At 45.4% G+C, this 57,671-nt stretch carries 52 protein-coding genes, 1 tRNA gene and 1 other RNA gene (1 of these 54 cut by a window edge); 34 read left to right on the forward strand and 20 right to left on the reverse strand.

The features are described 5' to 3' along the window. Positions 1-379 precede the first annotated feature (379 nt). The 5 genes from OCV56_RS02120 to rpsU all read right to left on the reverse strand — a co-directional run bounded on the left by OCV56_RS02120 (position 380) and on the right by rpsU (position 5,118). Positions 380-455, reverse strand: a tRNA-Ile gene (locus OCV56_RS02120). Between the two features lie 163 nt (positions 456-618). Beyond that, on the reverse strand, positions 619-2,463 hold the full coding sequence (gene rpoD / locus OCV56_RS02125) for an RNA polymerase sigma factor RpoD (protein WP_048614894.1): 1,845 nt from the start codon (positions 2,461-2,463) through the stop codon (positions 619-621). A gap of 99 nt (positions 2,464-2,562) precedes the next feature. Further along, on the reverse strand, positions 2,563-4,314 hold the full coding sequence (gene dnaG / locus OCV56_RS02130; RefSeq protein WP_086716231.1) for a DNA primase: 1,752 nt from the start codon (positions 4,312-4,314) through the stop codon (positions 2,563-2,565). Positions 4,315-4,433: 119 nt separating this feature from the next. Further along, positions 4,434-4,877, reverse strand: coding sequence for a GatB/YqeY domain-containing protein (locus tag OCV56_RS02135; protein WP_086716233.1), 444 nt, complete (start codon positions 4,875-4,877; stop codon positions 4,434-4,436). A 25-nt stretch (positions 4,878-4,902) separates the two neighbouring features. Next, complete coding sequence (rpsU, locus tag OCV56_RS02140) at positions 4,903-5,118, reverse strand: 30S ribosomal protein S21 (RefSeq protein WP_004396009.1); 216 nt, start codon at positions 5,116-5,118, stop codon at positions 4,903-4,905. Positions 5,119-5,376: 258 nt separating this feature from the next. Between rpsU and tsaD the strand changes: the two genes are divergently transcribed. Beyond that, positions 5,377-6,393, forward strand: coding sequence for a tRNA (adenosine(37)-N6)-threonylcarbamoyltransferase complex transferase subunit TsaD (gene tsaD, locus OCV56_RS02145; protein WP_017629386.1), 1,017 nt, complete (start codon positions 5,377-5,379; stop codon positions 6,391-6,393). Between the two features lie 106 nt (positions 6,394-6,499). Then, positions 6,500-7,315 carry an alpha/beta fold hydrolase gene (locus tag OCV56_RS02150; protein ID WP_086716236.1) on the forward strand — a complete coding sequence of 272 codons (816 nt, stop codon included), beginning with the start codon at positions 6,500-6,502 and terminating at the stop codon, positions 7,313-7,315. Between the two features lie 59 nt (positions 7,316-7,374). Here the strand turns inward: OCV56_RS02150 and plsY are convergent, their stop codons facing one another. Then, a complete protein-coding gene (plsY, locus tag OCV56_RS02155) occupies positions 7,375-7,971 on the reverse strand; it encodes a glycerol-3-phosphate 1-O-acyltransferase PlsY (protein WP_086716239.1) in 597 nt (198 codons plus the stop codon). 138 nt (positions 7,972-8,109) lie between these two features. Here plsY and folB point away from each other — a divergent pair, with 138 nt between their 5' ends. From folB to OCV56_RS02170, 3 genes are read left to right on the forward strand one after another with little or no spacing between them, the layout of a single operon-like run. Then, positions 8,110-8,469: a dihydroneopterin aldolase gene (gene folB, locus OCV56_RS02160; protein WP_086716241.1), complete on the forward strand. Its 360-nt coding sequence runs from the start codon at positions 8,110-8,112 to the stop codon at positions 8,467-8,469. Next, a complete protein-coding gene (folK, locus tag OCV56_RS02165; RefSeq protein WP_086716244.1) occupies positions 8,466-8,948 on the forward strand; it encodes a 2-amino-4-hydroxy-6-hydroxymethyldihydropteridine diphosphokinase in 483 nt (160 codons plus the stop codon). Before folB ends, folK begins: the two co-directional genes overlap by 4 nt. A 16-nt stretch (positions 8,949-8,964) precedes the next feature. Continuing rightward, positions 8,965-9,768, forward strand: coding sequence for an undecaprenyl-diphosphate phosphatase (locus OCV56_RS02170; protein ID WP_086716247.1), 804 nt, complete (start codon positions 8,965-8,967; stop codon positions 9,766-9,768). 87 nt (positions 9,769-9,855) lie between these two features. Here OCV56_RS02170 and OCV56_RS02175 read toward each other — a convergent pair whose 3' ends face one another. Beyond that, positions 9,856-11,172, reverse strand: coding sequence for a multifunctional CCA addition/repair protein (locus OCV56_RS02175; RefSeq protein ID WP_086716249.1), 1,317 nt, complete (start codon positions 11,170-11,172; stop codon positions 9,856-9,858). A gap of 36 nt (positions 11,173-11,208) precedes the next feature. Between OCV56_RS02175 and OCV56_RS02180 the strand changes: the two genes are divergently transcribed. Continuing rightward, complete coding sequence (locus OCV56_RS02180; RefSeq protein ID WP_086716252.1) at positions 11,209-12,879, forward strand: ExeA family protein; 1,671 nt, start codon at positions 11,209-11,211, stop codon at positions 12,877-12,879. Further along, on the forward strand, positions 12,879-13,859 hold the full coding sequence (locus OCV56_RS02185) for a general secretion pathway protein GspB (RefSeq protein WP_086716254.1): 981 nt from the start codon (positions 12,879-12,881) through the stop codon (positions 13,857-13,859). The genes OCV56_RS02180 and OCV56_RS02185 overlap by 1 nt, the downstream gene beginning before the upstream one ends. A 61-nt stretch (positions 13,860-13,920) precedes the next feature. On the opposite strand, the gene OCV56_RS02190 is transcribed toward OCV56_RS02185, so the two are convergent. The 4 genes from OCV56_RS02190 to OCV56_RS02205 all read right to left on the reverse strand — a co-directional run bounded on the left by OCV56_RS02190 (position 13,921) and on the right by OCV56_RS02205 (position 18,149). Next, positions 13,921-15,125 (reverse strand): IS3 family transposase gene (locus tag OCV56_RS02190; protein WP_102514112.1). Its coding sequence is split into 2 segments (ribosomal slippage): positions 13,921-14,738 and positions 14,738-15,125, totalling 1,206 coding nucleotides; the frame shifts between segments, so codons are not numbered across the junction. Positions 15,126-15,260: 135 nt separating this feature from the next. Next, positions 15,261-15,872, reverse strand: coding sequence for a TIGR04211 family SH3 domain-containing protein (locus tag OCV56_RS02195; RefSeq protein WP_017629377.1), 612 nt, complete (start codon positions 15,870-15,872; stop codon positions 15,261-15,263). A gap of 205 nt (positions 15,873-16,077) precedes the next feature. Beyond that, entirely contained in the window at positions 16,078-17,340 is a 1,263-nt protein-coding gene (locus OCV56_RS02200) for an inorganic phosphate transporter (protein WP_086714247.1), read from the reverse strand. A 128-nt stretch (positions 17,341-17,468) separates the two neighbouring features. Next, positions 17,469-18,149, reverse strand: a complete 681-nt coding sequence (locus OCV56_RS02205; RefSeq protein ID WP_010434644.1) for a TIGR00153 family protein — start codon at positions 18,147-18,149, stop codon at positions 17,469-17,471. A 207-nt stretch (positions 18,150-18,356) separates the two neighbouring features. Here OCV56_RS02205 and OCV56_RS02210 point away from each other — a divergent pair, with 207 nt between their 5' ends. After that, positions 18,357-19,874: a CYTH and CHAD domain-containing protein gene (locus OCV56_RS02210; protein ID WP_086714246.1), complete on the forward strand. Its 1,518-nt coding sequence runs from the start codon at positions 18,357-18,359 to the stop codon at positions 19,872-19,874. 39 nt (positions 19,875-19,913) lie between these two features. On the opposite strand, the gene OCV56_RS02215 is transcribed toward OCV56_RS02210, so the two are convergent. Beyond that, positions 19,914-20,663, reverse strand: coding sequence for a potassium channel family protein (locus OCV56_RS02215; protein ID WP_086714245.1), 750 nt, complete (start codon positions 20,661-20,663; stop codon positions 19,914-19,916). 97 nt (positions 20,664-20,760) lie between these two features. Here OCV56_RS02215 and OCV56_RS02220 point away from each other — a divergent pair, with 97 nt between their 5' ends. The 3 genes from OCV56_RS02220 to hldE all read left to right on the forward strand — a co-directional run bounded on the left by OCV56_RS02220 (position 20,761) and on the right by hldE (position 26,642). Continuing rightward, on the forward strand, positions 20,761-22,017 hold the full coding sequence (locus tag OCV56_RS02220) for a methyl-accepting chemotaxis protein (RefSeq protein WP_086714244.1): 1,257 nt from the start codon (positions 20,761-20,763) through the stop codon (positions 22,015-22,017). A 224-nt stretch (positions 22,018-22,241) separates the two neighbouring features. Then, a complete protein-coding gene (gene glnE / locus OCV56_RS02225; protein ID WP_086714243.1) occupies positions 22,242-25,091 on the forward strand; it encodes a bifunctional [glutamate--ammonia ligase]-adenylyl-L-tyrosine phosphorylase/[glutamate--ammonia-ligase] adenylyltransferase in 2,850 nt (949 codons plus the stop codon). 120 nt (positions 25,092-25,211) lie between these two features. Next, on the forward strand, positions 25,212-26,642 hold the full coding sequence (gene hldE, locus OCV56_RS02230) for a bifunctional D-glycero-beta-D-manno-heptose-7-phosphate kinase/D-glycero-beta-D-manno-heptose 1-phosphate adenylyltransferase HldE (protein WP_017061423.1): 1,431 nt from the start codon (positions 25,212-25,214) through the stop codon (positions 26,640-26,642). An 89-nt stretch (positions 26,643-26,731) separates the two neighbouring features. Here the strand turns inward: hldE and tolC are convergent, their stop codons facing one another. Further along, positions 26,732-28,051 carry an outer membrane channel protein TolC gene (gene tolC, locus OCV56_RS02235; RefSeq protein ID WP_086714242.1) on the reverse strand — a complete coding sequence of 440 codons (1,320 nt, stop codon included), beginning with the start codon at positions 28,049-28,051 and terminating at the stop codon, positions 26,732-26,734. Positions 28,052-28,278: 227 nt separating this feature from the next. On the opposite strand from tolC, the gene nudF reads away from it, so the two are divergent. The 6 genes from nudF to parC all read left to right on the forward strand — a co-directional run bounded on the left by nudF (position 28,279) and on the right by parC (position 35,259). Continuing rightward, entirely contained in the window at positions 28,279-28,908 is a 630-nt protein-coding gene (gene nudF / locus OCV56_RS02240; RefSeq protein ID WP_086714241.1) for an ADP-ribose diphosphatase, read from the forward strand. A gap of 4 nt (positions 28,909-28,912) precedes the next feature. Beyond that, positions 28,913-29,353: a DUF1249 family protein gene (locus OCV56_RS02245; protein ID WP_008222561.1), complete on the forward strand. Its 441-nt coding sequence runs from the start codon at positions 28,913-28,915 to the stop codon at positions 29,351-29,353. Positions 29,354-29,412: 59 nt separating this feature from the next. After that, positions 29,413-30,237 (forward strand): 3',5'-cyclic-AMP phosphodiesterase, encoded by an 825-nt coding sequence (cpdA, locus tag OCV56_RS02250; RefSeq protein ID WP_086714240.1) that lies wholly within the window; start codon positions 29,413-29,415, stop codon positions 30,235-30,237. Between the two features lie 31 nt (positions 30,238-30,268). After that, the gene (gene yqiA / locus OCV56_RS02255) at positions 30,269-30,877 is read left to right on the forward strand and encodes an esterase YqiA (protein WP_086714239.1); all 609 of its coding nucleotides are present in this window, start codon (positions 30,269-30,271) and stop codon (positions 30,875-30,877) included. A 239-nt stretch (positions 30,878-31,116) separates the two neighbouring features. Next, positions 31,117-32,997 (forward strand): DNA topoisomerase IV subunit B, encoded by a 1,881-nt coding sequence (gene parE, locus OCV56_RS02260; protein WP_017061428.1) that lies wholly within the window; start codon positions 31,117-31,119, stop codon positions 32,995-32,997. A gap of 3 nt (positions 32,998-33,000) precedes the next feature. Next, complete coding sequence (parC, locus tag OCV56_RS02265) at positions 33,001-35,259, forward strand: DNA topoisomerase IV subunit A (RefSeq protein ID WP_086714238.1); 2,259 nt, start codon at positions 33,001-33,003, stop codon at positions 35,257-35,259. A 117-nt stretch (positions 35,260-35,376) separates the two neighbouring features. On the opposite strand, the gene degS is transcribed toward parC, so the two are convergent. The 3 genes from degS to zapG form a co-directional block, all read right to left on the reverse strand. Continuing rightward, the gene (degS, locus tag OCV56_RS02270) at positions 35,377-36,441 is read right to left on the reverse strand and encodes an outer membrane-stress sensor serine endopeptidase DegS (protein ID WP_086714237.1); all 1,065 of its coding nucleotides are present in this window, start codon (positions 36,439-36,441) and stop codon (positions 35,377-35,379) included. 158 nt (positions 36,442-36,599) lie between these two features. Further along, the gene (locus OCV56_RS02275; RefSeq protein ID WP_086714236.1) at positions 36,600-37,955 is read right to left on the reverse strand and encodes a DegQ family serine endoprotease; all 1,356 of its coding nucleotides are present in this window, start codon (positions 37,953-37,955) and stop codon (positions 36,600-36,602) included. 126 nt (positions 37,956-38,081) lie between these two features. Continuing rightward, positions 38,082-38,537 (reverse strand): Z-ring associated protein ZapG, encoded by a 456-nt coding sequence (gene zapG / locus OCV56_RS02280; RefSeq protein WP_086714235.1) that lies wholly within the window; start codon positions 38,535-38,537, stop codon positions 38,082-38,084. A gap of 218 nt (positions 38,538-38,755) precedes the next feature. Here zapG and zapE point away from each other — a divergent pair, with 218 nt between their 5' ends. The 8 genes from zapE to sspB all read left to right on the forward strand — a co-directional run bounded on the left by zapE (position 38,756) and on the right by sspB (position 45,094). Further along, positions 38,756-39,859 (forward strand): cell division protein ZapE, encoded by a 1,104-nt coding sequence (zapE, locus tag OCV56_RS02285; RefSeq protein WP_086714234.1) that lies wholly within the window; start codon positions 38,756-38,758, stop codon positions 39,857-39,859. Positions 39,860-40,106: 247 nt separating this feature from the next. Further along, entirely contained in the window at positions 40,107-40,535 is a 429-nt protein-coding gene (gene rplM, locus OCV56_RS02290; RefSeq protein WP_010434689.1) for a 50S ribosomal protein L13, read from the forward strand. A 13-nt stretch (positions 40,536-40,548) separates the two neighbouring features. Next, positions 40,549-40,941, forward strand: a complete 393-nt coding sequence (gene rpsI, locus OCV56_RS02295) for a 30S ribosomal protein S9 (RefSeq protein ID WP_004740758.1) — start codon at positions 40,549-40,551, stop codon at positions 40,939-40,941. 330 nt (positions 40,942-41,271) lie between these two features. Next, complete coding sequence (petA, locus tag OCV56_RS02300; protein ID WP_061019062.1) at positions 41,272-41,862, forward strand: ubiquinol-cytochrome c reductase iron-sulfur subunit; 591 nt, start codon at positions 41,272-41,274, stop codon at positions 41,860-41,862. Continuing rightward, complete coding sequence (locus OCV56_RS02305; protein WP_086714233.1) at positions 41,862-43,127, forward strand: cytochrome b; 1,266 nt, start codon at positions 41,862-41,864, stop codon at positions 43,125-43,127. The genes petA and OCV56_RS02305 overlap by 1 nt, the downstream gene beginning before the upstream one ends. Then, positions 43,124-43,861: a cytochrome c1 gene (locus OCV56_RS02310; protein WP_017629360.1), complete on the forward strand. Its 738-nt coding sequence runs from the start codon at positions 43,124-43,126 to the stop codon at positions 43,859-43,861. Before OCV56_RS02305 ends, OCV56_RS02310 begins: the two co-directional genes overlap by 4 nt. 97 nt (positions 43,862-43,958) lie before the next feature. Next, on the forward strand, positions 43,959-44,594 hold the full coding sequence (gene sspA / locus OCV56_RS02315) for a stringent starvation protein SspA (protein ID WP_009848943.1): 636 nt from the start codon (positions 43,959-43,961) through the stop codon (positions 44,592-44,594). A gap of 20 nt (positions 44,595-44,614) precedes the next feature. Further along, complete coding sequence (gene sspB / locus OCV56_RS02320) at positions 44,615-45,094, forward strand: ClpXP protease specificity-enhancing factor (RefSeq protein ID WP_190960484.1); 480 nt, start codon at positions 44,615-44,617, stop codon at positions 45,092-45,094. 93 nt (positions 45,095-45,187) lie between these two features. Here sspB and OCV56_RS02325 read toward each other — a convergent pair whose 3' ends face one another. Genes OCV56_RS02325 through OCV56_RS02340 form a run of 4 tightly spaced genes read right to left on the reverse strand, consistent with a single transcriptional unit; the run spans position 45,188 to position 48,605 of the window. After that, on the reverse strand, positions 45,188-45,793 hold the full coding sequence (locus OCV56_RS02325) for a BON domain-containing protein (RefSeq protein ID WP_086714231.1): 606 nt from the start codon (positions 45,791-45,793) through the stop codon (positions 45,188-45,190). A 16-nt stretch (positions 45,794-45,809) separates the two neighbouring features. After that, positions 45,810-46,400, reverse strand: coding sequence for a phosphoheptose isomerase (locus OCV56_RS02330; RefSeq protein WP_010434705.1), 591 nt, complete (start codon positions 46,398-46,400; stop codon positions 45,810-45,812). A 2-nt stretch (positions 46,401-46,402) separates the two neighbouring features. Continuing rightward, positions 46,403-46,801, reverse strand: a complete 399-nt coding sequence (locus tag OCV56_RS02335) for a YraN family protein (RefSeq protein ID WP_086714230.1) — start codon at positions 46,799-46,801, stop codon at positions 46,403-46,405. Further along, on the reverse strand, positions 46,788-48,605 hold the full coding sequence (locus OCV56_RS02340) for a penicillin-binding protein activator (RefSeq protein WP_086714229.1): 1,818 nt from the start codon (positions 48,603-48,605) through the stop codon (positions 46,788-46,790). Before OCV56_RS02340 ends, OCV56_RS02335 begins: the two co-directional genes overlap by 14 nt. A gap of 61 nt (positions 48,606-48,666) precedes the next feature. On the opposite strand from OCV56_RS02340, the gene rsmI reads away from it, so the two are divergent. The 9 genes from rsmI to murD form a co-directional block, all read left to right on the forward strand. Then, a complete protein-coding gene (gene rsmI / locus OCV56_RS02345; RefSeq protein WP_086714228.1) occupies positions 48,667-49,533 on the forward strand; it encodes a 16S rRNA (cytidine(1402)-2'-O)-methyltransferase in 867 nt (288 codons plus the stop codon). Between the two features lie 193 nt (positions 49,534-49,726). Continuing rightward, an RNA gene (gene rnpB / locus OCV56_RS02350) (RNase P RNA component class A) lies at positions 49,727-50,166 on the forward strand. 228 nt (positions 50,167-50,394) lie between these two features. After that, positions 50,395-51,345: a 16S rRNA (cytosine(1402)-N(4))-methyltransferase RsmH gene (gene rsmH, locus OCV56_RS02355; RefSeq protein WP_017059280.1), complete on the forward strand. Its 951-nt coding sequence runs from the start codon at positions 50,395-50,397 to the stop codon at positions 51,343-51,345. 3 nt (positions 51,346-51,348) lie between these two features. Next, positions 51,349-51,666, forward strand: coding sequence for a cell division protein FtsL (gene ftsL, locus OCV56_RS02360; RefSeq protein ID WP_086714227.1), 318 nt, complete (start codon positions 51,349-51,351; stop codon positions 51,664-51,666). After that, positions 51,663-53,420: a penicillin-binding transpeptidase domain-containing protein gene (locus OCV56_RS02365; protein WP_086714226.1), complete on the forward strand. Its 1,758-nt coding sequence runs from the start codon at positions 51,663-51,665 to the stop codon at positions 53,418-53,420. The genes ftsL and OCV56_RS02365 overlap by 4 nt, the downstream gene beginning before the upstream one ends. 18 nt (positions 53,421-53,438) lie before the next feature. Beyond that, positions 53,439-54,923, forward strand: coding sequence for a UDP-N-acetylmuramoyl-L-alanyl-D-glutamate--2,6-diaminopimelate ligase (gene murE, locus OCV56_RS02370; protein ID WP_086714225.1), 1,485 nt, complete (start codon positions 53,439-53,441; stop codon positions 54,921-54,923). Beyond that, a complete protein-coding gene (locus OCV56_RS02375; protein ID WP_086714224.1) occupies positions 54,923-56,296 on the forward strand; it encodes a UDP-N-acetylmuramoyl-tripeptide--D-alanyl-D-alanine ligase in 1,374 nt (457 codons plus the stop codon). Before murE ends, OCV56_RS02375 begins: the two co-directional genes overlap by 1 nt. Beyond that, positions 56,293-57,375, forward strand: a complete 1,083-nt coding sequence (gene mraY / locus OCV56_RS02380; RefSeq protein WP_086714223.1) for a phospho-N-acetylmuramoyl-pentapeptide-transferase — start codon at positions 56,293-56,295, stop codon at positions 57,373-57,375. Before OCV56_RS02375 ends, mraY begins: the two co-directional genes overlap by 4 nt. A gap of 58 nt (positions 57,376-57,433) precedes the next feature. Beyond that, positions 57,434-57,671, forward strand: partial view of a UDP-N-acetylmuramoyl-L-alanine--D-glutamate ligase gene (gene murD / locus OCV56_RS02385; protein WP_086714222.1) — the 5' portion only. 1,079 nt of this gene lie beyond the right edge of the window; the window shows 238 of its 1,317 coding nt (coding positions 1-238); the start codon lies at positions 57,434-57,436; its stop codon lies beyond the right edge, outside the window.

A 57,671-nucleotide genomic window follows, 5' to 3' on the forward strand; every position in this document is an offset into this window, starting at 1 on the left:
TTCTGATTCCCTCAACCCACTCGCTAACCCAACTTCTCGCACTAACTCATACGAGATTCGCCCTAGAACCACTCCTAGCGTTGAGATTACCGATTCCAGTATGAATACCAGTCCAATGATTAACTGCTGCTTCTCGCTCTGGGCTTCTGTTCTGGTATTGAGTGTTATGTATCTAGCGCAGAGTCGTGCCGTACAGATGAGAGAGGTTACTGATGGTCGATATCAGCCTGAGATAAGTTCACGGGCTCTGTGGTGATTAGGTGGAGTGTTTTAGTGGTGCTAATGGAATGGTGCTTACAGCAAGTAATCGAAGACCGGATATGGAAAGGACTAGAAAAGATAAAGGCCCATGAATTTCTTCATGAGCCTTATCAGAATTTGGTGGCCCCTCCCAGATTTGAACTGGGGACCGAACGATTATGAGTCGTGCGCTCTAACCACTGAGCTAAGGGGCCGTAGGGCATAGATTATAGGGGAAGCATTCAGTGGTGTCTAGAGACTATAAGGGGCAATTCCGCTTACATCTTAGCCACTTAAATCACGCAGGCACAAAAAAGGTGAGCCAACGCTCACCTTTTCTTATTTATGCTTAAAAGCTAACCACACTAGAGTGTGCGATTACTCGTCTAGGAAGCTACGCAGAGTTTCTGAGCGGCTTGGGTGACGAAGTTTACGCAGTGCTTTTGCTTCGATCTGACGGATACGTTCACGAGTTACGTCGAACTGCTTACCAACCTCTTCAAGAGTGTGGTCAGTGTTCATGTCGATACCGAAACGCATACGCAGTACTTTAGCTTCACGAGGTGTTAGGCCTGCAAGAACGTCTTTAGTTGCACCGCGTAGGCTGGTTGCCGTTGCTGAGTCTAAAGGTAGTTCTAGCGTAGTATCCTCGATGAAATCACCTAGGTGCGAATCTTCGTCGTCACCGATTGGTGTCTCCATTGAGATTGGCTCTTTAGCGATTTTCAGTACTTTACGGATCTTGTCTTCAGGCATTTGCATGCGTTCAGCCAGCTCTTCCGGAAGTGGTTCACGACCCATCTCTTGTAGCATTTGACGAGAGATACGGTTTAGTTTGTTGATCGTTTCGATCATGTGAACCGGAATACGGATAGTACGAGCTTGGTCGGCAATCGAACGAGTGATTGCTTGACGGATCCACCACGTAGCGTAAGTAGAGAACTTGTAACCACGACGGTATTCAAACTTATCTACGGCTTTCATCAGGCCGATGTTACCTTCTTGGATTAGATCCAGGAATTGTAGACCGCGGTTTGTGTACTTCTTAGCAATCGAGATTACTAGACGTAAGTTCGCTTCAACCATCTCTTTCTTCGCACGACGAGCTTTCGCTTCACCGATAGACATACGACGGCTGATATCTTTGATGCTTTGAACAGTAAGAGACGTTTCACGTTCGATCATATCCAGTTTTTGGATAGAGCGACGAATGTCATGCTCGTTACGTTTGATCTTTTCTGCGTATGGCTTGTCTGAAGCAAGAACTTCATCCAACCATGCTTCGCTAGATTCGTTGCCAGTAAATAGAGCAATGAAAGATTTCTTCGGCATTTTGCCGTACTCAACCGTTTGACGCATGATTAGGCGTTCTTGAGTACGTACACGATCCATAGAGTTACGCAGTTCGTTTACTAGGTAATCAAACTGTTTTGGTGTTAGACGGAACTCTTTGAATACGTCTTGCATCATAGTTGTTGCAAGCATTGCTTTCGGGCTTTCATGGCCGTACTCGTTGATCGCTAGTTGACGATTCTGGTAGCTAGTACGAAGTGCTGTGAACTTCTCAAGAGCAAGCTCAGGATCGATACCTGTATCTTCTTCTTCCTCTTCCTCGTCGTCTTCAGCGTCTTCTTTGTCTTCGTCTTCCAGATCAGTTTCAGCAAGTTCTGAACCGATGTGAGTCGCCGTTGGCGCAGCTGTGCCATCGTCGTCTGGGTCAACAAAGCCATTGATTAGGTCTGTTAAGCGAATCTCTTCTGCTTGTACTCGGTCAAACTGTTCCAAGATGTATGGAATAGTGCCAGGGTACTCAGCAACCGATAGTTGAACTGTATTGATACCATCTTCAATACGCTTCGCAATGTCGATTTCGCCTTCACGAGTCAGTAGCTCAACCGTACCCATTTCACGCATGTACATGCGAACTGGGTCAGTAGTACGGCCAATCTCGCTTTCTACGCTTGAAAGCGCAGCAGCTGCAGCTTCGGCTGCATCTTCATCTATATTGGCATCGTCATCATTAAGCGCTAGATCATCAGCATCAGGTGCAGTTTCAACTACCTTGATACCCATGTCATTAATCATTTGAATGATGTCTTCTACCTGTTCAGAATCCACGATTTCTGCAGGTAGGTGGTCGTTTACTTCGGCGTAGGTCAGATAGCCTTGTTCCTTGCCTTTAATAACAAGTAATTTAAGCTGTGACTGCGGATTTTGATCCATAGATGATATCCAACTTCAGGTCTGGTGAAGGACGTTGCATTCTCAAATGCAAACCAATTATGTTAACAAATTTATTAAATGCTGACTAATCAAACAGGGTTACGCTTTTAGATCTAGCATTAAAGCTAGTAGCTCCCTTTTTTCTTCGGCTGATAAACCGACACTTCTTGCTTTGGCCTGCAGGTTTTCAATTTGTTTTTCAACGCACTGGGCAAGGATGTTGTCCAATGAGTCTAAAAATATGTCTTCTTGATTGTCTTCGTCGAGGGGGATTTCCCAGCTCGCGAGACGAGACAGAAGAGCCTCATGTTTATTGTGTCGCCAATGCTCTAATAATTGGCCTGTGTTGATATGGGGATGCTCGTGGCATTTATCAAGTACTTCGACGAATAAACTTAGTCCAGGCAACTGTAAGCCTTTGACACTTGATAAATCCGGTACCATATCAGCATAGCTCGGATTTTGGATAAGCAAAGCGATAACTTCACGCATTGGAGTGCGCTTCAGCTCTTTATGCGGTTGAGGTGTCGGGTTCTGTGTATGAACTCGCGCACGTCGCAATTGGTTATCAAATCCAGTCCGCTCATCGAGCAGTTTTTCGAGCAATTCTTGGAAGTAACTGTCAGGAATTTTGTTAATCAAGGTGCTAGCGTGTGCTCGCAGTGCTGATTTTCCTTCCGTTGTTCCCAAGTTCAACTTGTGTATTTCAATCAGGTTATCGAACAAATAAGTCGAAAGCGGCGTCGCATTATGAACAAGCTGTTCGAAAGCGGCTTTGCCGTGTTCTCTTATATAGCTATCTGGGTCTTCACCGTCTGGCAAGAATAGAAACTTAAGCGTGTTACCTGTTTTCAGGTACTCAAGCGCATTTTCTAGTGCGCGCCATGCCGCTTCTTTACCTGCTCGGTCACCATCGTAACAACACACCACGGTATTGGTTTGACGGAACAGCATTTGAATGTGGTCACCAGTTGTCGAGGTGCCCAGCGATGCTACTGAGTAATCAACACCATATTGCGCGAGTGCTACGACATCCATGTAGCCTTCAACCACAAGAATTTGCGGCGGTTCACGGTGGGCTTGTAATACTTCATAAAGGCCGTAAAGCTCTTTACCTTTATGGAAGATAGGCGTTTCTGGTGAGTTCAGATATTTTGGCGTGCCATCTTCTAATACACGACCACCAAAACCAATCACACGGCCGCGACGATCGCGAATCGGGAACATCACGCGCCCACGGAATCGGTCGTATCGGTTGCCTTTATCGTTCTCTATTAGCATGCCGCCAGTCACGAGCATGTCTTGGGCTTCTTTCTGTTGGCCAAAGTTTTTACGAACCAAGTCCCACTCATCCGCCACATAACCAATGCCAAATTTCTGGACAATTTCGCCAGATAGGCCACGATTCTTTAGGTATTCAATCGCCGGTTTATTGGCTGCTATTTTTAGCTGGGAGCGATAGAACTGGCTGATGCCACCCATAAGATCATAGAGGTTACGTTTTTGTTCGCTGCTGGCTCTAGGTGTTGTTGATATCTCGCCGCTGCGTTGCTCCCTAGGGACATCGAGGCCTAAGAAAGAGGCAAGCTCTTCAATCGCTTCGACAAAATCGAGACGTTCGAACTCCATCATGAAGTCGATAGCATTGCCGTGCACACCACAACCAAAGCAGTGATAAAACTGTTTTTCTTGGCTTACGCTAAAAGAAGGGGTCTTTTCGTTGTGGAATGGGCAACAAGCACCATAGTTTTTGCCTTTTTTCTTAAGTTTCACGCGTGCGTCCACAATGTCGACAATGTCGAGACGCGCTAGGAGATCATCGATGAAACTACGCGGGATGTGTCCTGCCATAAAACCTTAGAAAAATGCACTAACTGAGAGTGTGGATAATAATAGTTTGAATAGGTTACAGATACAAACAAGCCGTGCGTTCCGAAGGATTGCACGGCTTGTTGCAATTTGATTTGGGATTAAGCGAGTTTAGAACGAACTAAACCACTAACTTTACCCATATCTGCACGCCCTTGAATTTGTGGTTTCAAGATAGCCATTACTTTACCCATGTCTTGCATGCCCGCTGGTTGAGCTTCGGCGATTGCGCTATCAAGTAGTGCAATAACTTCGTCATCAGTTAGCGGTTGAGGCATAAAGCCTTCAAGTACCGTAATTTCTGCTTTTTCCACGTCAGCAAGATCTTGACGATTTGCCGATTCATATTGAGCAACAGAATCGCGACGTTGCTTAACCATTTTAACTAATACAGCAAGAATGTCGTCGTCGTTCAGAGTGATCCGTTCGTCAACTTCACGTTGCTTAATTGCTGAAAGAGCTAAGCGGATAGTGCCAAGGCGCGGTTTGTCCTTGGCTTTCATCGCTAATTTTTGCTCTTCTTTGAGTTGTTCAATAAGAGCCATAACTCAGTCCTTATGGATTAAGTTATTAGTACAGGCGAACGCGACGTGCGTTTTCGCGAGCTAGCTTCTTAGCGTGACGCTTTTGAGCTGCTGCTTTAGCGCGTTTGCGAACTGTAGTTGGCTTTTCGTAATGCTCGCGACGGCGAACTTCAGAAAGGATACCTGCTTTTTCACAAGAGCGCTTGAAACGACGTAGTGCAACGTCGAACGGTTCGTTTTCACGTACTTTAACTATTGGCATATGCCTTTCACCTCAGGGGTTATTCATTATCGCTGGCTACTCAGTACCAAATCAGAGAAGTTACCCATCGAGCTAACTCTCTATTCGCGTTTGGCCATTAACCAGCTTGATCAAAAATGGTGCGGAATTTTAATCCGATCACAGTAGCTTTGTAAAGCACTTTGTCGATTATAGTCTGTACAATATTTGTTTGAAGAGCTTAGGCAGGGTAATATTGCGCTAATTTCCCATTTTAGACGAAAGCGTGCCGAGAAAATTATGCGCATTATTGGTATTGAAACCTCTTGTGATGAAACAGGAATCGCAATTTATGATGATGAGCAGGGGCTGCTTTCTCATCAATTATATAGCCAAGTAAAACTGCACGCCGATTACGGTGGTGTGGTACCTGAGCTAGCTTCACGTGACCACGTGAAAAAGACAATCCCACTGATTAAAGCCGCTTTAGCGGAAGCTAACCTAACGTCGAAAGATATTGATGGTGTGGCTTACACGGCTGGCCCAGGTTTGGTTGGCGCACTGCTTGTGGGCGCAACGATTGGTCGCAGCATTGCTTATGCTTGGGGCGTGCCCGCTGTACCTGTTCACCACATGGAAGGTCACCTACTAGCGCCAATGCTAGAAGATAACCCACCGCCGTTCCCATTTGTTGCTCTGCTGGTTTCTGGCGGTCACACTATGATGGTCGAAGTGAAGGGGATTGGTGAATACAAGATCCTTGGCGAATCGATTGATGATGCGGCGGGTGAAGCGTTTGATAAAACAGCTAAGCTGATGGGCTTAGATTACCCAGGTGGCCCGTTGCTTTCTCGATTAGCAGAGAAAGGCACGCCAGGTCGCTTTAAGTTCCCTCGACCTATGACCGATCGTCCGGGTCTAGACATGAGCTTTTCTGGTCTAAAAACATTTGCAGCGAATACGATTCGTGACAATGACAACGATGATCAAACTCGCGCGGACATTGCTTACGCATTCCAAGAAGCGGTTTGTGGCACCTTGGTAATCAAGTGTAAGCGTGCCTTGGAACAGACGGGCATGAAACGTATAGTGATTGCTGGTGGCGTAAGTGCAAACAAGCAACTGCGTGTTGAGCTTGAAGCGCTTGCTAAGAAAATTGGTGGTGAGGTGTACTACCCACGCACTGAGTTCTGTACTGATAACGGTGCAATGATCGCTTATGCGGGTATGCAGCGCCTGAAAAATGGTGAGACTGCTGACCTTTCAGTTCAAGCAACACCACGTTGGCCGATTGACCAATTAGAGCCAATTGCTTAATACATCAAGATGTTTCGATAAACGGTCGCCTAGTGCGGCCGTTTTTATATCCTAGCTTACCGACTATATGTCGATAAATAATTGCTGATAGAGATTAGGGAAGAAGATGAACAAGTTCACAATAGATAATCAATCGATGGCGTACCTAGATGAAGGTGAGGGTCCGGTTGTTGTTTTAGGCCACAGCTACCTTTGGGATAGCGCGATGTGGAAGCCACAGATTGAAGCACTAAAAACTCAGTATCGTTGTATTGTGCCTGAGCTTTGGTCTCATGGTGAATCTGAAGCGGCACCGAGTGCAATGCGTAACCTGAAAGATTACGCTCAACATGTTTTGGCACTGCTTGATCACCTAAACATCGATAAGTTTTCAGTTGTTGGTTTATCGGTTGGCGGTATGTGGGGGACAGAGTTAGCGGAACTTGCACCTGCACGTATTAATTCTTTGGTTCTAATGGATACTTTCGTAGGTCTAGAACCAGAAGTTGCCCACACTAAGTATTTCCACATGTTAGATACCATCACTCAAACCAAGATGGTACCTCAGCCGATCGTTGAAGCGGTCGTCCCACTGTTCTTCGCGAATGATGCTCAAACTAACACGCCAGCTTTAGTGGAAGGTTTTACTAAGCAACTATCGGCTCTTGAGGGCGAGAGCGCTGAAGAAGTGGCGCGCATCGGTCGAATGGTCTTTGGACGTCGCGATATGATCGAATCTGTAGAGGACTTTGCTCTGCCTGTTTTGATTGCGGTTGGGCAAGAAGACAAACCACGTCCGGTACTTGAGTCATACTTAATGCACGATTGCATTACCGGCAGTGAATTAGTGGTGATTCCAGGCGCGGGTCATATTAGTTCGTTAGAGCAGCCAGAGTTTGTGAATACGATGCTGAAGACGTTTTTAGATAAACATCTACTGTAGTACTAACAACAACTAAAATTTATCGGTTTAAATCTTTACATTCAAAAGGGTGTATAAGGTTAAGCCGATTTTTTTTGTCCGAGTTTTGGTTCGCTGCCATCGAGTAGTCGGCGGATATTCTGATGGTGACGTAGCACGATCAAACAACACAACATAGCTACTGGCAGTGTGTATTGAGGTTTGACTAACCAAGCATAGAAAGGTGCAAGTAGCACGGTGACAAGTGCTGCTAAAGAAGAATAACGAAATAAAAATGCCACAACTAACCAAGTCGCCATGATCATTCCTGTTAGATCAAATCCGATTGGTGCGATGGCTCCAAGTGCCGTCGCAACCCCTTTTCCACCTTTGAAGTGGAAGAATATTGGATACATATGGCCCAGACACGCCGCAATCGCTACAACGCCTAAAATGATCGAGTCGATATTGAGGTAGTAGCCAAGCCAGACGGGGATGGTGCCTTTAAGCATGTCACACAGGAGGACAGCGGCTGCAGCGCCTTTACCGCCGACACGCAGTACATTAGTGGCTCCAGGATTATTAGAGCCCACTGTTCTTGGATCTGGAAGTCCTAAAACTCGGCATATCAAGACCGCACTAGAGATTGAACCTAGTAAATAGGCTGCAATGATCATGATTAGTGCTAATGGGGTCATGTCTTTCCTTAAACGGTTATAAGCCTAACGATGGGAAAATAATGCTCAATCCAAGAGTAATTGATATCATATCTCGAATTACGCAAATAATACGTTTTTTTCCCCAATATGGGTATCCGACCTCTAAAAGGACAAGTCATGGCACTGGATAAAGTTTTCATTGAACAGCTAGAAGTAATTACAACGATCGGTGTTTACGATTGGGAACAAGAGATTAAACAAAAACTTGTGCTTGATATTGAAATGGCTCATGACAACCGCCCAGCAGGTAAGAGTGACGATGTGGTTGATGCTCTGGACTACTCTACAGTAAGTACTGCTGTGCTTGATCATATTGCGAATGGCCGCTTCCTGTTGGTAGAGCGTGTGGCTGAAGAAGTGGCTGAATTAATTATGAATCAGTTCTCTGTTCCTTGGATTAAAATCCGCTTGGCTAAACCGGGCGCAGTGCCTCAAGCGAAGGCTGTTGGCGTGATCATCGAACGAGGTCAAGTATGACCATAGCCTATGTTGGTGTTGGCACGAACATAGACCGCGACAAGCATGCAAGAGTGGCATGGACAGAGCTTCAATCGTTAGGGATTAACCTTAAATGCTCTAAAATCTATCACTGTGAGCCCGTGGGTTTTAATAGCCATCCGTTTTATAACTTTGTGATAGAGCTCGACACATCACTTTCATTGACTGAATTTTCACAACACCTGCGTAAAATTGAGTTTAAATGGGGTCGCTCTCAAGATGCACATAAACTGCAAGATCGAAAGCTCGATCTTGATATTGTGCTGTTTGGAGAGGTGGTTTCTGAGAGCGATCCAGAACTGCCACGCAGTGATATCTATAAATATCCGTTTGTAACACAACCGCTTTATGATCTTTGTCCTGCGAGAGTGATCCCGCAAGATGGAAGAACCGTCAGTGAAATATGGCAGAAGATGCAGCAATTAGACTCGCTCTCTGTTGTAGATATAAAACTATAATTTTTTAAGGTAAGTAATGAGTTATTTTGAAGCGTTTATATTGGCGTTGGTGCAAGGCTTTACTGAGTTTTTACCTATTTCCAGTTCTGCACACTTAATTCTTCCTTCTGCTGTTTTAGGTTGGGAAGATCAAGGCTTGGCATTTGATGTTGCTGTCCACGTTGGTACATTAGCTGCTGTGGTTATCTATTTCCGCAAAGAAGTGGTTTCTCTTTTGGGCGCTTTCTTTGGATCTATCTTTAAGGGCGACCGCAGCAAAGAAGCGAAATTGGCGTGGATGATCATCCTTGCGACGATTCCGGCATGTATCTTTGGCCTGCTGATGAAGGACATTGTTGAGCTTTACCTGCGTAGTGCATGGGTGATTGCGACAACGACAATCGTCTTTGGTCTGTTGTTGTGGTGGGTAGATAAGAACTCAAGCCTACGTGATGATGAGTACCAAGCTGGCTGGAAAAAAGCGCTGTTTATTGGTCTTGCTCAAGCAATGGCGATTATTCCGGGCACATCTCGTTCTGGCGCAACCATTACCGCGGCGCTGTATCTTGGTTTCACACGTGAAGCAGCAGCTCGATTCTCTTTCTTGATGTCTATCCCAATCATCACTTTAGCTGGTGGTTACTTAGGTCTTAAGCTCGTGACCAGTGGTGATCCAATCCATGTTGGCACTTTGCTAACGGGTATCGTGGTGTCTTTCATTAGTGCTTATATCTGTATCCACTTCTTCTTGAAGCTTATCTCTCGTATGGGTATGACACCGTTTGTTATCTACCGCCTAATCCTAGGTTGTGGTCTGTTTGCTTTCTTAATGATGCAGTAACAGACGCTGATAACAGTCTCGCCGTAAAATTGAAAAAGCCCGCTTTACTGCGGGCTTTTTAATACGTGCTTACTAACAGATTGAAGATCAACTATTAGTGAGTTCTGATAACGCGTTTTCAATAGCTACCGCTCTGCGCTTCTCTTGCTCTTCTCGAATATCTTTACCTTTAAAGCCATCGGCAATGATCGTTTTTACTTCAACTTGAAGTGCCGCTCGGTAAGCGACTTCAAAACGCGCTTTTTGAGGATAAGGCTGCGCTTCTAATCCTTTTCGGCCTGCGTGATCGGCTTGGCAGCAAAGTAGTATGTCGTCGAGCCTATCTGGCTTGCGCCAAACATCGAACTTGTTGAGAACCTTGAGGAAGGTGGTTGGCTTTAGTTCATCTGCGCGATGGATATTAGAGTGCTGTTCACACACTAACAGTGCTAGGTCTCTGAACTCATTAGGCACTCTCACTCGCTCACATAGCTTCTTGATGATCTTCACGCCAGTATGGCAATGCATTTTATGACTTGGCCATTCGCTTTCTGGTGTGACGCCTTTACCTAAGTCATGCACCTGAGCTGCAAAACGTACAGGCAGTGATGGGCTTAACAGCGCCGCTTGCTGAGCAACCATTAGAGTGTGAATACCCGTGTCGATCTCAGGGTGCCACTTTTCAGGTTGAGGAACACCAAAAAGTGCATCAAGTTCTGGTAAAACAACCGCTAGTGCTCCGCACTCTTTCAATACTGAAAGGAACACCTCTGGGTGTGGTGTACTAAGAGACTTATGCCACTCTTGCCAAACTCGCTCTGCCGTAAGATGGGCGAGTTCACCAGATTTAACGATTTCACTCATCATATCCATGGTTTCAGATGCAATCGTAAAGTTGAGGTGGTGAAGTTTGGCAGCGAAGCGCGCAACTCGCAGTACTCGAAGCGGATCTTCAACAAAGGCATCGGATACGTGTCTAAGAATACGTTCTGAGAGATCTTGCTGGCCGTGATAAGGATCGTGCAGGTTACCTTCATCATCTTGAGCGATGGCGTTGATCGTCAAATCACGACGCATGAGATCTTCTTCCAGACTAACATCTGGCGCGAAATAACACTCGAAGCCGGTGTAACCCGAACCTGACTTTCTCTCAGTGCGAGCCAGTGCGTGCTCTTCCTTGGTTTTTGGGTGCAAGAATACCGGGAAGTCTTTACCCACAGCAGTGAAGCCGCGGCTTTCCATCTCTTTAGGGGTACTGCCGACCACCACCCAATCTTTATCATAGCTATCAATATTGAGTAGCTTATCGCGCACCGCCCCACCGACTAGATAGCGCTGTAGCCCACTCTCTTTTGGTAGGCTATCGTATATTTGCAACTTATCACCTCGAAATGTTTTATCACTGCTGGACTTTACTGCAAGCAATGGTACTTTCCATTAATCGTAATTATAGGGCAGCACATGTATAAGGAATATTTTGGCTTCGTTGAGACGCCATTTTCGATTGTACCAAATTCTCGCTACTTGTTTTTGAGTCAGCGCCATCAAGAAGCGATGCAAAACCTACAAGCCGGTTTAGGCGAGGGTGGGGGCTTTGCGATGCTTACTGGTGAGGTTGGTACAGGGAAAACAACGGTCGCTAAGGCGATGTTGTCCTCCCTTGATAGCCACACTCAAGCTGGCCTTATACTCAACCCTACATTTTCCAATACCGATTTGCTTGAAGCTATCTGTGATGAGTTCGATATCGACTATCCGCAACAGGCATCACTCAAGCAACTGAGTCAGGCGATTCATCACTTTCTACTTGATAGTCATGCCGAAGGTATTCAAACCTTATTGGTGATAGATGAAGCTCAGCACTTAGCTGCCGATGTGTTGGAGCAGCTACGCCTTTTAACGAACTTGGAAACTGACAGCCGCAAGTTATTAAAAGTATTGCTGGTTGGCCAACCTGAATTACAACAGCACCTGCAGACTACGCAATTGCGCCAGCTAGCGCAGCGTATTACGGGGCGCTACCATTTGCTGCCCCTCAACATTCAAGAGACCGGTAAGTACATCGCGTTTCGCCTAGAGACAGCAGGTGGCGAGCAAATGCTGTTTTCGAATCGCTCCGTTAAGCTGATTGCCCAATATACTCATGGTATTCCACGGTTGATTAACTTGGTGTGTGATAAGGCGCTGCAGCTAGCGTTTCATGATGGAGAGCCAACACCGAGTAATGACACGGTTAACCGAGCGTGTCAGCAGGTTATGTCTTTTCAGGCTGATGTGTATCACGTAGATAACCCTCCAACTTCCGATGTTATGCCCAAGTTATTCCAATATGCAGGGATTGCGACGTTAAGTATCGGCCTTGCTATGGCGACTTTTAACTTCGCTCCAACCTATATAAATTCTTGGTTATCTACGGATACTTCAAGTGAAATTAAAACTGAAGCGGCAGTGCACACTCAGCGTTCATTGGTGGCAGATACACCTACGCTGGTGGCTGAGCCAAAACCTGCCAAGTTTGAGTTGCCACCACACATTCAACAACATTTGATGCAGGGAACCAATCGCTCTCTCGCTATCAAGGACTTGTATACGCTTTGGGGATATCAATCTTCACTGCGTGATGGCTTGTGCTTAAGTGAACCACAAAGTGTCTTTGTGTGCGAGCAGCAGCAGGCTAATTTGGATACATTGGTAGAACTAGGCGTACCTGTGGTACTTAACCTCGATATAGACCAAAAGCCAGTGTTTGCTGTGCTTTATGGTGTGTCTGAGAAATCTGTCGAGTTACTGGTTAATGAGAAGCTCTTGGTGATACCGAAGCAATCTTTAGATAAAATCTGGCATGGCGATTATGTCGCGATTTGGAAACAGCCGCTACGAGAGACACTCAAAGAGGGCTATCAAGGTGAAGCAGTTGCTTTGCTTGATTTGTTACTTTCTGAAGTATTAGGAGAGGTTGTATCTGGCAGTGATGTGTTTGATTATGAGTTAAAAATGAAAATCGAAGCGTTTCAAACTTGGCAAGGCATGTCTGTTGATGGCATCGCAGGTAAGCGAACCTTGGCAAGGTTGCAGAGATTAGCTCAACTCGATTCGCCTAAGTTGATGTCACTAGAAGGGGACGAAAGCTAATGTCACGCATTATGCACGAACTTAAACACTCTTCTGGAAAACAGTCGTATTTGAATCAGCATTCTCTTAGCAAGCCAAGCTTCAAAGGTTATCAGAATCATCATGTGCCTAGCTCTGCTAAAGGGATGAACAGCAAACGAGGTTCATCGTTAGCGATGGGGCTACTCCTAGTTCTGGTACCTTCTTTGCTGGTGGGTGGTGTCCTAGCTTATCAATCATATAACCAACAACTGCAAAACTCATCTAGCCGAGTCGCTAATGCCGCTCTGCCAGAATCAAAGGCTCTATCAGACGTTGAGCCTGAAATGGCTGATGTAGCAAGCATGCATGCTGTTCCTGTGGAAGAAAATCCATTGTTCGCCGTTCGTCCTGCACCGACGAGTAAGCCATTGAAAGCACTGCCACGCCAAGAGGTGTATGCACAGATTGATTCGGACTCGAATCGTGCAAACACCATAGGTGGCTCAGCTGTGATCTCAGCGAATGTTAATAACAACACTCAAATGATAGCCAGTTCTGAGTCGTCACCAGGTCAACCAACAGTTCAGCAAAGTGTTAGCGATGAAGCTAGCAACTTGCAATCAAACAGTGACCCACAGTCGGACAGTGATTTGCTGCAAGGGCTAGACCTGAGTGAATTACCACCCGATTTGGCATTGAAGCTTGAATCCATCATGGGTGAGCAACAAAGCACACCTGAGCCAATGGACTCAAGACCAGCAGGGCAAGGTTCTCAGGTCATTGAGTTGGAAACACATATTAATAGCTTATCTGGGGTGTTACCTAAGTTAGACCTACAAACTCATATGTATTCGAGTAGTGAAACCAAGCGTTGGGTAAAAGTGAATGGCCAAGAAGTGGCACAAGGAGATTGGATTGGGCAAGATATTCAATTACTTGAGATTAAACCACAATCGGTAATCATAGAGTTCAATCAACAGAAGATAGAAATCCCAGCTCTGTACGAGTGGAAAGGCTAGCGAACTCTATAGGCATCCAGATGACAGTGACCCGTCCTGATATGGGTTGACACTTGATTGACTAAAACGCTCGATGTATTTCATCGGGCGTTTTGTATTTTAGAGCCGTGTGAGGCCTATATTCATTATAGATTTTTACTGATTCAGCGACCATTTTCTTTGCTTCATCTAAATCATTAGGTTTATTCAACAGATACTCCATCTTCAGTATTCCGTTGATCCTCTCTGCCAACGCATTCTGATAACAGTCATAGCCATCAGTCATTGAGCAAGATACACCATACTGTCGATGCAACTCTTGGTATTCAACAGAGCAGTACTGAACACCTCGATCTGAGTGATGGACAAGCTCACCTGTATTCTTCCGCTCTTTCAACGCGTTTAAAAAGGCCTGCTTGACCGTGCGAGCTTTCATATCATCACTTATGTGATAGCCCACGATTTTTCTTGAGTAAGCGTCCGTCACTAAACTGAGATACGTACTACCACGCCGCGTTGCTAGATAAGTAATATCGGCAACCCATAATTGCTCTGGTCCTTCCGGTATTAAGCCTTCTTTGATTCGATTTGGATGGCAGTAAAAGCGATGATTACTGTTTGTGGTTCGATGGTAAGCCCTTCGATTCTGTACTAATAATCGATTCATTCTCAGCAGAGAGAATAAGCGGTCTCGCCCGATTTCAATATCGTTCTGAGCAAGTAAATACTTGATCTTACGAGTCCCTATACGAGGGTGCATCATCCTTTGCTCCTTCACAAAACCGAGTACAGATTCATCTTTCTTTGTCTGATGAATTTCGGCAACACAGCGTTTGTAGAAAGCTTGTCTTGTAATACCTATGAAGTGACAAGCTTTAGTAACGGTCAACTTTCTGACCGTTTTTTCCTTAATAACTCGGCCTTGCGCTTCTTTGAGATTCGGACTCCGAAATCTCGATCCATGACTTTTACAACCGCTTCAAAGAACTCAGCTTTGAGCTGAGTTTCTTCTAATTGCTGCTCGAGTTCTTTGATTCGTTGCTCTGGGGTTTGAGTTGAGGAAGAGTTTGACATAGTCGCTCCTAACGCTCTCGATTGTTCTATTCCTTTAGACCAATCTAGTTGACCATGTTTGCGAAGCCAAACTAAAACGGTAGAGCGCCCTTGGATCCCATAACGTTCTTGAGCTTGCTTATAAGTCATTTCGCCTTTTTCAACTTGGCTTACGACTGCCAATTTAAAGGCAAGAGAATAATCTCGTTGAGTACGTCTACTTGTTGTTTTCATGACACTCTCCAATTTCATGTTGGAAATGTGTCAACCATATTTAGGACGGTACACAGGCAAATAAAAAGGAGCACAGAGGTGCTCCTTTTTGATATTCGATACTGAATTTTACTGTACCTGATATAAGCGTTAAGTCTACGCCCAGCCGTTTGGTGACTTTCTACGACGAGGCATGATGTGTGGTAGAACAAGGCCTAGAAGTAGACCAATACCCGCAACACCACCACCGTACATGAAGTACTTCAATAGTAGGTCGTCTTTCTGAGTGTCTAGTTTAGCACGCAGTTCACGGTTCTCTGTTTGAGAGCTCGTTAGCTGTTGGCTAATTTCACTGTAGTTCTGCTCTAGTTCAGCAATCTGCTTGTTACGAGAGTCTAGAGAGCTTGCTAGGCCAGCTTTTTCGCTGTCAGCACTCTGGCGAGCATTCGCTAGTTTACCTTTAACTTCCGTCAGCTCTTTCTCTAGCTTAGGCATACGCAGTGCCATGCTTTCTTGAGTGCTTACAAACTTACTTTCAACCCAACCTTTACGACCGCGGTTGTCTTGAATTTGGGTATAACCCGTGCTCTTGTTAGTTTGTAGGTATGTAATCTTTTCACCAGCATCAACACTGCCGATGATACGGAATGTGTTGTTTGGGCCAGAATGCATATAAGTAAATAGTTTGTCAGCAATATAACGGTCTTGTGCAAAGGCAGCTGGAGCCGCAAGCATTGCGAACAAAACTAAGCTAATCAGTTTTTTCACAGTAAATCCCTTAACGATTCAAATTGGGTAGGCGTATGAGTCAGCCTCAATGAGCAAATAATATTTAGTTTCTTTATGCGGTGCAACAAAGAAGGGAGGCAAAGCCTCCCTTTCTGTGCGTTTGAGTCAATAATGACATGGCATTTACATATCGTTACTGAAGCTCACACTGTTCTGACGCTAGTATTCACTAACGCAGTCGCGATTACATAGTAAACGCAGCTTGAATTGCATAGAAGAACACAACAGCAAGTAGAGCACCTGCTGGCAATGTCACAATCCAAGAAGCCACGATATTACGTACAACGCCTAAGTTTAGTGCTGCGATACCACGAGCAAAACCAACACCCAATACTGCACCAACGAGTGTTTGTGTAGTAGAGATTGGAAGGCCAGTACCTGAAGCTAGTACAACCGTACATGCCGTTGCAAGTTGCGCAGCAAAACCACGGCTTGGTGTTAATTCTGTAATACCAGTACCAACGGTTGCCATTACTTTATGACCCATTGTTGCAAGACCAACAACGATACCGAAACCACCTAGAGGAAGAATCCACCATGCGATAGTACTCTTACCTGTGATTTCGCCCATGTGCTCAACGGTTGATACAACAGCAGACAGTGGACCAATCGCGTTTGCAACGTCGTTTGAACCGTGTGCAAATGCCATCGCACAAGCTGTGATAACCATTAGTACAGAGAAGATACCTTCAACACCGGCAAAGCCGTGGTCTTCTTCGCGGTTAGCAAATTTCTTCTGGATGTATAGGTAACCACCAATCATAACAAGAGCAGAAACGCCAGCAGCCCAAACCCATGCTTCGGTGTTGCTTAGGTGAAGACCAACGTGCTTAAGACCTTTCTTGATCGTTACAAGTGCAATCACCATCGTTGTGATGAACATGTATACCGGTACAAAGCGCTTCGCGTTGAATAGCGGGTTCTCTGTATCAAAGATAAGTCGTTGAGCACTTACAAATATGACATAAGCGAAGAAACCGGAAATAACGGGTGTGATAATCCAACTGCCCACAATACCTTGAACACTGTTCCAGTCTACGGCTTCAGTACCTACAGAGATACAAGCAAAACCGATGATTGCACCGATGATGGAGTGAGTCGTAGAAACAGGCCAGCCCATGTAAGAAGCGAGAAGTAGCCATGTACCTGCAGCTAAAAGAGCCGACATCATACCGTACACAAGTACATCAGGTTGATGAGCGAATAGAGACGTTTCGATAACACCTTTACGGATCGTGTCTGTTACTTCGCCGCCCGCAAGGTAAGCACCTGCGAATTCAAAGATCATTGCGATAATGATCGCTTGTTTAACGGTTAGAGCTTTAGAGCCTACTGAGGTGCCCATTGCGTTCGCAACGTCATTTGCACCAATACCAATAGCCATCAAGAAACCGAAAGCTGCTGCAACAATAATCAGGACAGTGCCGTAGTTAGCAAGGATATCCATCGTAATACCTAGTTGTTTGATAACAAGCGGAACAAATTTAGACGCAAAAAACCGCTCAGCGAGAGAAATACTCAGCGCATAAGTGGTTTGTTCAAAAAATGCTCTTCGTTATATGGTTAACGTATGATTTAAGATCGAGAAAGCATTACTTCAAGACGAGCGCCTACACGCTGTGCTTGATCTGCAATACCACCAACCCATTCAAGAATTTTGTATAAGAACATGATATCAACTGGATTCAGATCGCCTTCAATCGCCATTAGTTGTTGGCGTAGTTCGATCTGCATCGCATCCGTGTCATCTTCAATTACATCTAATTGATGAATCATTTCGGCAACGAGTGTTACTTCACGGCCTTTAAAGCCAGTCTCAAGTAATTCGTCTAATTCATTGATTACGTTTTGTGCTTGGTTCGCTGCATCTAGACAACGTTTAACGTAAGCGATGAAGTTTTCTTGCATAGGAGCAGGAATGACAAGTTGACGACCATATACACGGCCAGCAATGTCTTTCGCTAGGTTTGCGAGTTTGTCTTGCTGAGTTAATAGCTCCAACATATCGGTGCGATCAACTGGCATAAACAAACCACGAGGAAGTTTAAGGCGAATTTCACGTTTTAGTACGTCAGCTTCTTTCTCAAGGTGAGAAATTTGAGCTCGAATTTCTGATGCTTTTTCCCAGTCACCTTTTGAAGAAACTTCAAAGAAATTAACTAGGTGAGAACAACATTCGTTCACGCATACTACGTGACGCTGCAAAGGTTTAATTGGGGACTTTGCAAATAACCCCATAATTGTATTTACTGGCATGGTCATCCAACCTAATAAATAATAACCTTAAAACAACATACACCATATTCATGGTGAAATGTTAAGCGATGGCTACAAAGTCGCGCATGTTAACCTAATCAATCTCTCATTAAAACTGTTTTAGATCATCATAAGAGCGATATTTCTGACTTGCCGACTTTTCAAATTGGCAATATCCTGTCCCTATCTTCACAGAAAGGTATAACTATGGAAACCGAGATAGAACTGAAGTTTTTTGTTTCTCCTGAATTTTCAGAGACTTTACGCAATAAAATTGCTGAAACTAAAGTACTTCAGCACAGTTGTCGTGAGCTAGGTAACATCTACTTTGACACCGCTGACAACTGGCTACGTAAGCACGATACTGGCTTACGCATTCGACGCTTTGATGACGTATTTGTACAAACCGTAAAGACAGCTGGTCGTGTGGTTGCTGGCCTGCATCAAAGGCCTGAATACAATGCAGAACACGACAGCAACGAACCCAAATTAGCCCTGCACCCAGAGGATATCTGGCCAGCGGGTAAAGACATCGACACGTTACAAGCTGAACTTACTCCTCTATTTTCTACCAACTTCACACGTGAGCAGTGGTTGATTGGTATGCCTGATGGTAGCCAAGTCGAGGTCGCATTCGATCAAGGCTTCGTTGAATCTGGCGAACTGCAAGAACCGATTTGCGAAGTCGAATTGGAGCTTAAATCTGGTCAAACGGATGCTCTATTTACCTTGTCTCGCCAGTTCTGCGAACAAGGTGGTATGCGTTTGGGCAACCTAAGCAAAGCTGCTAAGGGTTACCGACTTGCTCAAGGTTATCAAGGAGATGAAGTCACTCCTTTGACCTTAGTTGATACTGACAAAAGTGATACCGTTGAATCGTGTTTCATTCAATCTTTAGAGCATGCTCTCGCTCATTGGCACTATCACGAGCAGATTTTTACCGAGCGCCAATCGATTGAAGCGCTACATGAGATTAGTCATTCACTGAGTTTTATCCGTCAGACTTTCACTATCTATGGCGGTATTGTGCCAAGACGCGCTAGCGCTATTTTACGCCAAGAGCTTAAGTGGCTTGAACAAGAGCTCGACTGGCTGAAAAGCTATGACCACTTCGAAGACTTGCTCGAAGATAAAGGCCACGTGTTACGTAAGCTTGATGCGCGTAAGTTCTTAGTCGCTGAGCTTAAAGAGATGCAAGAGCAACTTCCAGATCGAGAAGAGTTACTTACTTTGCTGAGCTCTGCTCGTTACACTGGTTTACTGCTAGACCTGAGCCGTTGGATCTTATCTCGTGGCTGGCAGCCTTTCTTAGACGAAAAAGCTCGAGAACAAATGGCACGTGGTATTGAGTGGTTTTCGGTTAAGCAGTTAGATCGTACATGGGCAGATTTGATGGAAGCTTTTCCACCAGAACGAGTGATGACTAGCCAAGCGTATATTGATCAGCAATACCGTTTAATGCGCAATCTATACTCTGGTGTGGGTTTCGCGAGTTTGTATGATGACGATGAGCGTAACAGCTTCCGCTTACCATGGGCTGATATGGTTCAAGGCATTGATGATTTGCTGGCACTTAAAACATTAGAGCCTTTGACTGAGAAGCTGGAGGGCGATGAGAAGGTTCAACTAGAGCGTTGGCTGGCTCGTCAAGAAGTGTCCATTCTGCATGCAATGGAACAGACACGCCAAATCAGTGTTGAGGTTGAGCCATATTGGCAAGACTAAATTCAATATCTTTATCAATATGAAAATAGGGCTCTGGCCCTATTTTTTTGTTTGTTGCTCAAGCTTTTCTAGGCGTTCTAAGATTTTCTGTTGCTGCTCAATGATTTTCTCAAGATGCTTCTCTTTGTTTTCCGCTCGTTGACTCTCATGATGAGTTGGAGAGGTGATCAAAGAGGTAATCAAGCCTGAAATCATACCAAACACCCCCACACCGCAAATGATCACCAGAGAAGCGACTAACTTTCCTGAGCTTGTGACAGGATAATGATCGCCATATCCCACCGTACTGATGGTGACGAAAGCCCACCATAAAGCATCTTGTCCAGTAGTGATGTTGGCATTGGGATCTTTGTGCTCTAACAGAAGTATTGTCCCCGCTCCTATGGTCAGGAGAATAACCAACAGCAGTATAATTGAGGCGAGGGTAGTTTCTTTGCGATTGCGAAATAGTTCTCTGACAACGCGTTTACCTGAACGGAGAACAAGAATGACACGCAAAATCTGAAAAATGCGAGCGAAACGAAGAGGCTCGATCATCGGGATGCTTGCTAAGAAATCGATCCAGTGTACTTTTAGGTATTCTTTTTTGTTTTGTGATCTGAATAGATCAATTGTGAGCTGAAAAAGAAAAACACTACAGATAATGAAATCGAGGCCGATAAGGACTTGTTTCGATTCTTTATCAATCGGTACGAACAATAAGCCTGAGATCACAAATAACGCTAAGAAAGAGAGAATCAGTGACAATAAGCTCATTGGCTTGGTGACGTCTTTGGTATTATTCAACATTCATACGAGGCTCAAAATAAATCGCGAACTTTGACTGACATAGCCACCTCGCGGATATAGAAGCCATCAATATATAAGAATTAATGGAGAACTGACAATGACTAAACTGTCATTCAAGCCGTGGGAAAGGATAATCTCTGACGTTCGTCTCGTTCCAAAAATGGTCATGCTGATGATATTCAGCACTATCTTGATCATTTCGAAGCAGCTATGGGACGCAAGTACGTTTTACGATTCATTGCTTGCTGCCACCAACAATGCGCAAGTTGCACAGCAGCATTACGAGACTTACCTAGTTCAAGTGGCTTGGCAAACAGCCTTAATGATCATTGTGTTTGTGGTTCTTCTATTGGCAGCGGCGAAAGTGATGCTGCGCCAAACCCAATACCTAAGTGATGCAATCAAAACCATGGCAGATAAGAACCTGTCAGTACCAATTCACATGGATTGCAAAGATGAATACGGCGACGTGGCACGCGAGCTTGAGAAAACACGAGTTCAACTGCACGACATGGTTAAAGCTCAAGTGGCTTCTTCTGATGAGCTGTTTGCTCTGACTGAAGTGATGACCATCAGCATGTCTGAAACCAAAGAGTCAGCTCAAGAAGAATTCAACGAGATCGATCAGCTTGCGACAGCAATGAGCGAGATGACCTCTACGGTGCAAACTGTAGCCGAGCATGCGCAAAGCGCTTCTTCATTGACGGAACAGGCATCAGGCCAAGCGTTAACTGGTCAGAAATTCGTTCAGGGCTCTGTGTCTAAGATGAGTGAGCTGTCTTCAGATATCGCAGCCTCTGCAGCAGCGGTAAACCAAGTAGAAGAGCGGGTTGACTCAATTGGCAGTGTGGTTGGTACTATTCAGGGTATTTCAGAACAAACAAACCTATTAGCATTGAACGCTGCTATTGAGGCCGCGCGTGCGGGTGAAGCAGGTCGTGGTTTTGCAGTTGTTGCCGATGAGGTTCGTAACCTTGCGCAGCGTACTCAACAAGCGACAGTCGAGATTCAAGATATGATCAGCCACTTACAAAGCAGTGCTAATTCTGCGGTTGAGCTGATGGAAAAGAGTGTTGTTGAAGCCGCTGAAGGCGTTGATCTGGTGACTAATGCTGGTACAGAGCTTGATGGCATCGTAAGCCAAGTAAATCAAATCAATGATATGAATTTCCAAATCGCGACCGCTGCAGGTCAACAGAGCAGTGTTGCTGAAGAGATGAGTGTTAACCTGACTAACGTTCGAGAGCTTGTTGAAGCTTCTGTGGTAGTGGTTGGTGAGTTGTTAGAGACCTCCCAGCTTATGGAAAGCAACGCGCAAGAACTCGATGGTAAGATTAAGCAATTTAAGGTTTAGTCCTTAGCTCCTAATCTTCATCCGTAAAGGCTTATTATCAGAGACATTTTCTCAGTTGTAAGCTCAACCAGATAAGTTAATCGATAAGACGCCCACATTGCTAATGTGGGCGTTTTTTATTGGCCTAACTTTGGTATAACTTATCTTTAGCTATGAAAACTCGTTATTGAAGAACTGAATCGACGAACCGATTGTTCGGCGCGCAGCTTATACAAGGAAGAAACATGCCATTGCCTTCTCAACTCATCACTCACTCTCAGTCTGCTTTTGAGCAATTATTAGAGCATCAAAGTGAAGTCATCAATACCTGGCCTGAGCCAATGACTGAAGATCTTAAACGTGTACTCGGTTTAAGCTGTTTTGTTGGTGATTGCTTGCAACGTGATACGGTTTTATGTGGTGACTTACCTGATATGTTGGCATGCGAAAAACGCGCTGAAGGGTACCGAAAACGACTGGCTGAATTGCTTTCTGGCTGTGCCGATGAAATGAGCGGTCAGCGCGTGCTGCGTCAATTTCGCAATCGAGAAATGACCTACATTGCTTGGCGTGACTTCATGGGGGCATGGGAGCTAGAGCAGAGCCTAAACCACCTATCGATGTTGGCTGAGGCGATGATCTTCGAGACCTATCAATGGCAGTACGATATTTGTTGTAAAGAGTGGGGCACGCCTTGTAATGAACAAGGTGAAGCACAGCCGATGCTGATCATTGGTATGGGCAAGCTCGGTGGTGGTGAGCTTAACTTCTCTTCTGATATCGATCTAATCTTTACCTACCCTGAGAATGGCGAAACCCAAGGAGCAAGACGAAGCATTGCTAACGCGCAGTTCTTCACGCGTTTAGGGCAACGTATTATTAAGGCGCTTGATCAACAAACCTTTGACGGGTTCTGCTATCGAGTAGACATGCGCTTACGCCCATTCGGTGAAAGTGGCCCATTGGTAATGAGCTACGCAGCACTGGAAGATTATTACCAAGAACAAGGCCGCGACTGGGAACGGTACGCCATGGTCAAAGCGCGAGTGATGGGTAGCGAAATGTATCCTGAGTATCAAGAACTTCGCCAGATGCTACGCCCATTTGTGTTCCGCCGTTATATTGATTTTAGTGCGATTCAATCTCTGCGCCGAATGAAGTCGATGATTAGCAGTGAAGTGCGCCGCCGTGGTTTATCGAACAATATCAAGCTGGGTTCTGGTGGTATTCGCGAAGTGGAATTTATCGCTCAAGTTTTCCAATTAATTCGTGGTGGCCGTGAACCGAGTCTTCGTGGCCGAGGGTTACTGGAAACTTTAAGCGCTATTGAGTCTCTTCATTTGCTAGAGGCTGAAGAGGTGGGGCATCTACGCGAGGCTTACTTGTTTTTACGTCGTCTTGAGAATTTGTTACAAGCCATGGCTGATAAGCAGACTCAAACTTTACCTGACGGTGAATTCGAACAACTGCAGCTTGCCATTGCCATGCAATTTTCCGATTGGGATAGCTTGATTGCGGCAACTCGCGCCCATATGGCTAATGTACATACCGTGTTCGAAGACCTGATTGGTGTTGATGAAGATGACGCCAACCCGATTGCGAGTCACTTTAGTGAACTGTGGGATATGGCGCATAAGCCGGATGTTATCGAGCATGTATTAGAACATGACATTGCTATCGCCAACCCACCAGAAGCTGCGAAAACGATCATTCAGTTTAAAGCCGATTTAGCTAAAAAAACCCTTGGTCCACGAGGGCGAGAAGTACTCAATCGACTGATGCCGAAAGTATTTCAAGCTCTGTATACCGCTAAGGATGCAGAGTTTGGGTTGTCGCGAGTACTGCACCTACTGCATAAAATCGTTACGCGTACTACTTACCTTGAGTTATTAGATGAACACCCTGGTGCGTTGACTCAGTTGGTTCGTTTATGTACAGCAAGCCCGATGATCTCGGAGCAATTGGGTCGTTACCCAATTCTGTTAGATGAACTTATCGATCCTCAGCAGCTCTATAATCCAGTGCCTTTGGAGTCTTACAAGACAGAGCTGCGTGATTACCTTGCTCGTATTCCTGAAGACGATATGGAACAGCAGATGGAAGGTCTGCGTCAGTTTAAGCAGACTTGTATCTTGAGAATTGCTGCGGCCGATATTGCGGGCGCGCTGCCTGTGATGAAGGTCAGTGATCACTTGACGTACTTAGCAGAAGCGATTGTCGAAGCCGGTGTTAATCAAGCTTGGTTACAGGTGTCGGCTAAGTTTGGTGAGCCTACCCATCTTAAAGACCGTGAAGGGCGTGGTTTTGCTGTCGTTGGTTATGGCAAAGTCGGCGGGTGGGAGCTTGGCTATAACTCCGATCTCGATATCGTGTTCATGCACGACTGTCCTGTACACATCTATACTGATGGTAAGAAAGAAATCGATGGACGCCAATTCTATCTGAGGTTGGCACAGCGTATTATTCATATTTTCTCGACCAGAACCGCTTCTGGTATTCTTTACGAAGTAGATACTCGGTTGCGTCCATCTGGTGCTTCTGGCTTATTGGTGAGTCCAACCGATGCCTTTGACGAGTATCAACACAATGATGCGTGGACTTGGGAGCACCAAGCTTTGACTCGTGCTCGTATGATCTACGGTGATGAGCAATTGGCTTCCGCATTCAATAAAACACGTCATGAGGTGTTGTGCCTGCCACGTGATGAAGCAACGTTGAAGAAAGCCGTGGTGGATATGCGTGAAAAAATGCGCGGCCATTTAGGTGGTAAAAAAGCCGAACGATTCATGCTGAAACAAGATGCTGGCGGCATTACCGATATTGAATTCTTAGCGCAATACCTAGTGCTTCGATACAGTAATGAGAAGCCTAAGCTTACTCGCTGGTGTGACAATGTCAGAATCTTTGAAAGCCTTTTGTCACAAGAGATTATGGATGAGCAGCAAGGCATGGCATTAACCCATGCTTATACAACGTTAAGAGATGAAATCCACCACCGGAATCTACTCAACCTTGATGCAGACGTGGCGATTGAAAAGTTTGAAATGGAAAGAGAACATGTTGTTCAAGCATGGAAGCAGTGGATGGAAGCATAACCTAGCCATAGCTTAACGACTGATGCGTCTATCTAGATAGGCTTTATTCATTTATCTATAGTTTAGCCACTGTAATCAGTGTGCTAGACTCTAGCCAGATTCGATTTTTGGAGATCCATAATGAAACCAATTCTACCTGACTACAGCCAATCAGGCGTTCTTGTTGTCGGTGACGTAATGCTTGACCGTTACTGGTATGGCCCAACTGGCCGTATTTCACCAGAAGCACCTGTACCCGTTGTAAAAGTAGAAAATAACGAAGAGCGTCCTGGTGGTGCTGCCAACGTAGCAATGAATATTGCTTCACTTGGTGGCCACGCTCATATCGTTGGTTTGACCGGTAAAGATGAGCCTGCTGAGGTGTTAAAAAATACCTTAGGCGCACTTAAGGTTAAATGTGATTTCGTTGAGTTAGAAGATTACCCAACCATTACTAAACTTCGTGTAATGAGCCGTGGTCAGCAGCTTATTCGCCTTGATTTTGAAGACAAGTTTGAGAATACAGATCCTGAGCTTGTTTTGTCTCGTATGGAGCAAGCGCTTCCTAACGTACGTTCGGTAATTCTATCGGATTATGCAAAAGGTGCTCTTGAGCACGTGCAGAGCTTTATCCAAAAAGCGCGTGCGGCGAAGGTTCCTGTGTTTATCGATCCGAAAGGCGCTGATTTTGAACGCTACCGTGGTGCGACTTTACTTACGCCAAACATGGCTGAATTCGAGTTGGTGGCTGGCAAAGTAAAATCTGAAGAAGAAATGATCGAGAAAGGACTCGCGCTAATCGAAGAGTTCGATTTTGAAGCATTACTTGTTACTCGTAGCGAACATGGTATGACGTTACTTCGTAAAGGTTTAGAACCATTCCATTTGCCAACTCAAGCGAAAGAAGTGTACGACGTGACGGGTGCCGGTGATACGGTTATCTCGGTACTGGCGGCTTCTGTTGCTGCTGGTAAGCCACTGGATGAAGCCTGTGCATTGGCGAATGCTGCCGCAGGTGTTGTGGTTGGTAAGCTGGGAACATCAACCTTGTCGACAATTGAACTAGCGGAAGCGATTCACGGTAGTCAAGATACAGACTACGGCGTTATCTCTGAAGCAGCACTGGTTGAAGCGGTGAAGCGTGCTCGTGCGAAAGGCGAGAAAGTGGTTATGACTAATGGTTGCTTTGACATTCTCCATGCTGGCCATGTTTCTTACATGAACCATGCTGCTGAGTTAGGCGATCGCTTGATCGTTGCCGTGAATACTGATGAATCAGTAAAGCGCTTGAAAGGCCCTGGTCGCCCTGTGAACCCAACCGATCGCCGTATGGCGGTATTGGCGGGTTTAGGTGCGGTTGACTGGGTGGTACCGTTTTCTGAAGACACACCTCAACGTTTGATCTCTGAAGTGCTACCAAGCATTTTAGTAAAAGGTGGTGATTACAAACCTGAAGAGATCGCTGGTGGGGCGGAAGTGATTGCAGCTGGCGGTGAAGTTAAAGTACTTAACTTTGAAGATGGTTGCTCGACTACTGAAATAATTAAAGCGATCAAAGGTGGTCGAGGCTAATTTCTGGCTCTGATTACCCAGTTTAATCGATAATAAAAATGCCGCTCGACGAGCGGCATTTTTGTAGCTGTAGCTAGCGTAATTTAGAATTACTTGCTTGCGACTTTTAGGCCTGCGTTTACATCAACGATGTCTTGCTCGCTTAGCGTACCAACCGCTTGACGAAGCTGAAGGACACTTAGGATGTAGTTGTAACGAGCGTCTGAAAGGTTTTTGTTCGCATCGTATAGACGACGAGTTGAATCTAGTACGTCAACGATAGTACGAGTACCAACATCAAAACCCGCTTCAGTTGCTTCAAGAGCAGACTGAGCAGAAACAACAGATTGTTCGTAAGCGCGCAGAGCACCAATCGAAGCACTGATGTTGTTGTTGAATGCACGTACGTCTTTCACAACGCTACGGTAAGTCGCTTCTAGATCTTCACTTGCTGCAACGTAGTTGTATTCAGCCTGTTTAGTCAAAGAGGTCGTGTTACCACCCGTGTATAGAGGCACAACTAAGTTCAAACCAATGTTCAGGTTATCTGCATCATAATCGTTTTGGCTGTTAGAGCTGTCAGTTTGCTCTGAAAGGCCATAACTACCATCTAACGTTAGGCTTGGAAGGTGACCAGAGCTTGCAAGAGAGATGTTGTCTTTTGCTACGTCTTGAGAGATACGAGCAGCAAGTAGACTAAGGTTCTTTTGCTCTGCTTGTTCAACAAGTGCTGCAGCTGATTCTGAAGATTTGCTCGCTGAGAAGCGGTCAGTATCTAGGATGCTTAGCTGAGAGTGCTCTTGGCCTGTGATTTCACGTAGACCTTCGTAGCTATTAGTCAGTGTGTTCTCTGCTAATACTTCATCTGCTAAAACGCCATCGTACTGAGCTTGCGCATCATGTACATCGGTAATTGCAGAAAGACCTACTTCAAAACGTTGCTTAGTTTGCTCAAGCTGACGAGCAACGGCTGCTTTTTCGGCGCGAACAAACTCTAGGTTGTCTTGAGCACGAAGTACGTCGAAGTAAGCTGTCGCTGTACGCAGAATCAACGCTTGTTGCTCTGCCGCATATGCTGAATCGGATTGACGAGCTGTTTTCTCTGCCGTGTCTAGAGTGATCCATGAAGAACGTTGGTATAGCTCTTGACTAAACCCAATGCCAACACCCCATTGGTTGTTGTCATTGCTCATATCACTGCGATCACCACGGTTGATATCGTAGTTTGCTGTTAGATTAATTTGCGGTAACAAAGAGCTACGGCTTGACGTTACTGCTTCAAAAGCGGCATCGCGCTGCGCTGCTGAACGAAGAAGTTGTGGATCGTTCTGTTTTGCTTGGTCGTAAACTTCAGCTAGCGTATCAGCAAAAGCTGATGAACTCAGGCTGCCAATTGCTGCACTGATAAATAGTGGAAGCAGTTTTTTCATTTTCCTATTCCTGCCTTTTATGGAATTTTCTTTAAAGGAGTTTAACCCAGTTTGGTGGTAATTTACTCGAAACTTTGCACTTTTTTACAGTTAACTGTCCACTTGTGCAATATTTATTTTTTAAAACTTAACTTTAATTGTAAGTTTTATATAAAAAGTTGAACCTTATCCTTGGTAGTTAACTCGGACAATGAGTAAACTGTAAAGATCACTTAGTGAGGTACCAAATGCAACAGTCTGACAATCAACGACATGAGTTTACTCCGCAAGATGTGGAAATAGTCTCAAAAGAGACGCTGTTTCGTGGTTTTTTTAAAATGGTTAAGTACACATTCAAGCATAAGCTGTTTGAGGGAGGCTGGAGCCAACCAATAGAGCGCGAAATGTTTGAACGTGGTCATGCGGCCGCTTTGTTACCTTATGATCCCGTTCGTGACGAAGTCGTGATCGTCGAACAGATTCGAGTTGGCGCTTTAGAGCATGAAAATCCGTGGCAATACGAAATTGTTGCTGGGATTATTGATACCGATGAGTCACCACAAGATGTTGCTTGTCGTGAAGCAATGGAAGAAGCTGGAGTCGAAGTCGGATCTGTATTGCCTATTACTTCGTATTACCCTTCATCTGGCGGTTGCTCAGAAAAACTCGAGGTCTTTGTTGGCTGTGTTGATGCAACGACAGCTAAAGGGGTACACGGGTTGGACTACGAAGGTGAGGACATTCGAGTACAAGTGATGAGTCGCGAGACCGCTTATCAGTTGGTAAAAGAGGGTGTGTTTGAAAATGGAGCCACGATCATTGCTCTGCAGTGGCTACAATTGAACTACCAAGAATTACAGTCAGAGTGGATAGATTAACGTCATGCCAAATATAGCGGTTAAAAAACCGTATCATGTTGATCTTGCTGAATTGATGCGAGTTTACGAGACTAACTATGCCAAACTTAACGCTTTGTTACCGGTTGGGCATGAGGTTGGTGACGTGCGCTGTTACCAAGCCGTTAATATGGTGTATCAATTGACAGTGAATGAGGTCACAAAATACACCACATTAATAGATATATGTCAGAGTGACGCGATGCCAGTGTTTCCTTTGCCAAAAATGTCTGTCAGGCTATATCACGATGCTCGAGTTGCAGAAGTGTGCGCTAGCGGGGATTTTTCACGAGTCAAAGCGAAATATGACTATCCCAACACTAAGCTTCTTCAAAAGGACGAGAAATTTCAATTGAATAAATTTCTTGGAGAATGGTTAACGTTTTGTTTAAAAACGGGTATCAGCCGAACTCCAATTGCCTTTTAATTGAGCCTATTTAACAACACTTTTTAAGTCTAAACAGTAACGTATCTGGATTTGTTATTTTGGAATTATCACACACTTCAAAATTTGATGAGAGCACTATTAAGCTTGTGCAGCTAACGGACACGCATTTGTTTGCGCCGAGCAATGGCAGCTTATTAAGCATCAACACTCAAGATAGCTTTCGTGCTGTAGTCGATGGCATTGTTAGCCAGGACTTCGATTATGAAGCGATCTTGGCTACTGGTGATATCTCTCAAGATCACAGTGCAGAGTCGTACCAGAAATTTGAGTCAGGGATTCAACCTTTGGAAAAGCCGTGTTATTGGCTGCCAGGAAACCATGACTTTAAACCTAATATGGGCAGTGTTTTACCATCACCACAAATACAGTGCGTTGAGCATGTATTGCTAGGCGATAACTGGCAGATGGTGATGCTGGATTCTCAAGTGGTTGGTGTACCTCATGGGCGTCTCAGTGATCAACAGCTTGATCTACTTGAACAAAAGCTGACGGAATTCCCTGAACGCAATGCCTTGGTTCTATTACACCACCACCCGCTATTGGTTGGTAGTGCATGGTTGGATCAACATAACCTGAAAGACGCAGACCAATTTTGGGACGTGGTTCAACAGCATACTAATGTGAAAGCAGTGCTGTGTGGTCATGTTCATCAAGACATGAACCGAGATCATCATGGTGTACAAGTCATGGCAACACCGTCGACTTGCGTGCAATTCAAACCGAATTCAGATGACTTTGCCGTCGATACTTTGTCTCCTGGTTGGAGAGAGATCGAATTGCATCAAGATGGTACGGTCAGTACGCAAGTTCGCCGTCTGCCTCATGGGCAGTTTTTACCTGACTTCGAAGCCGCTGGTTATTGATGTTAGTGACTATTGATGTAGGAGGCTATTAATGTCTGGTTCTGAACAGCAACAAACCACTAAGCCATCATTGCTTCTCTATATTCATGGTTTTAACAGTTCATCACGTTCTCATAAAGCGACAGTGATGGCTGAGTACTGTGCTCAACATCGCGCTGATATTAAAGTTGTGACGCCTCAACTGCCGAGTTTCCCTCAGCAAGCCGCTCTGCATTTACAGCAGCTGGTGGAGCAATATAAAGATCAATATCAGATCGCGTTAGTCGGTAGCTCGCTGGGTGGTTATCTTTCAACATGGTTAAATAGTCACTATGGTTTCAAGGCGGTGGTTGTAAACCCAGCCGTAAAGCCGTATGAGCTTCTTGCTGATTATTTAGGTGAGCAAGTCAACCCATATACCGATGAACGATATGTGCTGGAAACAAAGCATATCGATGAACTGAAGGCATTAGAGGTTCCGGCTATCGTTAAGCCGAGTGACTTCTGGTTACTTCAGCAAACGGAAGACGAAGTTCTGGATTACCGACAAGCGGTAGAGAAGTACCAAGGTGCGACACAGACAGTAGAAGAGGGTGGGGATCATAGCTTTGTTGATTTTGAACGCTACCCCCAACAAATCGTCACTTTTCTAAACCTTTAATCTGTTTCATCAATAGAGTGATTTTCTCTTGTTTGCCTGTTATTTCATCTATCAATGGTGAAATATCATAGTTTGATGTCTTAGTTTTTGAACTAGCTTGACATCATTACTCAGCTTCCAGACTATATTCCCCAATACTTCGCTCGTTCGCTCTACTATGACGGTTCATAGTAATGATTCTGCTTTAGTGAAACTGGAGCCAGCGAACTGACGCAAACTTTTTGAGTAAACTCCGTATTATGACTGAACAATATAATGCAAAAGACCTCGAGGTACTTGAAGGTCTCGATCCTGTGCGACACCGCCCAGGAATGTATACTGAGACAGAAAGACCTAACCACCTTGCCCAAGAAGTCATTGATAACTCGGTCGATGAAGCACTAGCGGGACACGCTAAGAAGATCAAAGTGGTGCTTCACGCAGACCAATCGTTAGAAGTTACCGATGACGGCCGTGGTATGCCTGTCGATATCCACCCTGAAAAAGGGATCTCAGGTGTTGAGCTGATTTTAACTAAGCTCCACTCTGGCGGTAAATTCTCGAACAATAATTACAAGTTCTCTGGTGGTCTGCACGGTGTAGGTATCTCGGTCGTCAACGCGCTGTCAAAACGTGTTGAAGTGACTGTACGCCGAGAAGGTCAGGTTCACGAGATTGCACTTGAAGGCGGTCATGCCGTAACAGAACTTACTGTAACAGGCACTTGTGGTCATCGTAACAGTGGTACATCAGTACATTTCTGGCCTGATCCTAAGTATTTCGATAGCCCTAAATTCTCGACACTTCGTCTTATCAACAACCTACGAGCAAAAGCAGTTCTTTGCCCAGGTTTAGAAATCACTTTTATCGACAAAGTCGGTGGTGAAGAACATAAATGGTTCTATGAAGATGGTCTAAAAGACTATCTTGCTGAAGGCGTGAAAGGCTACACCTTGCTGCCTGAAGAACCTTATGTTGGCGAATTCGTTGCTGAAACAGAAATGGCGAACTGGGCGATCATTTGGCAGCCAGAAGGCGGTGATATGATCACCGAAAGTTACGTGAACTTAGTACCGACTAAACAAGGTGGTACACACGTAAACGGTCTACGCCAAGGCCTGCTTGATGCAATGCGCGAATTCTGTGAATTCCGTAACCTCCTGCCTCGTGGTGTTAAACTAACGGGTGACGATATCTTCGATCGCTGTTCTTACGTGCTATCGGTGAAGATGCAAGATCCGCAGTTTGCTGGTCAAACAAAAGAGCGCCTTTCTTCGCGTCAAACCGCTGCGTTTGTTTCTGGTGTGGTAAAAGATGCGTTTAGCCTGTGGTTGAACGAAAAGCCTCAACTGGCAGAACAGTTGGCAGAAGCTTGTATTGCGAATGCCCACCGCCGTATGCGCGCAAGCAAAAAGGTTGTGCGTAAGAAAATCGCTTCAGGGCCTGCACTGCCGGGTAAGTTAACTGACTGTTCAGTTCAAGATTTAAGCCGTACTGAAATCTTCTTCGTGGAAGGGGACTCGGCAGGTGGTTCAGCTAAACAAGCTCGTGATCGTGAGTTCCAAGCGGTGATGCCACTGCGTGGTAAGATTCTAAATACATGGGAAGTGTCAGCAGACCAAGTATTGGCTTCGCAAGAAGTGCACGACATCTCGGTAGCTCTGGGTATCGACCCGGACAACGATGATTTATCTGGCCTGCGTTACGGTAAGATCTGTATTCTTGCCGATGCGGACTCGGATGGTCTTCATATCGCGACACTGCTATGTGCCTTGTTTACTCGTCATTTCCATGCTTTGGTTGAAGCGGGTCATATCTATGTGGCAATGCCTCCTCTGTATCGTATCGATTGCGGTAAAGAAGTGTTCTACGCACTCGATGATGCGGAGAAAGATGGTGTGCTTGAGCGTCTATCGCAGAAGAAAGCCAAGATCAACGTGCAACGATTCAAAGGTCTGGGTGAAATGAACCCACTTCAGTTGCGTGAAACCACTATGGATCCAAACACTCGTCGCCTTGTTCAGTTAACGATTGATGACAGCGAAGCGACCAATGAGATGATGGACATGCTGCTTGGTAAGAAACGCGCTGATGATCGCCGTACATGGCTACAAACTAACGGTGATATGGCCGAGGTATAATGGATGTCTAACGAAATTACATATGATGGCGTTGAACAGTTGCCAATGCGCAAGTTCACCGAAGATGCCTACTTAAATTACTCAATGTACGTGATCATGGATCGTGCATTGCCATATATCGGTGATGGCTTGAAGCCAGTACAGCGTCGTATTATCTACGCGATGTCTGAGCTGGGCTTATCGGCTGCATCGAAATACAAAAAATCAGCACGTACCGTTGGTGACGTATTAGGTAAGTATCACCCGCACGGTGACTCTGCTTGTTATGAAGCCATGGTTCTAATGGCGCAGCCGTTCTCTTACCGTTACCCGTTGGTTGATGGTCAAGGTAACTGGGGTGCTCCTGATGACCCGAAATCATTTGCAGCGATGCGTTATACCGAAGCAAAACTGTCTAAATTTGCTGAAGTTCTACTTGGCGAATTAGGCCAAGGTACGGTTGAGTGGCAACCCAACTTTGATGGCACGATGAAAGAGCCACAGATGTTGCCAGCTCGTCTGCCTCATATCCTACTTAACGGTATTACTGGTATCGCGGTAGGTATGGCAACGGATATCCCACCACATAACGTGCGTGAGATTGCGGATGCGACGATTAAGTTAATCGATAGTCCGAAAGCTGAGCTATCGGAGATCATGGAAAGCGTGCAAGGCCCTGACTATCCAACAGAAGCTGAGATTATTTCTCCGAAGTCGGATATCGAAAAGATCTACAAAACAGGTCGTGGCAGTATCAAGATGCGTGCAGTTTGGCATAAAGAAGGCTCTGATATTGTTATCACAGCGCTGCCTCATCAAGTGTCGGGCGCTAAGTTACTTGAGCAAATCGCTAACCAGATGCGCGCTAAGAAGCTGCCGATGGTTGACGATCTGCGTGATGAATCGGATCACGAGAACCCAACTCGCATCGTAGTGGTTCCTCGTTCGAATCGTATCGATTGTGATCAACTGATGAGCCACCTGTTTGCTTCAACGGATCTTGAGAAGAACTTCCGTGTTAACTTGAACATGATTGGCCTAGATAGCCGCCCACAAGTTAAAGGTTTAGTTCAAATCCTGAAAGAGTGGATTGAGTTCCGTCGCACAACGGTTCGTCGCCGTCTGCAATACCGTCTAGATAAAGTACTGGCGCGTTTGCACATCTTAGAAGGTTTACTAGCGGCTTACCTTAATATCGATGAAGTGATTGAGATCATTCGAACAGAAGACGAACCATGTCCTGTCCTAATGAGCCGTTTCAACATTTCTGAAATTCAAGCCAATGCGATTCTTGATATCAAACTTCGTAACTTAGCTAAGTTAGAAGAGTTTAAAATCCGAGCAGAGCAAGAAGAGCTTGAGGCTGAACGTGAGAAGCTTGAAAAATTACTAGGTTCAGAGCGTCGCTTGAATACGTTGATCAAGAAAGAAATCCAAGCCGATGCGGATAAATACGGCGATGATCGTCGTTCACCTCTGATTGAGCGTGCTGAAGCGAAAGCGCTAACAGAACGCGACTTAGTACCAAGCGAACCAATCACGGTTGTGTTGTCTGAGAAAGGTTGGATTCGTCATGCCAAAGGGCATGAAGTTGATGCTGAAGGTTTGAACTATAAGTCGGGTGATAAGTTCTTAGCGAGCGCTAAAGGCAAGAGTAACCAACAAGCGGTGTTTCTTGGCAGTGATGGCCGAAGCTACTCCCTTGAGTCACATTCATTACCGTCGGCACGAAGCCAAGGTGAGCCAATTACAGGTCGCTTGAACGTCAGCCCAGGTACCTCTATTCGCCAAGTGGTGATGGGAGAGAATGAGCAGTTATGGTTAGTCGGTTCTGATGCGGGTTATGGCTTTGTTTGTAAGGGTAGCGATCTGTTATCTAAGAATAAGAGCGGTAAAGCGTTGGTTAACTTGCCGCAAGCTTCTGAAGTGATGATGCCAAGCCCTATTGCTGACTTGGACAGTAACCAAATTCTGGCGATTACTAACCAAGGCCGTATGTTGTTGTTCCCTATTAAAGACCTACCTCAGTTGAGTAAGGGTAAAGGTAACAAGATCATCAATATCCCTTCTGCGAAAGCAAAAGAGCGTGAAGAGTTTGTATCGCATCTCATGGCTATCCCAGAGAATGCAACGCTGACTATCTATGCCGGTAAACGTAAGCTTGGCTTGAAACCAGCGGATCTTGAAAACTTCCGTGGTGAGCGTGGTCGTCGTGGTGGGTTACTGCCGAGAGGATTACAGCGAGTGACTCGTATCGATATCGATGAACCAAGCGAATCGTAGAGACGCTTGATACCATTTTCGGATAAAAGAAAACCCAGCCTGAGAGCTGGGTTTTTTGTATCTGTATATTATTCGATTCGCACTTTTTCGGTTTGAATTACTAACTTTAGGCTTGCTCTACAAACGAGTATCTTCAGCGATGGTGACTTTAAGAGTCTTGTTCTCACCTTGGCGCAATATACCCACATCGATAACCGTGCCCGGTCGTAGGTCGGTAACGATGTCCATTACACTCTGTCGCCCGTTAACTTGGGTGTTGTTGATACTAACAATAATATCTTGTGCTTCAAAGCCAGCATCAGCTGCAGGGCCGTTCGGGTCTATTCCTAGTACAACAATACCGCCGATGTTCTTATTACCAAGCAAGCGTGACGTCACCGAGTTGATGTCTTGTCCGTCAATACCAATATAACCGCGAATCACGCGCCCATCGGCAATGATCTTCTCCATAATTTTATTGGCAAGTGGGTAGGGGATAGCAAATGAGATTCCGTAGGTTTCCATGTCGGTAGCTTGCTGGAAAGAAGCTGTATTAATACCGACTAGCTCACCTTGTGAGTTGACCAGCGCGCCACCTGAGTTACCTTCATTGATTGCTGCGTCGGTCTGGATAAAGGCTTGATGGCCATCAGCACTGATCGAAGAGCGCCCTGTTGCTGAGATGATACCAAAGGTAGTTGTTTGGCCTAGGTTGTATGGGTTGCCGATAGCCAGCACTACATCACCGACATTGGCTTTGTAATTAGGATTGAGTGGGATCACTGGTAGGTTGTCACCACTGACTCTAAGTATCGCGATATCGGTGCGTTTGTCTGAACCGACAAGTTGCGCTGCTGCTATTCGGCCATCTTGAAGTGCCACAACTATTTGGTCTGCTTGAGCCACAACATGGAAGTTGGTAATGATGTAGCCTTTCTCGCTGACAATGACCCCTGAACCTAATCCTTGAGTGAGCAGTTTGTTGCGATCGCTTTCGGCGTATTTACGACTGTAAATATTAACCACTGCAGGTGCCGCGCGGCGAACTGCTTGGTTAAATGAAATCTGAAGAGAGCCAATATTATCGACTTTAGGGCTAGTGACGTCAGACACAATCGCTGGTCTTAAGCTCGGAAATGCGAGAAGTATAAGCGCCGCTGAAACGAGTCCAAGGGAAATAGAACGAAATAGAAAGGACAGCATGTTTCCCTCTTCAACAAGTAAGGTGTGAAGCCTCCGGAGATGGATGACCGACTTGATTACAAGTGAAGCATAGCATTTTGATTGATCTAAAGAAAAGGGAGACTGAGTAAGTTTAAAGCAAACTTACTCAGTCTCCCTGTAATTGCGCTGACGTCAGACTATCGAATCACAAGATAGATAGTCCTGTCGCCTCGCTGGATATTAAGCGCCAATACACCAGGTTGTTTTTCAAGAATCTCTCTAAACTCGGCAAGGTTCTTAACTGATTGACGGTTTACCCCTATGATGATGTCATCTTTCAGAAGCTGATAGGCTTCGGCTGGTGAGCCTTGAGCAACACTCGACACCTTGACGCCCGTTGCTGAGTCACTTTCAGTTGTATTGGTTAACTCAGCACCAGCCAGTCCTTCGTGGAGCTTCTCAGCCTGTGTTTTGTTATTGGTGGATTCACCAAGCGTCACATCAAAGGTTTTGTTCTTTCCGTCGCGAACCACGCCCAACTCGATCTGTTTACCTGCGCCGAGTGTTGCGACTTTCGCTCTTAACTCGCTGAAGGTATCAATGCGTTTGCCATTTATAGAGACAATAATATCACCGGCTTTCAGCCCTGCTTTATCTGCTGCACTGTCAGGAACTATTTGGCTAACAAAGGCACCCTTACTGGATTCATAACCGAGTGCTTCTGCTAATTCGGAGGTAACTTCTCCACCTTGAACACCCAGCATGCCGCGTTTTACTTCACCAAAATCGAGAATTTGTTCTGTCAGGTTTGTCATCATATTGGATGGGATTGCAAAGCCGATACCGACATTGCCTCCGTTAGGGCCAAGAATGGCAGTGTTGATACCAATCAGCTCACCGTTGAGGTTCACTAGCGCACCACCAGAGTTACCGCTGTTGATTGCTGCATCGGTTTGAATGAAGTTTTCAAAGTTTTCTAGATTCAGGCCACTACGGCCGAGCGCAGAAACAATACCGGATGTCACTGTTTGACCGAGTCCGAATGGGTTACCGATCGCGACACTAAAATCACCAACTCTTAGTTTATCTGAGTCCGCGACTTTTATCTGGGTAAGGTTCTTGGCCTTCTCTAATTTTAGCAGTGCGATATCAGACATCTGGTCGCCGCCGATAAGCTCAGCATCGTACTCTCGGCCATCATGCAGTTTTACCTTGATATCGTCCGCGCCATTGATGACATGGTAATTGGTCACAATGTGGCCCTTCTTGGCATCAATGATGACACCAGAGCCTAGCCCGCGAAATGGACGCTCTCGTGTTTGTTCTGGACCAAAAAAGAATTGAAATTGTTCAGGGATTTGCTGACGTTGTACCTGTTTGCCTTCTACGGCAATACTAACCACAGCAGGGGTCACTTGTTCAAGCATAGGCGCGAGGCTTGGCAATTCCTCATTACCCACACTTAATGGCAGTGCGGCCGTTGCTTGAATGGGGGTGATGATTGAACTTAAGCTTAAAGTCAGTACTGATAAAGCAAGCAAAGGTTTTTTCATCATAAACTCCTCTCTAGTTAAGGTCTTAACCCTCTTATACGTATAATAAGTATGAGAAGTTTCAAATGACCTGAGTGAAAGTTATGACTCAAAAACCTTTGTAAAGTTCACAGAAGTGTTAAATGTTTACGATGCTTTTGCTGTTACAACATCGGGAGCATCCATGATTTCTTTCTTCTGCTCTGCAAATAAACCTGTTGCGCCATTAGCGTAATCTTTCGGCTGTTCGTCAAGTGTTGCCTCTTTTACTGAAGACTTCTCTTGTGGCTTGTCCGAATGGGCAGCCGCTGTTTTCACAAACGGGTTATCTTGCTCTGGCAAGTTAGGAATCAGCTCTGAGCTGGTTTTTTCCATATGTTGGTACAGTTTTGTGTAGTCCTTACCTAAGGTGTCCAACATTTCTGCTGATTTCGCAAAGTGATCAGCCAGCTCTTGTCGCTGCTGTTCAAGGGCAAACTTTGCGCTATCTAATTCTTTCTGTACGTTCTTTTGTTTTTTGTATTCAGGTGTCATGAGACGAGAAATAGCGACCCCTAAAATAACTCCGACTAGTAAACCGGCAACGGCATACATCCAAGGCATAACAGCTCCTTATTATTGTTTTTTAACATGTTTGTTACTGCTTAGTTACACGTGATACGGCTCCATGGTACTATGAGATAGCCGCAGTATAAAGAGAAATGCGTGTGCGCTAGTTAGCAGTTTGATGCTGCTTTATTCACCACGTTACGTTATTTCTCGTACTGTTTGGGCTCATTTTAGTTGCTGTCTGATATTGCTTTCATTGTGGAAATGTCGTCATGAATCCCATTAAAAAATACGAACAAGATATAAAAGAACATGGATTTCAAAGAGATCCTGCACAAGAGCAAGCCGTTAAATCTTTAGATGAACTCTTTCATCAATTCCAAAATTACATGAATACGCCTATTCCTCAACTGACTCGACTCCAGAAATTACTGGGCAAAAAGCCAGAGCTACCACAACCACCAAAAGGTCTCTATTTCTGGGGGGGCGTAGGGCGAGGAAAAACGTATCTAATGGATACGTTCTACGATGCCTTACCGACCACTAAAAAAATGCGAGTTCACTTTCACCGCTTTATGTATCGAGTTCACGATGAACTAAAGGCGCTAGGTAATGTTAGTGATCCATTGCCTTTAGTGGCTGACAAATTGAAGGCAGAAGCGGACATTATCTGCTTCGACGAATTCTTTGTTTCAGACATTACCGATGCGATGATTTTAGGAACTCTATTCCAGGAGTTATTCGCTCGAAATGTTATCTTAGTCGCGACCTCAAATATTCCACCTGCGGATCTGTATCGCAATGGGTTACAGCGAGCGCGCTTCTTACCTGCGATTAAGCTTATTCAAGATAACTGTCATATCCTTAATGTTGATAGCGGAATTGATTATCGTCTACGTACTTTAGAACAGGCCGAGATTTATCATTACCCGCTAGATAGCCAAGCGAATATCAACCTCGAAAAGTACTACGCTCAGCTCGTTGGTGAAGATAAAGAGAAGCTTAAGCAAATTGAGGTTAATCACCGCCAATTAGATGTAGTCGAAGCGAGTGATGGCGTACTGCATGGTACTTTTGCTCAGCTCTGTCAGTCTGCTCGTAGTCAGAACGACTATATTGAGTTGTCTCGGGTCTATCACACGGTTCTATTAGCGGATGTGTTGCAAATGGATGCGACTTCAGATGACGCTGCGAGACGCTTCATTGCGTTAGTTGATGAGTTCTACGAGCGTAATGTAAAACTGATTATTTCAGCGGAAGTGGAGCTAGAAAAGCTATATACTCATGGTCAGCTAGAGTTTGAATTTAAACGTTGTCAGTCGCGTTTAATTGAAATGCAGAGCCATGAATATTTGGCAAAAGAACACTTAAGTTAGCTTTGATTATCTCGATTAAGAAATAGAATTAAAAAAATCGTGATTTTGTTCAAAAAGAGGTGATTTTTTCTTCGCTCTTCTCTATAATCCTGCGACCTACCGTTACTGCGGGCCTCTAGCGATGAGTAAAATCACGTTATGCCAAGAGTTTTCCAACACTCGAAGGGGTGATGAATGGTAACTCTTAGACAGTGGGAATACGCGAGTATTCCTTAAGTGTAAATTTTTTAAATAGGTAATTATTAGCATGAAAACTTTCGTTGCTAAACCAGAAACTGTAAAACGCGACTGGTATGTTGTAGACGCTGAAGGCAAAACTCTTGGCCGTCTAGCAAGTGAAATCGCTTCTCGCCTACGCGGCAAGCACAAAGCAGAATACACTCCTCACGTAGACACTGGTGATTACATCATCGTTGTTAACGCTGAGAAAGTTGCTGTAACTGGTAACAAAGCTAAGGGTAAGGTTTACTACCGTCACTCTGAGTTCCCAGGTGGTCTTAAAACTATCACTTTTGAAAAGCTAATTGCTAAGAAACCAGAAATGGTTCTAGAACTAGCAGTTAAAGGTATGCTTCCACGTGGTCCTCTAGGCCGCGCGATGTACCGTAAGCTTAAAGTGTACGCTGGTACTGAGCACAACCATGTTGCTCAACAGCCACAAGTACTAGACATCTAAGGGGATTATGAAAATGGCAGAGAATCAATACTACGGCACTGGTCGTCGCAAAAGCTCAGCAGCTCGTGTTTTCATCAAACCAGGCTCTGGTGAGATCGTAATCAACAAGCGTAGCCTTGATGTTTACTTCGGTCGTCCAACTTCTCGTATGGTTGTTAAGCAACCTCTTGAGCTAGTTGAACTAACTGAGAAACTTGACCTTTACATCACTGTTTCTGGTGGTGGTATTTCTGGTCAAGCTGGCGCAATCCGCCACGGTATCACTCGCGCTCTTATGGAGTACGATGAAACTCTACGTCCTGCTCTACGTGCAGCTGGTTACGTTACTCGTGACGCTCGTTGCGTTGAACGTAAGAAAGTTGGTCTACGTAAAGCACGTCGTAAACCTCAATTCTCTAAGCGTTAATTTTTCTTTACGAAAAAGTACACGCTCCCAGTTTTACGACTGGAATTGTGGTTCAAAGCTCGGCTATATGCCGGGCTTTTTGTTTTTATCCCCCCTCTAAACGCTTTTCCCTCCTCGTTTTATTTCCAAATTCTTATATTTTGAAAGCTTTTGTAACCCAATGTGCGCTTTGCCTCATGATTGTTACAAAAAGGTAGCTTTATCTTGTCAAAAAGTAGGGTTTTATTTATCATTTGCCGTCAATAAATAGAACTAAATACATATTTTGTTAGCCATGCTCTTTAATCGGAATTATTTCAATCCATAAGGAGCAAATGGGAGAATGTTTGGATGAGCAACGCGCCTTTAAATAACGGTCGCAGGCGTTTCTTAACCGCAACAACAGCCGTTGTTGGTGGTTTAGGAGCAGCTGCTGTAGCCGTGCCTTTTATTAAATCATGGAATCCGAGTGCCAAGGCGAAAGCTGCGGGTGCGCCGGTGGAAGTGGAAGTCAGTAAGTTAGAACCGGGACAAATGGTTCGTGTCGAGTGGCAAGGTAAACCTGTATGGGTTGTACGCCGTGCTGAGTCGGTACTAGAGAACCTAAAAGCGATCGGTGGTCAACTTCGTGACCCTCAATCTGAAGCTGAACAACAACCAGAATACGCACAGAACGAGTTCCGTTCAATTAAGCCGGAATTCTTCGTTGCTGTTGGTTTCTGTACGCACTTAGGTTGTTCTCCAACTTACCTGCCGGATTCTTTTGCAGAACAAGTTCAGGGTGTTAAGTCTGGTTTCTTCTGTCCTTGTCATGGTTCGAAGTTTGATATGGCAGGTCGAGTATTCCAAGGCGTACCTGCACCGTTGAACCTTGTTGTGCCAAAGCATATGTATTTAAGTGACACCAAGATCCTTATCGGTATTGACGAGGGAGATGCATAATGCAAGGACTACTAGACTGGGTAGAGAAACGTATACCCGCGATGAATGCGTATAAAAAGCATTTGTCTGAATACCCGATGCCTAAGAACTTTAACTTTTGGTACCTTTTTGGTTCTTTAGCAATGTTGGTATTGGTTAACCAAATCCTTACGGGTATTTGGCTAACAATGAACTACGTACCGTCTGGTGACGGTGCATTTGCTTCTGTTGAGTACATCATGCGTGATGTGGAATACGGCTGGCTACTGCGTTACATGCACTCGACGGGTGCTTCGGCATTCTTCGTTGTTATTTACCTGCACATGTTCCGTGGCTTAATCTACGGCTCTTACCAAAAACCTCGTGAGCTACTTTGGATCTTCGGTATGTTGATCTTCTTAGTGCTTATGGCTGAGGCTTTCATGGGTTACTTACTACCATGGGGTCAAATGTCTTACTGGGGTGCTCAGGTAATCATTTCTCTGTTTGGTGCGATCCCTGTAATCGGTGATGACCTAACGCTTTGGATCCGTGGTGATTACATCATCTCCGGTGCAACGCTGAACCGTTTCTTTGCACTGCACGTTATCGCTCTGCCAATCGTACTTCTGCTGCTTATCGTGCTTCACGTACTAGCACTGCATGAAGTAGGCTCGAACAACCCAGACGGTATCGAGACTAAGCTTCCTAAAGGTACAATGGGCGACGACTACAAAACTCAGTTCCCATTCCACAAGGATTACACTAAGAAATACGACATCATTGACTCTATTCCTTTCCACCCATACGGGACAGTGAAAGATATGGTTGGTGTTGCTGGTTTCCTATTCTTCTTCTGTTATGTGTTGTTCTTTAACCCAGAAATGGGTGGGTACTTCCTTGAGCCGCCTAACTTTGAAGCTGCAAACCCGCTGAAAACACCTGAGCATATCGCTCCTGTTTGGTACTTCACGCCGTTCTACGCTGTACTTCGTGCTGTTCCTGATAAGCTGTTAGGTGTCGTCGCAATGGGCGCGTCTATTGTTGTGCTATTCCTACTGCCGTGGTTCGACCGCTGTAAGGTTCGTTCTTACCGTTACCGTAGCAAACTGCATTTGATTAACATCATCCAATTCACAATAAGCTTTATTGCGCTTGGTGTACTTGGTGCGCTTCCAGCAACGCCAACATACACGTTACTAGCTCAAATCTTTAGCTTAGGTTATTTCATGTTCTTCGTTCTACTGTGGTTCTACAGTAAAAATGAAGCGACGAAACCATTACCAGAAAGGGTGACATTCAAATGAAAAAGTGGATTGTAATTTTATTTGCTATGTTGCCGTCACTGGCGATGGCAGCGGGTGCAAACGTACCATTAGATAAAGCGAACAATGATTTAACAGACAAAGCTTCATTGCAAAATGGCGCTAAGATGTTCATGAACTACTGTTTCGCTTGTCACTCAACGCAGTACCAGCGCTATGAACGTGTTGCGAATGATTTAGAGATCCCTGTTGATCTGATGAAAGAAAACCTAATTTTCGACCCAGAAGCGAAAATCGGTAGCTTGATGGTTAACGCTATGCCTTCTGAGCAAGCGGCAAGTTGGTTTGGTGCTCCGCCACCTGATCTAACTTTGGTTGCTCGTGTTCGTGGCGCAGATTGGCTATACACGTACCTTCGTACATTCTATGAAGATCCATCACGTCCATTTGGTGTGAACAACATTGTTTTCCCAAGTGTTGGTATGCCGCACGTTCTTGAAGAGCTGCAAGGTATCCCGACACCAATCTACGATACTCATATGGTAGACGGCGAAGAGGTAACAGTAGTTGTTGGTACTGAGACTGACGGCTCTGGCGAACTAAGCTCTGGTGAATACGACGAAGCGGTTCGTGACCTTGTTAACTTTTTGGTTTACTCGGGCGACCCAGTTCAACTTGAGCGTCACGCTATGGGTTGGTGGGTAATGGCCTTCTTAGTCATCTTCACTATCATTGTGATTTTGCTTAAGAAAGAGTATTGGCGTGATGTGCACTAATTGTGCTATAATACCGTGCTAATTCCCAAATTATGTTAATGTTCAATGGAGGCTTTAGGCCTCCATTGTTTTTATTTAAAGTGTACTGGAGGGCTCCATGGCTGTAGCTGCCAATAAACGTTCTGTAATGACTCTTTTCTCAAGTGCTTCTGATATGTATAGCCATCAGGTGCGCATCGTTCTTGCTGAAAAAGGCGTAAGTGTTGAAGTTGAGTTGGTTGATGAAAAAAATCTACCAGCAGAGCTTGTTGAACTGAACCCGTACAAATCAGTACCTACTCTTGTTGATCGTGAGCTTGCTCTATATGACTCAAAGATCATCATGGAATACCTAGATGAGCGTTTCCCTCATCCACCGTTGATGCCTGTATACCCAGTTGCTCGTGGTAACAGTCGTCTAATGATGTACCGCATTGAGCGTAACTGGTATTCAGTTGCAGAGAAGATCGTTAAAGGCAACGCTGAAGAATCTGAAGCAGCTCGCGTTAAACTGCGCAACGACCTACTGACTCTTGCTCCTATCTTCGCTGAATATGAATACTTCATGAGCGAAGAGTTTAGCCTAATTGATTGTTACCTAGCTCCGCTACTATGGCGTTTACCTGAGCTTGGTATCGAACTAATTGGCCCGGGTTCAAAAGAGCTTAAGATTTACATGAACCGCGTATTCGAACGTGATTCATTCCTAGCTTCTCTAACTGAAGCTGAGCGCGAGATGCGACTCGTTCGCTAAGCGTTATGGATATTTCTAATATGACTCCACGCCGACCATACATGCTTCGTGCATTTTATGAATGGCTGGTTGATAACGAACTAACTCCACACCTTGTTGTTGAAGCAACATTGCCGGGCGTGCGAGTTCCAGAAGAGTTTGTTCAAGATGGTCAGATCATTCTGAACATCGCGCCTCGTGCTGTTGGACAACTTGAGCTGGGTAACGAAGCTGTGACGTTTAGTGCTCGCTTTAGTGGCCGTCCACACTCTGTGATCGTTCCGCTTTACGCAGTACAAGCGATTTATGCTCGAGAAAATGGTGCTGGTACCATGTTTGAACCTGAAGAGGCTTACATGGAAGCGTTTGAAGAAGGAATTGAAGAAAGTCCTTTTGAAGAACCAGAAAAAGGCCCATCTTTGAGCGTAGCAACGGCGGAGGTAGATGCTGAAGAGCTTGACTCAGATCCTGAGCCACCTCGTCCAGCGAAAGGTCGCCCAAGTCTTCGTGTTATCAAATAGCGTTAGTTACATAACGCCTCAAATAAAAAAAGCAGCGACTCGTCGCTGCTTTTTCTTTTCTGTTAAATAGCATTTAATATTAAGGGTTTAAGGCTAGTTAACCGTTGTCTCTTCTTCGCCATATTCAAACGCTCGAATGACCTGTTTTACGCCCGAGATGTTACGTGCAACTTCTGTCGCGATATCAGCATGCTCTCGAGTTACTAGTCCAAGCAGGAATACTTCTGAATCCTCAGTAATCACTTTTACTTTGATGCCGTTAAGTTCAGCATTAGCAAGTAGAGCTGATTTTACCTTAGTGGTAATCCAACTGTCTTTACTGATAGCACTCACAGACAATGGCTCTTTCACTCGAATCTGGTTATGTATACTTTCGACACCTGTTACTTCTTTTGCTTGGTTTTCAAAAGCACGGCGTTCAGCGTCTGTCGTTGCTTGGCCCATTAAAACGACAGAGCCACGGTAAGAGCTAGCGGTAACACGCACGCTTCCACGGTATGGTTGTTTATTGGTGATGGCTGCAACTTCAAATTCGATATTGTTATCGTTCCAAATCTCTTTGGTGGTTCGCGTGTCAGTGACTAGGTTTGCTGTGGTTGCTGCACCAGCAATGAAAATGCCAGCACAACCAGACAGAGACAGTGTAAGTAGCGAAACACTAATCAGCTTAAACAGCCTCATAGAGGTTAATGATTTCATTGTGATGCTCCGTATATCACTCTTCGTGAGCTGGGAAGAGTACTTGATCGATTAGGTCACATAGGCAGTGTAGTGTCACCATATGTACTTCATGAATGCGCGCTGTACGGTGTGAAGGGATACGAATTTCTACATCGTGTTCACCAAGCAGACCTGCCATCTCACCACCATCTTTACCAGTAAAAGCGATGATTGTCATATCACGAGTTACCGCCGCTTCCATAGCCTTGATGATGTTCTTGCTGTTACCGCTGGTAGAGATAGCTAACAGAATATCGCCAGTTTGACCAAATGCACGTACCTGCTTAGAGAAGATCTCTTCATAGTGGTAGTCGTTTGCCACTGCAGTCAGCGTGGTGTTATCCGCCATCAGTGCCATCGCCGGAAGGCTAGGGCGCTCTGTTTCAAATCGGTTGAGTAGGCACGATACAAATTGCTGAGCATTCGATGCCGAACCACCATTACCACAACAAAGGATTTTGTTTCCGTTGAGCAAGGTCGCAACCATTGCTTGAGCGGCATGCGTTATTGCGTCAGGCAGTGCTTCTGCAGCCGCAATTTGGATTTGAATACTTTCTGTGAAACTTTCTTTAATGCTGTCTAGCATGTTTATCCTTGGGTAATCGCGTTTTGAATCCAGTTGATATGGTCATTCGGCCCTTCAATGGCAACAATATCAAACCTGAAATCTGTAGAGTGCACCGACAAGCCTTGCTGCATAAGCCAAACATTGGCTGTTTTGAGCAGTTTCTGTGACTTCTTGATAGTCACCATTTCAGCGGCATGTCCGTAGCGGGTTTGCTTGCGGTATTTTACCTCAGCAAACACAACCGTATTGTTATGGCGCATTATAAGATCAATCTCGCCACATTTTGCTATGAAGTTTTCTTCTATTAGCGATAAACCGTGGTTAATCAGATAAGATTTTGCCACGGCCTCGTATTTATCACCCACTTGTTTGTGGGTGACGTCTGGTTTGGATAGGAACTTTCGGCTAAAAAGCCCCATGCTCCGCCCAGCTGATTTCACGTTGAACAACACAGTTGTTATCGATGGTTAACACACCAGTTTCACCCGGAATGCTGTAACCCTGCACGGCTTTCATTTGTGGCAGTGCATCCATTAGGTAGTATGCATCCATTCCCAGTGCTTGCAGGCGTTTTTGGCCATTTGAATGTGCAGGCCATAGGTCGTTTAGCTCTTTGTTAAGCTGGCTCTTATTCTCAACCAATAGTGGGATATCGCTGTAGAACACACCAGTTAGGTCTTCATACTGCTTATCACCACTATTGCTGCGTGAGTTCGAGAACAAGGCAGGCTGGCTAGCGTCTGGGTTGATCGCAACTTCAATGAAAGGTTTGATCAGCGTTAGCTCTGAGTTCTTCGCCACGATGTAGACAGAATCGATGTCACGACGGCTGCGCGGCTCGGTTTCTAGGTCGAGATCAAGTAGGTTATCCATTTGCGCGATACGCTGTTGGCTTTCCTGCAAGCCGAATACCTGATTCACGTTACGTTGCAGTTGGCGTTTGTCAGAGAACAAGCTGATCGCCACATCGTTGTTGCTGTACTTTTTCCACTCTTCCTTAAATGCTTGCTCAACACGCTCACCTAAACGTCCTTTTGGCGCAAGGATAAGCGGGTATTTGTAGCCTTGAGCAAATAGATGCTTGGCTGCTTGAGCGACTTCTTGTTCAGGCGATAGAGCGAGATAACAAATATTGGTGTCAGGTTCTAGCTGAGTTGGAATATTCAGAGCTAAAGCTGGAATCGAGTTCTCGTGGTTTTTCTGCGCTTGCTGAAGCTTAGTGATGTTGCTCTTAATCAGTGGGCCAACGATGAAATCAACATTGTTTTCTTCTAGCGTCGCTTTAATTTCAGCGGCACTTTGTACGTTGGTATCCATAACCGTTAGCGTCGCATCTTCTTCGCGCTCTTTGTCGTTCATCATCGCAAAAATGAAGCCATCACGTACCAGTTGTGCTTGCTTACCATATTTACCCGTTAGCGGCAGCAGCAGTGCAGTACTGGTTGGTTTGCTGATCTCTAACGCCAAAATGTCAGTGATTGCTTGCGGTGTGTAAGTCGCAGCAGGGTGCTGAGGGGTCTCGGCTAACCAGTCAGACAGGGTTTCCTGTAAGTTTGGAAGGTTTGAGTTTAGCGTTTTCATGTAAATCGCTAGCTGTAACCAACCTGCAAGAACGTCTTCTGTTGGAGAAGTCTTAAGCTCTAGAATCTCATATTGAGAGTAGGTATTTAGGTTCTGCCAAATACGGTCAGCAGCTTGTTGTTGGATCTCGTTGTCAGCGTTTAGATACTCTGAATAAAGAACTAACTCACGGCTTGCTTCAAAATACTCGCTTTGCATTTCAGAAATGTTTGCGCGTAGCTCGTGATAATCCTTCCACTGTTCGTCAGGTAGCTTCCACCAAGGCTGAAAATTCAGTTGGCTATAAGCTTGTGCAGGCTGCGAGTTATTCATCAACAGTTGAGCGCGGGCTAATTGCCATTCAGCTTGTTGAGTTTCGCTCAGCTCTTGTTTTGCTATGCGTTTAATAAGCAGAGTTGCTTGATCGGTTTTTCCAGCTTGTACAGAAGCCTTAAGCGCCATGATTAACCAGTCGTTTTGTAGACTTCCTTTGCTACTATCCGCCTGCATCATGTAACTTTCAGTTGATTGCGCTGGATCTAGTGTAATATCAACGCTCGTTGGTGCTTGAGGACCTGAAGAACAAGCCGCCAATGTAATTGCTAATGCAATTGGAGTTAGTAAGCGTGGTACACTGAGTCTCTTATGGTTCATCGTTGCCATGAGTTCTTTAAATTCCGTATATATTTGTATCTATATTAATCGTTGAAGTGATGGTAAACAAATGACAGATAACAAAACCTTGCTCACAGAGAGCCCAACTCTCTACATTGTGCCAACCCCAATCGGAAATTTGGGAGATATCACTCAAAGAGCAATTGAAATTTTATCAAGTGTCGATGTTATTGCAGCCGAAGACACACGCCACACGGGTAAGCTGCTTGCTCACTTCAATATATCAACCAGAACGTTCGCTTTACATGATCATAATGAACAAACTAAAGCGCAAGTTCTAGTCGAAAGGTTATTAGAAGGTCAGTCTATCGCATTAGTCTCTGATGCGGGTACTCCTTTAATTAGTGACCCAGGTTACCATCTTGTCTCACAATGTCGTCAAGCGGGTGTGAGAGTTGTGCCACTTCCTGGTGCTTGTGCTGTGATTACGGCGTTGAGTGCGTCTGGTTTACCGTCTGATCGTTTCAGCTTTGAAGGCTTTTTACCGCCAAAGAGCAAAGGTCGTAAAGATAAGTTCTTAGAGATCGCGAAAGCAGAACGCACGTGTATCTTCTACGAATCACCGCACCGCATCTCAGATTCTCTACAAGACATGCTTGAGATCTTAGGCCCAGACCGCGAAGTTGTATTGGCGCGTGAGCTAACAAAAACCTTCGAAACCATCCAAGGGCTGCCACTCGGTGAGCTGATTGAGTGGATTGAAGAAGATGCGAACCGTAAACGTGGTGAGATGGTGTTATTGATTCACGGTCACCGTGAAGAAGCGAGCACAGAGTTGCCAGACGAAGCGACTCGCACGCTAGGCATTCTAACCAAAGAGCTACCCCTTAAAAAAGCGGCGGCGATGACGGCAGAAATCTACAATCTGAAAAAGAACGCATTGTATAAGTGGGGCCTTGAGCACCTAGATGGTTAACACTAAATAACTAAGTAGTCGCTCAGTGGATAAGTCGCTAGAGCGCTATTTCAAACTTGTGGGGAATGAGGGCAATACCTTCATTCCTCTTTTTTGTCTAGGTTGTGTGAAATTTATGCGTTTACTTAGCTGTTTGCAGCATATTTGTGATCTCGCTAGACACTGCACTCTAATATCTATACAATCCGCCCTCGGAGTTGAACGGGTAATCGCTGCTTTGCTGATGTCCTTCGGGAGACTGACGTTGAGGTCCTTCGGGAAACTGACGTTGAAGTCCTTCGGGAGACTGGCAGAGGGGAGGAACGTCCGGGCTCCATAGAGCAGGGTGCCAGATAACGTCTGGGGGGCGCGAGCCCACGACAAGTGCAGCAGAGAGAAGACCGCCGATGGCCTCATTTCTTCGGAAGAGGCACAGGTAAGGCTGAAAGGGTGCGGTAAGAGCGCACCGTGCGACTGGCAACAGTTCGTAGCAAGGTAAACTCCACCCGGAGCAAGATCAAATAGGCCCTCACATTGCGTTGCTCGCGTATGGGGGCGGGTAGATTGCTTGAGCCTGTGAGCGATTGCAGGCCTAGACGAATGGTTACCGCCGCGCAAGCGGAACAGAACCCGGCGTATGTGTCAACTCCACCTATATAAAGAACCCATCATTACTTAACGGTAGTGATGGGTTTTTTGCTTTATATTGACGTAAATTATTTAGATTTCCTTAAAATCCTCCACCTTGGTATGAGCCTGAGTCAAAAATTCCCAAAGCCTGTACACAATATGGTGGAGATACGGCGTGAAATCAGTACACTGAAACGTTAACAGAACAAATTATTGCCGAACTATTGGCTCAATCCACTCACTGAGAAGACTATGACAGAAGCATTCAAACATATTTCAGTATTGCTTAACGAATCTATTGACGGACTTGCGATCAAACCTGACGGTACCTACATCGATGGTACCTTTGGCCGTGGTGGTCACAGCCGTACAATCCTGTCTAAACTGGGCGAGAATGGACGACTCTTTAGTATCGACCGCGATCCACAAGCGATTGCAGAAGCACAAAAGATTGATGACCCGCGCTTTACCATTATTCACGGCCCGTTCTCAGGTATGGCTGAATATGCAGAGCGTTATGACTTAGTCGGTCAAGTAGATGGTGTTTTGTTGGATTTAGGTGTTTCTTCACCACAGCTAGATGACGCTGAGCGTGGCTTCAGCTTCATGAAAGATGGCCCGCTTGATATGCGTATGGACCCAACAACTGGTATTCCTGTATCTCAATGGTTAGTTGAAGCCGATCTTGATGACATCACATGGGTTATCCGTGAGTTCGGTGAAGACAAGCACGCTCGCCGTATCGCGAAAGGCATCATTGCTTACCAAGAGAATGAAGAGAACGAGCCACTAACACGTACCGGTCAGTTAGCTAAGCTTATCTCGGATGTGGCTCCAAAAAGCTTCAAAGAGAAAAAACACCCAGCGACCCGTGCTTTCCAAGCGTTTCGTATCTACATCAACAGTGAACTTGAAGAGATCGATACTGCCCTGAAAGGCGCAGCAAGCATTCTTGCTCCTGAGGGGCGCTTGTCTGTTATCAGCTTCCATTCACTTGAAGATCGCATGGTGAAACGCTTTATTCGTAAAGAAAGCCAAGGCCCGCAAGTACCACATGGCTTGCCACTAACAGAAGAGCAGATCAAAGCACTAGGCAGTGCAGATCTTAAGCCTGTTGGTAAAGCGATCAAACCATCGAAAGGTGAAGTGGATGAGAACACTCGTTCACGCAGCTCAGTATTACGAATCGCAGAAAAGCTATAGTCAATGAAGACCTCCAAACCTAACTTAGCCAAGATTATATTTTTTGATTTGATTTCAGTGGGCAAGGTCCCATTGATGCTTCTTATCTGTATCTTTGCGAGTGCGATGGGGGTCGTTCTTACGACACATATGTCACGTCAGGCGATAACGCAAAAGGACATGGCATTGGTGGAACGAGAACAACTTGATGATGAGTGGCGAAATTTAATGCTTGAAGAGACGGCTTTAGCTGAACATAGCCGCGTTCAGGCATCGGCAAAACGAGAGCTAGACATGAAACGTCCAGACTCTGATAAAGAAGTTGTGATCACACTGAAATGACCGGTAAAAAGGAAAAAGCACCCGCGAAAACCGTTAATAAATCAACGAAAGAGCGTGTGAAGAGCGAAAAGGATTCGGATCCAATTCTGATTAAATGGCGTTTTAACGTCGTGATTGCTTTCGTGTTTCTTGCCTTTGCTGCACTTGTTGGTCGTGTGGCTTACATCCAAATTATTGAACCAGATAACTTAATTCGTCAGGGCGACCTTCGTTCAGTGCGTGTTAAGGCTATTCCTTCTGCTCGCGGTATTATCTCCGATCGCAATGGCGAACCGCTTGCTGTGAGTGTTCCAGTTGAAGCCGTGTGGGCCGATCCTAAGACCATTTTCGATAAAAATGGCATGGCTCAAATTGATCGTTGGTATGCGTTAGCCGATGTACTTGGCCTGGAACGTCAATCTATGATCGACAAGATCTCTAGCAACAAATCCCGTCGATTCATTTATCTACAAAGACAAGTTAGCCCTGCGATGGCTAAGTATATTCGAGAGCTAAAGCTGGTGGGTGTTGGCTTGAAAGCGGAATCTCGACGTTACTACCCTGCAGGCGAAGTCAGTGCACACCTTATCGGGGTGACTGGAATCGATGGTCATGGCCTAGAAGGCGTTGAACGTAGCTACGATAAATGGCTTACGGGCGAGGCAGGTAAGCGAACCATCCGTAAAGATCGTTACGGGCGCGTTGTTGAAAACATTGCTTTAGAAGAGCGTGAAGAAGGTAAACCACTCGAATTAACCATCGATCAACGATTACAAGCGATTGCTTACAGAGCTATAAAACAGGCGGTGGCGGATCATAAGGCGACGTCAGGCTCGGCGGTATTACTTGATGTAAAAACCGGTGCTGTTTTGGCTATGGTGAACGCACCTTCTTATAACCCGAACAATCGTGCTGATTTGCAAAGCTTCAAGATGCGTAACCGCGTGCTCACTGACGCAATGGAGCCCGGCTCTACGGTAAAACCGTTTGTGGTTTTGGCAGCGTTAGAGAACGGCACCGCAGACCCCGATATCGTTATTGATACTGGCAATGGCATCATGCAGATCGGTGGTAGCCGCGTACGAGATTCTTCTAAAGTGGGTAAGGCTGACTTAGCCTTGATTCTCAAGAAGTCGAGTAACATCGGTGTCGCGAAGTTGGCACTTAATATGCCTTTAGATGCTTTACTTGGGATGTACAGCTCAGTTGGTTTGGGTGAGATGTCAGGGCTGAATTTAATCGGTGAAACGAGCGGTATTTTCCCAAATCGACGTCGTTGGTCAAAGTTTGAAATTGCGACATTAGCATTTGGCTATGGCTTGTCTGTGACGCCGATGCAGTTGGCACATGCCTATGCGACGTTAGCCAACAAAGGCATGTATGAACCGATTCATATTATTAAGAGTAACGACCAAGATTTTTCTAAGCAGATCATCAAGCGCGAGAACGCGGAGCTGGTGTTGAATATGCTAGAAGGGGTGACTCAAAAAGGTGGTACGGCAACAAGAGCAGCTGTGCCGGGTTACCGAGTTGCAGCCAAAACGGGTACCTCTCGTAAGGCTGAAGCGGGCGGATACAGTGATGAGTACATTGCGATTACCGCAGGTTTTGCTCCTGTGAGTGACCCAAGAGTGGCGCTAGTTGTTGTGGTCAATGAGCCCCAGGGTGACCTTTACTATGGTGGTTCAGTCGCAGCCCCCGTTTTTTCTGAAATCATGAAGGGAGCACTGCAAATTCTCAATGTCCCTGCTGATGAAAACAAATTTCAAGAATAGAGCCAATCAGGATTCAATATGAGTAATAGCCTCACGCTGTCATCTTTACTTTCTCCTTGGGGAGATTTCAGCTCTTCTGAGCTAGATGCGATTGCTGTTGAGCAATTGGAGTTAGATAGCCGAGCCATCAAGACAGGTGATGTTTTTGTTGCCGTAATCGGACATGCTGTCGACGGTCGTCGGTTTATCGACAAAGCCGTCGCTCAGGGTGCGAAAGCCGTCCTTGCACAAGCGGGTGATGACAAACTTCATGGCTTGGTTGAGTGGTTAAATGCAGTACCTGTTGTTTATGTCTCAGAGCTAAATTCAATTCTCTCTGAACTGGCTGGCCGAGTTTATTCTTCTAAAGCGAGCAAACTGATTGGCGTTACTGGCACCAATGGCAAAACCACCATCACTCAATTGATTGCTCAATGGCTAGACCTAGTCGGTCAACGCTCTGCGGTAATGGGCACTACAGGTAACGGCTTCTTAGATAATCTAAAAACAGCGGCGAATACCACAGGCAGTGCGATTGAAATACAGCGTACGCTGAGTGAGTTGGCTGAAGAAAACGCCGTTTATACCGCGATGGAAATCTCTTCTCATGGTTTGGTTCAAGGCCGAGTAAAAGCGTTGGATTTTGAGGTTGGTGTCTTTACTAACCTGAGCCGTGACCACCTTGATTATCACGGTACGATGGAAGAGTACGCACTGGCTAAGAAGAGCCTGTTTACTGAGCATAAGTGTAAACACGCCGTGATTAATGTTGATGATGAAGTCGGCAAAGCGTGGATGTCAGATTTGTCTAATTCGATAGCCGTGTCATTGCTTCCGTTGTCTGGTTACCAACATTCGGTGTGGGCATCTGATGTCGCTTATGCAGAAACAGGTATTCAGATGTCCTTTGATGGTAGCTGGGGGCAAGGTCAGCTTTCGGTTCCTTTAATTGGCCAGTTCAACGCATCAAATGTGTTGGTTGCTTTCGCGACTCTGCTTTCATTGGGCATCGATAAGCAAACTTTGATCGACACAGCACCTCAGCTTCAACCGGTTATTGGTCGTATGGAGCTGTTCCAAGTTCCGAACAAAGCAAAAGTAGTCGTCGATTACGCGCACACACCAGATGCTCTAGAAAAAGCATTAGCAGCACTGCGAGTTCACTGCTCTGGAAAGCTTTGGGCTATCTTTGGCTGTGGTGGTGACCGTGACAATGGTAAGCGTCCAATGATGGCGGTAACTGCAGAGCAGTTCGCCGACAACATTATTATTTCAGATGACAACCCTCGCAGCGAAGATCCTGCTTTGATTGTTAAAGACATGCTCGCAGGCTTAAGCAAACCTGAATCTGCGTTTGTCGAACACGATCGCTATCAAGCGGTTAAGTTTGCCCTAGAGCAGGCTGCCAGCAATGACATTATTCTTTTGGCTGGCAAAGGTCATGAGGATTACCAAGTATTGAAAGACGAAACGATTCACTACTCAGATCGAGAGTCTGCGCTACAACTTTTAGGTATTTCATAATGATTGATGTATCACTTGAGCAAATTTTCTCAGCGGTGAATGGTCAGCTGATTGAGGCTGGCAAATCGAACAATAGTGTCATTAATGCGGTTTCTACTGACACTCGAACCGTTGAAGAAGGTGCACTGTTTGTTGCTCTCGTTGGCGAGCGTTTTGATGCGCATGATTTTTGTGGTCAGGCTGTTGAGGCCAATGCGAGCGCGTTGTTAGTTGAACGAAAACTTGACCTAAATATTACTCAAGTTGTTGTTGAAGACACTAAACTTGCTTTAGGTCAGCTAAGTGCTTGGATTCACGAGCAATGTAACGTTCCAACTATGGCGATTACCGGTAGCTGCGGCAAGACGACAGTAAAAGAGATGGTTGCGAGTATTTTGCAGCAACGTGGCAAGGTGTTGTTTACTGCTGGTAACTTCAATAATGACATTGGTGTACCACTAACCTTGTTCCGCAGTCAGCCAAGTGATGACTATGCGGTGATCGAATTAGGCGCGAACCATATCGGTGAAATTGCCTACACCACTCAGCTAGTGAAACCACAAGTTGCTTTGGTGAACAATGTCGCTGCAGCGCACTTAGAAGGTTTTGGTTCTATCGATGGCGTGAAGCAAGCGAAAGGTGAAATCTTTCAGGGGCTTGCTGCTGGTGATACTGCTATTGTTAATCTAGAGAGCAACGGTGGCGACTTTTGGAATGGCGTACTTGCAGATAAAAGAGTGCTGACCTTTTCAGAGAGTGATGACAAGGCAGATTATTTTGCGACTAATATTCTCATCAATGAGCAAGGTGAAGCTTGCTTTGATATGCAGACTCCGCAAGGTGCCATTGATGTCGAACTTGGCATTATTGGTCAGCACAACGTAGCAAATGCGTTGGCGGCTGCAGCGTTAAGCACTCAATTTGGTGCCACGCTTGAGGAAATAAAAAGCGGTTTAGCGAACCTTATCTCGGTTAAAGGTCGAGTTGAGGTTCAACAATTAAGTCAGAATATCAAGCTGATAGATGACAGTTACAACGCCAGCGTACCGGCAATGAAAGCTGCAGCTAAATTGCTGTCGAGCTTCAAAGGTCAACGTTGGTTGATTTTAGGCAATATGGCCGAATTAGGCGACGAAAGCCTTGCACTTCACCGTCAAGTCGGTGAATATGCTGCCCCATTCGCTTTTGAGCATGTACTCACTTACGGTGATGATACCAAGGTGATTAGTGAAGTCTGTAATGGGATTCACTTTGCAACGCATCAAGCGATGATCGCGCACATAGAGCAGCACTTATGCTTGCCAGAAAACGCGTCACATACCTTGTTGGTAAAAGGCGCGAATAGTGCAGGAATGAGTAAAATAGCCGCTGCTTTAAAGGAGAACTTTTCATGATAATTTGGCTTGCAGAGCTACTACAGCCACACTTTTCTTTTTTCCGTTTGTTCGAATACCTATCGTTTCGTGCAATCGCGAGTATTTTGACCGCTTTATGTCTGTCGCTGTGGATGGGACCTCGTTTAATTGAGCGTCTGCAAATGCTACAAATTGGCCAAGTTGTTCGTAACGATGGCCCAGAATCTCACTTCAGCAAACGTGGTACTCCAACCATGGGCGGCATGATGATCCTTGCTGCCATCATTATCACAGTATTGATGTGGGCTGATCTTTCAAACCCTTACGTTTGGGCGGTATTGGCAGTGCTTGCTGGCTACGGCGCCGTTGGTTTTGTTGATGACTACCGTAAAGTCGTTCGTAAGAACACAGATGGCTTGATTGCGCGTTGGAAGTATTTCTGGCAATCAGCGATTGCATTGGTTGTGGCGTTTGCTCTGTATGCTCACGGACACGACACCGCTGCAACGCAATTGGTTGTTCCTTTCTTCAAAGACGTGATGCCACAACTTGGTTTACTGTACATTGTACTAACTTACTTTGTTATTGTGGGTACCAGTAACGCGGTAAACCTAACGGATGGCCTAGATGGCTTGGCGATCATGCCAACGGTTATGGTTGCGGCTGGTTTTGCTGTTATCGCTTGGGCGACGGGTAACGTTAACTTCGCGGCATACCTACACATTCCATACATCCCATACACCTCTGAACTGGTTGTAGTATGTACTGCTATCGTTGGTGCCGGCCTAGGTTTCCTATGGTTTAACACCTACCCGGCACAAGTATTCATGGGCGATGTTGGCTCTTTAGCACTGGGTGGAGCACTGGGTGTGATTGCTGTGTTAGTTCGCCAAGAGTTGGTACTGGTTATCATGGGCGGTGTGTTTGTAATGGAGACCTTGTCAGTAATCCTGCAGGTAGGCTCTTACAAATTGCGTGGCCAACGTATTTTCCGTATGGCACCGATTCACCACCACTATGAGCTTAAAGGCTGGCCTGAACCGCGCGTAATCGTGCGCTTTTGGATCATCTCAATGGTATTAGTATTGGTTGGCCTAGCGACACTGAAAGTTCGTTAATCCTATGCGAGCCTCTGTCATAGAGGCTCTTGAAAACTATTAAGAGCATCTTGTTTAAATGGAACGTTGGCAAAATATTCAAAATGTAGTGGTTGTGGGGCTCGGTATTACCGGGCTCTCTGTCGTTAAACATCTCGTAAAATATCAGCCTCACACTCATGTGAAGGTCATTGATACGCGAGAACTACCGCCGGGCAGAGAGTCTTTGCCTGAATCGGTAGAGCTGCATTCTGGAAGCTGGAATACTCAATGGTTGGCTGAGGCTGATTTAGTGGTAGCTAACCCAGGTATCGCCT

This window comes from Vibrio gigantis (genome assembly GCF_024347515.1).
GTDB classification, from domain to species: domain Bacteria; phylum Pseudomonadota; class Gammaproteobacteria; order Enterobacterales; family Vibrionaceae; genus Vibrio; species Vibrio gigantis.

What these genes read in the sequence shown, in the direction of transcription:
- zapE (WP_086714234.1), top strand. Translation starts at nt 38,756, where the DNA reads ATGAATCCCATTAAAAAATACGAACAAGATATAAAAGAACATGGATTT.
- OCV56_RS02365 (WP_086714226.1), top strand. Translation starts at nt 51,663, where the DNA reads ATGACCGGTAAAAAGGAAAAAGCACCCGCGAAAACCGTTAATAAATCA.
- parE (WP_017061428.1), top strand. Translation starts at nt 31,117, where the DNA reads ATGACTGAACAATATAATGCAAAAGACCTCGAGGTACTTGAAGGTCTC.
- OCV56_RS02135 (WP_086716233.1), bottom strand. Translation starts at nt 4,877, where the DNA reads ATGGCTCTTATTGAACAACTCAAAGAAGAGCAAAAATTAGCGATGAAA.
- sspB (WP_190960484.1), top strand. Translation starts at nt 44,615, where the DNA reads ATGACTCCACGCCGACCATACATGCTTCGTGCATTTTATGAATGGCTG.
- folB (WP_086716241.1), top strand. Translation starts at nt 8,110, where the DNA reads ATGGCACTGGATAAAGTTTTCATTGAACAGCTAGAAGTAATTACAACG.
- OCV56_RS02305 (WP_086714233.1), top strand. Translation starts at nt 41,862, where the DNA reads ATGCAAGGACTACTAGACTGGGTAGAGAAACGTATACCCGCGATGAAT.
- OCV56_RS02200 (WP_086714247.1), bottom strand. Translation starts at nt 17,340, where the DNA reads ATGGATATCCTTGCTAACTACGGCACTGTCCTGATTATTGTTGCAGCA.
- OCV56_RS02330 (WP_010434705.1), bottom strand. Translation starts at nt 46,400, where the DNA reads ATGCTAGACAGCATTAAAGAAAGTTTCACAGAAAGTATTCAAATCCAA.
- murE (WP_086714225.1), top strand. Translation starts at nt 53,439, where the DNA reads ATGAGTAATAGCCTCACGCTGTCATCTTTACTTTCTCCTTGGGGAGAT.
- OCV56_RS02335 (WP_086714230.1), bottom strand. Translation starts at nt 46,801, where the DNA reads ATGGGGCTTTTTAGCCGAAAGTTCCTATCCAAACCAGACGTCACCCAC.
- rpsI (WP_004740758.1), top strand. Translation starts at nt 40,549, where the DNA reads ATGGCAGAGAATCAATACTACGGCACTGGTCGTCGCAAAAGCTCAGCA.
- zapG (WP_086714235.1), bottom strand. Translation starts at nt 38,537, where the DNA reads ATGCCTTGGATGTATGCCGTTGCCGGTTTACTAGTCGGAGTTATTTTA.
- plsY (WP_086716239.1), bottom strand. Translation starts at nt 7,971, where the DNA reads ATGACCCCATTAGCACTAATCATGATCATTGCAGCCTATTTACTAGGT.
- glnE (WP_086714243.1), top strand. Translation starts at nt 22,242, where the DNA reads ATGCCATTGCCTTCTCAACTCATCACTCACTCTCAGTCTGCTTTTGAG.
- OCV56_RS02180 (WP_086716252.1), top strand. Translation starts at nt 11,209, where the DNA reads ATGTATAAGGAATATTTTGGCTTCGTTGAGACGCCATTTTCGATTGTA.
- OCV56_RS02340 (WP_086714229.1), bottom strand. Translation starts at nt 48,605, where the DNA reads ATGGCAACGATGAACCATAAGAGACTCAGTGTACCACGCTTACTAACT.
- rsmI (WP_086714228.1), top strand. Translation starts at nt 48,667, where the DNA reads ATGACAGATAACAAAACCTTGCTCACAGAGAGCCCAACTCTCTACATT.
- OCV56_RS02210 (WP_086714246.1), top strand. Translation starts at nt 18,357, where the DNA reads ATGGAAACCGAGATAGAACTGAAGTTTTTTGTTTCTCCTGAATTTTCA.
- OCV56_RS02220 (WP_086714244.1), top strand. Translation starts at nt 20,761, where the DNA reads ATGACTAAACTGTCATTCAAGCCGTGGGAAAGGATAATCTCTGACGTT.
- OCV56_RS02185 (WP_086716254.1), top strand. Translation starts at nt 12,879, where the DNA reads ATGTCACGCATTATGCACGAACTTAAACACTCTTCTGGAAAACAGTCG.
- rpsU (WP_004396009.1), bottom strand. Translation starts at nt 5,118, where the DNA reads ATGCCAATAGTTAAAGTACGTGAAAACGAACCGTTCGACGTTGCACTA.
- OCV56_RS02170 (WP_086716247.1), top strand. Translation starts at nt 8,965, where the DNA reads ATGAGTTATTTTGAAGCGTTTATATTGGCGTTGGTGCAAGGCTTTACT.
- yqiA (WP_086714239.1), top strand. Translation starts at nt 30,269, where the DNA reads ATGTCTGGTTCTGAACAGCAACAAACCACTAAGCCATCATTGCTTCTC.
- OCV56_RS02275 (WP_086714236.1), bottom strand. Translation starts at nt 37,955, where the DNA reads ATGAAAAAACCTTTGCTTGCTTTATCAGTACTGACTTTAAGCTTAAGT.
- tolC (WP_086714242.1), bottom strand. Translation starts at nt 28,051, where the DNA reads ATGAAAAAACTGCTTCCACTATTTATCAGTGCAGCAATTGGCAGCCTG.
- hldE (WP_017061423.1), top strand. Translation starts at nt 25,212, where the DNA reads ATGAAACCAATTCTACCTGACTACAGCCAATCAGGCGTTCTTGTTGTC.
- rsmH (WP_017059280.1), top strand. Translation starts at nt 50,395, where the DNA reads ATGACAGAAGCATTCAAACATATTTCAGTATTGCTTAACGAATCTATT.
- rpoD (WP_048614894.1), bottom strand. Translation starts at nt 2,463, where the DNA reads ATGGATCAAAATCCGCAGTCACAGCTTAAATTACTTGTTATTAAAGGC.
- OCV56_RS02215 (WP_086714245.1), bottom strand. Translation starts at nt 20,663, where the DNA reads ATGTTGAATAATACCAAAGACGTCACCAAGCCAATGAGCTTATTGTCA.
- OCV56_RS02310 (WP_017629360.1), top strand. Translation starts at nt 43,124, where the DNA reads ATGAAAAAGTGGATTGTAATTTTATTTGCTATGTTGCCGTCACTGGCG.
- OCV56_RS02375 (WP_086714224.1), top strand. Translation starts at nt 54,923, where the DNA reads ATGATTGATGTATCACTTGAGCAAATTTTCTCAGCGGTGAATGGTCAG.
- degS (WP_086714237.1), bottom strand. Translation starts at nt 36,441, where the DNA reads ATGCTGTCCTTTCTATTTCGTTCTATTTCCCTTGGACTCGTTTCAGCG.
- folK (WP_086716244.1), top strand. Translation starts at nt 8,466, where the DNA reads ATGACCATAGCCTATGTTGGTGTTGGCACGAACATAGACCGCGACAAG.
- ftsL (WP_086714227.1), top strand. Translation starts at nt 51,349, where the DNA reads ATGAAGACCTCCAAACCTAACTTAGCCAAGATTATATTTTTTGATTTG.
- nudF (WP_086714241.1), top strand. Translation starts at nt 28,279, where the DNA reads ATGCAACAGTCTGACAATCAACGACATGAGTTTACTCCGCAAGATGTG.
- parC (WP_086714238.1), top strand. Translation starts at nt 33,001, where the DNA reads ATGTCTAACGAAATTACATATGATGGCGTTGAACAGTTGCCAATGCGC.
- petA (WP_061019062.1), top strand. Translation starts at nt 41,272, where the DNA reads ATGAGCAACGCGCCTTTAAATAACGGTCGCAGGCGTTTCTTAACCGCA.
- rplM (WP_010434689.1), top strand. Translation starts at nt 40,107, where the DNA reads ATGAAAACTTTCGTTGCTAAACCAGAAACTGTAAAACGCGACTGGTAT.
- OCV56_RS02245 (WP_008222561.1), top strand. Translation starts at nt 28,913, where the DNA reads ATGCCAAATATAGCGGTTAAAAAACCGTATCATGTTGATCTTGCTGAA.
- tsaD (WP_017629386.1), top strand. Translation starts at nt 5,377, where the DNA reads ATGCGCATTATTGGTATTGAAACCTCTTGTGATGAAACAGGAATCGCA.
- sspA (WP_009848943.1), top strand. Translation starts at nt 43,959, where the DNA reads ATGGCTGTAGCTGCCAATAAACGTTCTGTAATGACTCTTTTCTCAAGT.
- OCV56_RS02325 (WP_086714231.1), bottom strand. Translation starts at nt 45,793, where the DNA reads ATGAAATCATTAACCTCTATGAGGCTGTTTAAGCTGATTAGTGTTTCG.
- mraY (WP_086714223.1), top strand. Translation starts at nt 56,293, where the DNA reads ATGATAATTTGGCTTGCAGAGCTACTACAGCCACACTTTTCTTTTTTC.
- dnaG (WP_086716231.1), bottom strand. Translation starts at nt 4,314, where the DNA reads ATGGCAGGACACATCCCGCGTAGTTTCATCGATGATCTCCTAGCGCGT.
- OCV56_RS02205 (WP_010434644.1), bottom strand. Translation starts at nt 18,149, where the DNA reads ATGCCAGTAAATACAATTATGGGGTTATTTGCAAAGTCCCCAATTAAA.
- OCV56_RS02150 (WP_086716236.1), top strand. Translation starts at nt 6,500, where the DNA reads ATGAACAAGTTCACAATAGATAATCAATCGATGGCGTACCTAGATGAA.